This window comes from Lachnoanaerobaculum sp. OBRC5-5, from assembly GCF_000296385.1.
Taxonomy (GTDB): domain Bacteria; phylum Bacillota; class Clostridia; order Lachnospirales; family Lachnospiraceae; genus Lachnoanaerobaculum.
In genome coordinates this window covers 2,823,194-2,880,864 of sequence record NZ_JH815185.1, presented here as the reverse complement: position 1 = coordinate 2,880,864, position 57,671 = coordinate 2,823,194, and the positions used below count along the sequence as shown (strand labels likewise).

Sequence of the window (57,671 nt, the reverse complement as noted above, 5' to 3'; positions counted from 1 at the left end):
TTTGTCTCGGGAAATTTGAATATTTCCTTTGTATTTCCAAGATTTGAAATTTTACCCGTATCAATTACCATCATACTGTCACAAAGCCTATATACCTCATCTCTTGAGTGTGAAACAAATATTGCACTGCCTTCAAAATCTTCCAAGATCTGTGCTATCTCTTCCTGTATATGATCTCTAAGATAAATATCAAGTGCGGAAAATGCCTCATCAAAAAGTAATACTTTCGGCTTTCTGATAAGTATCCTTGCCATTGCAACTCTTGCCGCCTGACCTCCACTTATCTTATTCGGTTTTGAATCCTTTATCTTTGTGAGTTCAAACTTCTCAAGAAACTTGTCTGCATCAGCTCTCTCAGACTTACTAAGACCTATAACTATATTTTCATACACTGTAAGGTTCGGAAAAAGTGCATAGTTTTGAAAGCAATATCCTATATGTCTGTCCTTAGGTTTTATATCTGTTTTTTTCTCCGAATCAAAAAGCAGCCTATCATCAAGCTTTATATAGCCTTTATCAGGCTTTTCAATACCTGCAAGCATTTTTAAAATCATGCTTTTTCCGGCTCCCGAGCCGCCAAGTATTCCTATTCTGTTACTGTCAAGCTTACATTCTATATCCAAAGTAAAATTATTAAGTTTCTTTTTTATATTTAATTCAAGCATACTACCTCTGTATATACTCCATCAAAAGCATTATTAAAAAGGCGATAAACAGCACAATACCTACCCATATTCCGGCTTCAAGATAGCTCTGATTCTGTACAAGATAAGCTATCTGCTGTGATATTGTGGCGGTTTTTCCCGATATATTACCGGCAAGCATTGATGTCGCACCATACTCTCCTATCGCCCTTGCAAAGCTTAAAATCGCACCTGAAAAAAGTGACGGTGATGTTATAGGGCATACCACTTTAAAGAAGATCTGAAACTCCGACAGCCCCAAAGTTCTGCCTGCATATATAAGATTCTTATCCAGCTGTAAAAAAGCCGACTTGGCATTCTTATACATTAACGGAAAAGCTATAATAAATGCCGCCAGTACGCAACCTATAAAGCTTTGCACTATTTTTATATGGAAATTGCTGTATAAAAATATGCCTACCGGTCTTCTTCTGCTGAATATAAGAAGCAGAAAAAATCCCACTACAGTAGGCGGAAGTACCATGGGCAATGTGAGTATACTGTCAAATACCGCCATTATCCTTTTGTTCATATAAAGACTGACATAGGCAAGTCCCACACCCAGAAAAAAACATATTATTGTAGAAAGAAGCCCTATTTTTAGAGTTATAAAAAAAGGGCTCCAGTCTAAATGTGCTAAAACATTACTCATATAAATATTTTTCAAATACCTTCTTTGCATCATCCGACTTTAAGTAATCATAGAACTTGTCAGCTTCAGCACTTATCTTTTCATCAGCTTCGTCATTATTTACTCTTGCTATAGGATATGTGATTTTTCCGCTAAGACTCTCATCTATCTTTTCAATAATCTGAACATCATCTTTTCCGTAAGTATCTGTAACATATACAAATCCTACTTCACCAAATCCCTCTACAACAGATAAAAGTGTCTTTGTAACATTTGAGTTTTCAATCACTTCAAGTCCAAGTTTTTCCTGAAGCTCGGCACCTGTACTTTCCTTGCTGATACCAAGGTCAGGATAAGCCTTTGAAAGTGCCTCTCTTGCATATGCGCCTGCAGGAACACTTGACTCACCTATTGATATTGACTTGGCATCCTTTATATTGGCAATACCTGTAACCTTTGTCTCAGAATCCTTAGGTGCTACTATACAAAGCTTATTGTGAAGCAGATCCACATCGGTGCCTTCCTTGATAAATCCGCCTTCTTTTAACTTCTCCATCTGCTTCTTTCCTGCACTGAAGAAGATATCGCATGCAAATCCTTCCTCAATCTGAGTCTGAAGCTTACCTGATGAATCTGTATTTAAAGCAATCTTTACATCAGGATTTGCCTTGTTGTACTCTGAGATTATCTCTTCCATTGCCTCTTTTAATGATGCCGCCGCAAATACATTGATTGCAGATGCATCACCGGTACTCTCGGCCTTTGTTGTTTCTTCAGCCTTTGTCTCAGCCACTGTAGTAGTCTCTGCCGCCGTAGTGGTCTCAGGAGCTTTACTCTCTTCCGCCTTTTGTCCTCCACAGCCTGCTAATGTCAATGCTGCAACCACACCCAATACTTTACAAATATTCTTTAATCTCATATTCTCTCCCTTTTGTCTTTAATTTGTCTCTCTACCGCTTAATATTCCAAGTCCGTGCTTTAGCGGTGTTAATATATATTCAATGTTCTCTTTACAGGCTTTCGGACTGCCCGGTAAATTTATTATCAGAGTATTTCCTCTTATACCGGCAGTTTGACGGCTTAGCATAGCCTTTGGTGTTATTGTAAGTGAATAACTTCTAAGTGCCTCTCCTATACCCGGTACTTCTCTTTCCACAACCTGCTTGGTTGCTTCAGGAGTAACATCTCTTTTTGAAAATCCTGTACCGCCTGTGGTAAATACCAGATCCACCTGTCTTTGATCACTGAAATGCAAAAGTTTTTTTGCTATTTGACTCTTCTCATCCGGAACTATTATATAATCAACTACTTCCATTCCGGCAGCTTCCACCAGCTCCTTTATAACAGGACCTGATTTATCCTCATATTCCCCTTTTGAAGCTCTGTCAGAAACGGTAATTATACCCACTCTGTACGGACCTTCTTCTTTTTCAATAACTTTTATACTCTCTCCCTTTTGTACGACTCCCCCTTTTAACACTTCTGCAAATATACCTTCTCTCGGCATAATGCAGTCGCCCATTTTTTTATATATATTGCAGTGGCTGTGACATTCCTTGCCTATCTGTGTGACCCTAAGTCTTGCCTCTCCTATTTCAAGGATAGTTCCCACAGGCAGGCTTCTAAGGTCTACACCGCTTACAATTATATTCTCACCGAATGCTCCGAAATCAACTTCGGCGCCTTTTTTTCTGAAAGCATCTATTTTTTCAAATGCCAACAGACTTACCTGTCTATGCCATTTTCCCGCATGCGCGTCTCCTTCGATGCCCCAGTCTTCTTTTAATACAATTTTTTCTACTTCTTTTTTCTCAGTGCCTTTTTTCTCACTGATACATACTGCTAAAACTTCTATATTATTTTCCATTACCCACCTATTTCTACCATATCTTTCATTTCACTGATCTTTGACAAGTCTTCAAAAGCATGTGCTTCGGGCTTTCCTGCTATACATTCTCTGATTTTTTCTTTTAATATATTGTGCTTTTTTTCAGATCCGATTTCGGTATTTTTTAAAATATCCTTTACATCAATATTTGATTCATAACAAAGACATGGTTTTAGTTTTCCTGTAGATGTAAATCTGATTCTGTTGCAGGAGTCACAAAATTTTCCGTGCATAGCACTGATAAAACCTATAGATCCGACGAATCCTTCAAGCTTTATATACTTTGCCGGACCGTTTCCATGCCTTTTATTATCCTCGGTAACAATGTATCTTTCTTTTATTCTTTCAAGAATCTCTACATTGCTTACCCCTGTTGATTCCTTGCCATGCCCTATAGGCATCATTTCTATAAATCTGATATTCAATCTGTCATTCTTTGCAAGCTCTATAATATCAAAGAGCTCATCATCATTTACACCCTTTTGTATCACCGTATTTATCTTCGTACTTATTCCTGCATTTATAGCTTCTTTTATACCTGCCATTACATCATTTAATGCATCAACACCGGCAATTTTTTTAAATTTCTCTCTCTCCAAAGTATCCAGACTTATATTTACACTTGAAAGTCCTGATTTCTTTAAATCTTTTGCAAGTTTTTCAAGGTAAAACCCGTTTGTTGTCATTGTAATGTCTTTTATATTATCCAAGGTATTAAGCTTTTTTATAAAATCAACTATACCCTCTCTTATAAGAGGCTCTCCACCTGTAATCTTATACTTCGTAATACCGCATTCGCTTGCCGCAAATGCAACTTCATATATTTCATCCAGGCTTAGAGTCTCTTCCACTTTTTTAGTTTCAGGCATACAATATGTGCATCTGAAATTGCATCTGTTGGTAACGGAGATTCTCATATAGTCAATTTTTCTATTGTAACAATCTCTCATATTTATTCTTAAACAAGTTCAATAAGTACTTCTATTCTTCCGCCGCAAACCATACCTTCAATGCTCGCTTCATCATCCGTAAGGTCAACGTGTAGTAAATAAGGCTTTATAATCTCTTCGCCTTTTAATATCTCATCAACCTTTACCATAATGTCATGCTCGGCTTTTCCTCCACCGATAGTTCCGATAAAGCTGCCGTCCTTTAAAAATAACGCCTTTGCCCCCACGCCTCTCGGTGCGGAACCTTTTTTTCCTACTATGGTAGCCATGACCATTCTTTCATCACTGCCTACTATCTTCTCAAGCATTCCGTCTATATAGCCGACATTTTTGTTCTTTGCATTTTTTACCGAAATTATCTCGGCAAAAATTGAAATAGCTATCTCTACAGGAGTCTCGGAATTTATATCAAGACCTATAGGGGTATAGATTTCATCTATCTTCTTTTCATCATAGCCTTCACTTCTGATGGCATCAAGTACAAAGCCGACTCTTCTCTTTGCACCCATAAGTCCTATATAGGCATATGGTTTCTTAAGGATTTCTCTTATACATTCTTTATCCCACTGATGTCCTCTTGTAACTACAACAAAATATGTATCATAGTCCGATTCAAATTTTGAAAGTGCTGATGAAAAGTCTTCACAACAAACTCTGTCAGCCCCTGCATTCTTTGCTTTATCCGCAAATTCTTCTCTATCCTCTACTACCACCATCTCAAAACCGAGCATCTGACCTATCTTGATCATGGCAATACTTGTATGTCCGGCACCGCAGATTACAATCTTGCTTTTATTACATATATGTTCTACATATACTCTGTTACCGGCTATCTCTACCATGCCGGCTTTATTTATTCCCTTTATCTGCTCAAGATTTTCCTTGAAAAAGCTTGTGTCCTTGCTTACCCATACAAGCTCTCCCTCTCTTATCACAGCCTTGCTTCCATAGTCTTTATCACCCAATGATGTAAATACAAATGTTCTTAATCCTTTTTTCTTTGACTCATCTATAACTTTGTATAATTCCTTGTCCATATTCTCGCTCCTTTAAAATTTATGACACACCGAATGAACAATTAGGGAATATACATGTCGGACAATGCATACAATATCCGCCTACTCCCAAACAGTCAATATCAGACTTTTCCACCTTTTCCCCTGCCATAATTCTAGGCAATACAATATCAAATATTGTTTTCTTCTCATACATTACACAGCCCGGAAGTCCCATAAAGGTAATATTTTCATTTTCACCGCCGTAGGCCAGCATAAACATGGCACCCGGAAGTACAGGCGCACCGTAAGTAATAACCCTGCCAGCATTCTGCCCTATAGCATAAGGTGTCTTATCATCAGGGTCCACACTCATTCCTCCTGTGCAAAGTACAATATCCACGCCTGCAGCCATGACCTTTTTGATGCACTCTATCTCCATCTCCACATCATCACTGCTTATCTCATGTGCTATAACTTCGGCACCGTAGGCTTTCATCTTATTTATAACCACAGGTGTAAAAGTATCCTTAATTCTTCCATAGTAAACTTCATTACCTGTAGTCACTATTCCGACTTTCATCTGTTTGTACGGTAAAAGTTCAAAGAGAGGCTTGTCTCCTACAATTTCCTTTGCCTTTTCCATCTTTTCTTTTTCTATAATAAGAGGTATTACTCTCATACCTGCAAGATGCTGACCGGCTTTCACAGGAAAGTTGTCGTGTATACTTGCAATCATCATCTCACCAAGTGAGTTGAGCTTATTTATTCTTTCCTTATCTATCTTTAAGAGTCCGTCACACTCCGCAATCAACTCTACCTTACCCTCTTTGATATCAGGATCTCTTGTAAGATGTTCATTCTTACACATATCATAAAGCATCAGTGCGGCATCATTTTCATGCAGCATATTTTCATTTACTTCCCAGATATAGATATGGTCTTTACCTACTGAAAGCAGTACTTCCACATCCTCTTCTCTTATAATATGACCTTTTCTGAATACCGGTCCTTTTTTCTCGCCTTTTATTATCTGTGTTATATCATGACAGAGCATATGCCCTACGGCATCTTTAGTATCTATAAGTCGCATATTTCCCCTTCTATATTCCGCAACGGCTTGAGCCAATCCGCTACACTGAAATTTTTAATTATATTAAAGCATTATACTATAAAATCAATAAAAGCGCCATGATTTATTTAAATACAGAATAAATCATGGCGTCTAAAAAATATTTATATTATAAAAACTTCTGATACGGCTTTCTTGCTAAGAATTTACCCTCAGGAGTATCTTTGATTTTTGCATTATCGACTATTTCACTACCTCTTAAGAATACTTTATCGATATGTCCGCTAAGAACTTTACCCTCAAGCGGTGCATAGTCACATTTTGAAACCTGAGTAGCGGCAGTAATCTTAGTCTGTGCCTTCGGATCTAATATGACAATATCGGCATCAAAACCTTCCTCTATGAATCCTTTTCTGTCATAAAGTCCGTAAAGTTTTGCAGGATTCTCACAAAGTACTTCACACATCTTTTCCGCACTGATTCTGCCTGCGGCAACACCTTCGGAGTACATTACAATACCTCTTGTCTCTACACCCGGCATTCCTCCCGGAATCTTTCTGAAATCTTCCATACCAAGTTTCTTTTGCTCGGATGTGAAAGAACAGTGATCTGTTGCCACAGTTTGAATTTCTCCGTCCGCAATAGCCTTCCAAAGCTCGTCAATATCAGACTGTTCTCTAAGCGGTGGCGCTATAACATACTTGGCTCCTTCAAATCCCGGCAACTCATACAGACTGTTTGTCATGGTAAGATACTGCGGACAGGTCTCCGCATATACCTTCTGTCCTCTTTCTCTGGCGGCTCTTATCTCATCAAGTCCTTCCTTACATGTCAGATGAACATCAATGATATCACTTCCTGCCACCTCAGCAAGGTGAAGTATTCTATTTATAGCCTCCGCCTCAGCTGCAGCCGGTCTGGTCTTATAGTGAGATGAAACTTTGTTCTGTAATCCTGCTTCCACAAATTCCTGCTGAAGCGCAAATATAAGTCCGGCATTCTCACAATGTACTCCGGTAATGGCTCCTACTTCCTTAAGTCTTTGCAGTACCTCAAAAGCCTCATTGTCATGCAGGAGAATGTCGTATGTCAGATAAATTTTAAAAGTGGTAACGCCTCTGTCCATCATATCCTGACACTGACGCTTTGCCTCCTCATTCCAGTCACTGATTGACATATGTATTCCATAGTCACAGAATACTCCGTCTTCAGCCTTTTTAAGCCAATTGTCCATGCCTTCGTTAAGAGTTTCTCCCTTGTACTGGGTGCCGAAATCGATAATAGTTGTGGTTCCTCCGCTTATCGCAGCTCTTGTTCCCGAATAGAAATTATCACATGTCACCGTACCTGCCACATGCAAGTCAAAATGTGTATGTGCATCTATAAATCCCGGGAATATAAGCTTACCGGAAGCATCTACTATCTTTGTACCTTCATCAAGCTTAGCTGCCTCACCGTTTTTAAATATTTTACTTATTTTCTCATCTTCAATAAGTATGTCCGCATCAAAGCTTTCTTTGGAATTTACTATTTTTCCACCCTTAATAAAAACTCTATTCATATTATCTCCTTACATAGCAAAATATGCCACTTTTTAGGGTGGCATATCTTAACTATATCATATTTTATCTCAGTCTATATTATAGGAGCAAATACTCATATTCATTATAGATAGTGTCGATAAGTTCAGCATATCTATAATTGAGCTTGTCATTGCTCTCGCCTATTCTATACACAAGATTTTGTCCGTCAATTCTTACCTTAACATCCTTGCTTCCCTTAACGATTACAAAACCGTCATTCTCTGAATCAAGCATGTCTTCTTCGCTTGCGAATAATGTAAGCTTATCCTTGTATGGTGCAGAAGCGTATGGACAGAATGTCTCACAGTTACCGCACTCATTGCACATGTAATCCACATGAACTATCTGATGGCTACCCTTTACATTAACATATACATTAGCTCTGTTTGGACAAACCTCTGTACAATTCTCACAAATATAGTCACAAGCCAAACATCTGTTGTCAGCCTTCTTCTCCTCTACCTCTTCAAGGATTCCTCTGTATGAGTATACCTTCTCGTCAGTAGTATCTGAAACCTTAAGCTCACCGATTGCATGATTTACAATAGCCTCGCAAACCTTCTTACTGTCGGCAATAGCCTTTACAATAACAGATGCTCCCTTAGCACCGTCACCTGCAGCATATACTCCCTTAACATTTGTCTCAAGAGTAACAGGATCAAGTACAGGAAGGTTCTTTTTGTCAATCTCAATACCGTTGCTTGTGTAGAAGTCGCCTCTTACACTCTCACCGATTGATGCGATAAGTGTATCACATGGTAATTCAACAAGTTCATCTGTCTCCTTAACGCCTCTTCTACCGCTTGCATCAGGCTCACCAAGTACGTTCTTAGCACATACAAGTTTTCCGCCCTTGAATGATTTTGGAGAAACAAGTGTAACGAACTCTACGCCGTCCTCAATTGCCTCGTTAAGTTCTTCCTCGTCAGCAGGCATATATCTTGCATTTCTTCTGTATGCAAGGTATACATTCTTAACTCCCGGAACTCTCTTAGCAGCTCTTGCAACGTCCATAGCTGTGTTTCCACCGCCTACAACGATAACATTCTCGCCAAGATCCATCTTTCCTTCAGTCTTTTTGAAGTCCTCTAAGAAGTGAAGTGCATTGATTGCCTTTCCTTCTTCAAGCTCAAGCGGAAGCTCCTTATGTGCACCTATTGCAAGGATAACCTTATCAAAGCCTTCAGCCTTAAGTGCATTTATATCATCAATTCTCTTGTTTGTAACAAACTTTGCTCCGTAAGCCTTTGCAAGCTCTACGTCTCTCTGGATATCGTCAGCAGGAATTCTGAATCCCGGAATGATGTTTGCAACAACACCACCCATAGTATCTCTCTCATCAAATACAGTAACATCCACACCTTCTCTTGCAAGGAAGAATGCAGCCGCAATACCTGCAGGACCGCCACCTACTACTGCAACCTTTAAGTTCTTCTTATCGGCACTCTTTAAAGTAGGTACAACCTTGTCAAATGCGTTCTGCGCCGCAATAAGCTTATTTCTTCTGATCTGCACATCTGTCTCATAGTGATTTCTTGTACAAGCACTCTGACATGTATGTGTACAGATATGACCTGTCATGAACGGAAGCGGGTTCTTCTCCAAGATAACATTAAGAGCGTCCTCATACTTTCCTTCATTAACAAGGATTCCGTAAGTTGTAATATCCTGATTGATAGGACATCTGTTAACACAAGGTGCCATGTAGCAATCAAGGTAAGGAACCTTCTTGCTTGACTTTCTGTTTGGAAGCGGCTTAACAGGCTTAACATGATGCTTATCACTTCTAACGTCTGAAACAAGCTTCTCAAGAGCCTCTACATCAATTCCTGACCAAGCCTTAATCTCAGACTTTTCAAGCTTCTCTGACATCTCAATAAATCTCTGATATCCGCCCGGTTTCAAAATAGTTGTAGCCACTGTTACAGGCCAGATTCCACTACCTACAACCTTATCTATATTGAAGTAATCACAACCGCCTGAATATGCAATTCTAAGCTTGCCGTTAAAGCTTCTTGAAAGATTTCTCGCAACAAGAAGTGAAAGCGGATAGAGTGACTTTCCTGACATGTACATTTCCTGTGACGGAAGCTCATTGTTCTTTACATCAACCGGGAATGTATTTGTAATCTTAACACCGAACTCAAGGTTCTTTGAAGAAGCGAGTGTCATAAGTCTTTCCAACATAGGAACTGCATCCGAGTACTGTAAATCCTCTTTAAAGTGAAGATCTGTAAACGCAATGTAGTCATATCCCATGCTGTCAAGCATCTCTCTTGCAACTTCATATCCAAGAAGAGTAGGGTTACATTTTACAAATGTATTTAATCCCTTTTCTGTAATAAGATATGATGCAATGGCCTCGATTTCCTGTGGAGGACATCCGTGCAATGTAGATACTGTTACGGAATTTACAATATCAGGAGTGATAGCATCAAGATCGGCCTTTGTAAACTTCTTGAACTTGCTTAAATTCTTCTCAAGATATTCCTTACACTCTTTGTATATTGGAGTCTCTGAAGCATCCATCATTCCGTTGATGAAATTATCAACCTTAGGAAGCTTAACACCTTCAAGATCGTAACCTACCGAAATGTTGAACTGGAAGCCGTCGCTGCCACCAAGATCCCATTCTTTTGAGATAACCTTAAGTGCAAACCAACCCTTGATATACTCTTCAAAAGCTTCCTGAACTGTAAGCTCTGTTGACCACTCACAGTTGTAGCACTCATCCTCGGCTGTGATACATGGCTTAGCAACGCAAGCTGCAAGCTCTCTACCGTCCATCTTCTGAACTGTCTTAAGCTCGAAGAATCTTGCACCTGCATAATATCCTGCGATAATATTCTGTGCGAGCTGTGTATGAGGACCTGCTGCAGGACCTATCTGTGTCTCCAATTTTCTTCCGAAAATAGTGTAAAATTTATTCTTATCAGCCTTATAAGCCTTCTTTACTCCGTAACAAGAGCCTTCTTTGTCCATCTCCTCAAGGAGTCTTTCCATGATCCTATTAAAAGGAATCGGTGTCATTATATCGCCCATTATGCATTTCCCCTTCCATTGATCTTATTTGCAAGTCTCATAGCGCCTTCTCTTACCTTAGCAAGTACTTCCTTTTCATCAATGTGAAGAAGCTCTCTATCTTTCATCAAGATATTTCCGTTTGCAATTGTAGTTCTGACATCTTTTCCGCATACTCCGAACAACAGATGGCTGTTGATATTTGAAGCGGTCATAGGTGTATTAGGTGTATAATCAACAATGATAACATCCGCTGCCGCGCCCGGCTTTAATACTCCGAGAGGCTTTTTAAAGTATCTGTTTGCAATATTTGCATTGTACTCAAAGAGCATCTTCGGAACTTCGCCCCAAGCTGCATTAGGATCGCATAAATGGTGCTTATGAAGCACATTTGCAACCTTCCATGACTCCAAAACGTCATGTGTATAACCGTCACTTCCAAGTCCGCATACGATTCCTCTGTGAACAAGCTCCATTGTCGGAGGGCATCCGCATGCATTACCCATGTTTGACTCAGGGTTATGTACTACACAAGTGTTTGTATCTCTGATGAGATCCATCTCGTGTGGGTTAATATAAATACAGTGTGCAAGCAATGACTTATCGCCAAGAACCTTCCAGTCATATAATCTGTCAACAATTCTTTGGTTGTGTACTTTCAAGCATGAATGCAAATCTTCAATACCTTCGGCTACGTGGATATGACATCCGATATCTTCCGGCTTTCTTGACATAGCATATTCCATTGACTTGTCAGAAATTGTGAAGCTTGCATGCATTCCCATCATACCTGCAATCATGTCTGAATCGTCTTTTTTTGCATGATTTGCAAAATCAACGTTCTCCTTAACAGCAGCCTTCATCTTGTCTTCGCCATCACGATCAGATATCTCATAGCAAAGACAGCTTCTAACGCCTGTCTGTCTTGCAGCCTTTTCAATAGCAAAAAGGCTTCCCTCGATCTCACCGAAGCTTGCATGATGATCAAAAATAGTAGTAACACCGTTCTTGATACAATCAATGTAAGTGGTCATGGCAGAAAGATATGTGAGCTCGTTGTCTAAATTTCTGTCTATTGTCCACCATAAGCCGTCTAGGATCTCCAAGAATCCATGTGGGTTGTAACCATTGATGCTCATGCCTCTTGCCATTGCAGAATAAATATGCTCGTGTGTGTTGATGAATGCCGGCATTATGAGCCCGCCCTTTGCATCCACGAAAGTTGCATCCGCATATTTTTCCTTCAAATCACGGTAGTTTCCAACCTCTAAAACTGTGTTGCCATCCAGTACTACAGACCCATCTTCAATCAATGGCTGTTCCTGATTTCCAGTAACTACCCTTCCATTACCAATTAGTAGCATTGTAAATCTCCTCTCTGAATTATGCAGTTTTAATTACAAAAACCTAATAATGTAGCTTGTATTTTAACATTTTTCTATAAGCTTTTCAATACTTATCTAATTATATTTTATTATTTCTAAAATATTTTAAGACAAACAGGAATGTATTAAAAAATATACACAAAACTCATATTTATTCTATTTTTTCCGCTTGACATTTATCTCTCGTTTTGATATCATGACAAAGTAATTTTTTGCAGGTGTGGTTCAATGGTAGAACATCAGCCTTCCAAGCTGAATACGTGGGTTCGATTCCCATCACCTGCTTTTTTTGTGCCCTTCTTTAGGCACTTACTCTCTTTACATAATTGTAAAACATAAGTACAATATATTTGTACAATTCCTATAGAAAGGGGTGATACCTTGAGAATTGAAAGGATTAGTACCAATCAGATAAGATGTACACTGTCAAATGTGGATTTGGAAAACAGAAATTTAAATGTAGTTGAATTGGCCTACGGCAGTGACAATGCCAAGGCATTGTTTCAGGAAATGCTGAGCAAAGCCTCTTATGAGGTAGGATTTGATGCGGATGACTCTCCTCTGATGATAGAGGCGGTTCCGCTTTCAAACGAAAGCATTATTATATATGTAACAAAAGTTGACGATCCGGATGAGCTGGATACGCGTTTTGCAAAGTTCTCTCCGACTATGGCCGATGATGTGTTTGCCTCTTTTGATATGAAGTTTAATAATCTTTTAGAGGGTGCGCTTGATCTTGATGAAACCGATAAGTCCGAAGAACAGGAAAGCTATTTAAGAGCATACTCTTTTGACACTTTAGATGAACTTATAGAGGCCGCAAAGGCGGTAAAGATCTATTCCGGTGAAAACACTTTATATAAGGATGAGGTAAATAAACGCTTTATTCTGGTTCTAAAAAAGAATGAGAATAAAAAGGATTTCGCCTCGGCAGCAAATATTCTTTCAGAATACGGTGTGAAGCTTTCCGCTACCGCATTCAGTGAAGACTATTATAAAGAACATTTCAAAGTAATGGTCAAGGAAAATGCCATTTCACAAATATCAAAAATATAATATTTTGATAAATTTGAAGCACTAATAAATTTAGTGCTTTTTTGTTTCGTATTTTTTTTAACAAAGTTCAAAATATTATTGCTTTTTTCCGAATTGTTATGTATATTCTAATAAGGTTATTGTACCTCAAAGAGTACATAACTTTATATTTTGTATCAAGGGGAAAATACCTTTTCACCCGAGTTTCATGATAACAAAATAAATGAATTATAGAAAAGAGGATTATTATGGCAAATATTGATTTAACTCAGTATGGCATCACAGGCACTACAGAGATAGTACACAATCCATCTTATGATGAATTATTTGCAGCCGAGACAGATTCTGCATTATCAGGCTATGAAAAGGGACAGGTTAGTGAGCTTGGTGCCGTTAACGTATTAACAGGTATCTATACAGGTCGTTCCCCTAAAGATAAATTTATAGTTATGGACGAGAATTCAAAAGATACAGTTTGGTGGACATCTGCAGATTACGCAAATGACAACCATCCGCTTTCAGAGGATTCATGGAAGGTTTTAAAGGACCTTGCAAAAAATGAGCTTTCAAACAAGAAGCTTTATGTCGTAGACGCTTTCTGTGGTGCAAACAAGGACACAAGAATGTCAGTTCGTTTCATCGTGGAAGTTGCTTGGCAGGCACATTTCGTTACAAATATGTTTATTCAGCCGACTGCTGAGGAACTTGAGAACTTCAAGCCTGATTTCGTAGTTTACAATGCATCAAAAGCAAAAGTAGCTAACTATAAGGAGCTTGGTCTTAATTCAGAAACAGCTGTTGCTTTCAATATCACAAGCCGTGAGCAGGTTATCCTTAACACATGGTATGGCGGTGAGATGAAGAAAGGTATGTTCTCAATGATGAACTACTATCTTCCACTTAAGGGAATTGCTTCAATGCACTGTTCAGCAAATACAGATATGAACGGTGAGAATACAGCTATTTTCTTCGGTCTTTCAGGAACAGGTAAGACAACTCTTTCAACAGATCCTAAGAGACTTCTTATCGGTGATGATGAGCACGGTTGGGATGACAACGGTGTATTCAACTATGAGGGCGGATGCTATGCTAAGGTTATCAACCTTGACAAGGAGTCTGAGCCTGATATCTACAATGCTATCAGAAGAGATGCTCTTTTAGAGAACGTTACTCTTGATGAGAACGGTAAGATTGACTTTAATGACGGAAGCAAGACAGAGAACACAAGAGTTTCATATCCTATCGACCATATTGAGAATATAGTTAAGCCTATATCACACGGTCCTGCTGCAGAGAATGTAATCTTCCTTTCAGCAGATGCGTTCGGAGTACTTCCTCCTGTATCAATCCTTACACCTGAGCAGACACAGTACTACTTCCTCAGCGGATTTACAGCTAAGCTTGCAGGTACAGAGCGCGGTATCACAGAGCCTACACCTACATTCTCAGCTTGCTTCGGACAGGCATTCCTTGAGCTTCATCCTACAAAGTACGCTGAAGAGCTTGTAAAGAGAATGGAAAAGAATGGTTCAAAGGCTTATCTTGTAAATACAGGATGGAACGGAACAGGAAAAAGAATCTCTATCAAGGATACTCGTGGTATCATCGACGGAATCCTTAGCGGTGCTATCAAGAATGCTCCTACAAAGAAGATTCCTTACTTTGATTTTGAGGTTCCTACAGAGCTTGAGGGCGTTGATACAAAGATTCTTGACCCAAGAGATACATATGCAAATGTTGCCGATTGGGAAATCAAGGCAAAGGATCTTGCTTCAAGATTTGCAAAGAACTTTAAGAAGTATGAGACAAATGAGGCAGGTAAGGCTTTAGTAGCTGCCGGCCCAAAGGTAGACTAATACTTTAAAATATTTATAAATTTTAAGGCGCTGCAGCAAAGCTGCAACGCCTTTTGCTTATCTAAAAAGCTTTTTCATAAATGCAAAATCTTCCCTCGCATATTCTGCCCTTTCTTCTTCCCTTATTATGGTAATATCCGGTTTTTCTTTTTTAAGCCAGTCTGTAATAATATCATATTTCATAATACCTTCTCCAAGCTTACATGCCACATGTCTGCCTTTATTAGGGAAAATTCCGTCTTTTAAATGAATAATTTTTGTATCCTTTCCAAATGCATCTATACATTCTTTCCAAAGAACTTCCTGTAAATCAACCATTTCCTTTGTAAGTACATTTAGCGGATCAAATATTATCTTTAATCTCTCACTGTTAAATGTATTCAGCATCTTAGCTGTCCAGTCTCCGCTATAAAGTGTATGTGATGCAACAGGCTCAATTGCCAAATAAGCATCATATTTGTCGGCTTCATTTAAAATATCATCAAGCCTTTTTAGCAGTTTAGGAAAAAGCCTTAACTTATTTTCCATATCGATTTCTCCGTAAGAGCTTTCACTTCCTACATACAATGCTCCAAGGGGTTTGCTTATTTTAAGTGCCGCCACAAACTCATCTCTATGCTTTTCCCATACATCTTCATCATCTGTGGTAAAGTCGATATAGCTGCCCAAAACACTTATTTCCATTCCGCAAAAAGCATCTCTTATATATTCAATATCCTCCTGATTTACATCAATATTTCCGGTAATTCCCGGCAAAGATTTTTTTACAGCCAAATGAACAGCTTCAAACCCGTTTTCTCTAATCTTCTCTGCAAGAATTTTCGCATCATATTTTCCGTAGTCGTGAGCTCTTACACCAAATTTCAAATTTCCATCCTCCAAATAAAAAATCAAATAATTTCAACCATCATCCTTACAGCCGCTTTGCCTGCAATATGCTTATCTTCAGTTGCAGAGCTTACAAGTATTGAATCGTCAAAATCATCAATATCCTTTACTACAAATTCATCTCCTAAAGCAATCTTTTTTTCTTCAAGATATTCAATCAAATCTCTGTCATCTTCAACTTTATGAAGGCGACAGGAAATACCCCTTGATACGTCCGAGAGCTTTTTTAATTTATCGGTATCAGGATGATTTTCGTATATTTCATTTCCATGCGGACAGTGCATAGGTTTTTTCAAAAATTCATTCAGTCTGTCCTTTAGTCCGTTTGAAGTTACATATTCCAAAGCCTTTGCATCCTCGTGTACATCCTGCCATGAATAACCCAGATATTCCACCAAAAACAGCTCCCACAATCTATGTTTTGTAAGCAATGTTCTTGCTCTTATTTTGCCGCTCTCCGTCAAAAGAATCGACTTGTTCTCAGTATATACTTCACCCTCATCTACCAGTTTTTTTAACATCTCACTTACAGATGCAGCTTTTACCCCCAAAATCTCTGCAATCTTTTTATTTGTTGCAGTTTCCTTTTTTTCAATAAGCTCATAAATTGCTAATATATAATCATCTCTGCCGGTGTCTATCTTAGCCATATCATTTTCCCTTACTCTAAGTCCGTAATGTTTTCTTATATCATCACTTAATTTTTTACCTGTTTCAGTCAGAGAATATACACCTCTTTCTTTTGCACGATAAACATATCCCTTTTTTATCAGCTTGTCCAAAACATATTTGAGCTTTCTGTCGGACCAGGCAATATGCTCTCTTATTGTACTGTATCCCAGTTCACCGAGTGCATTTTTCTTTCCTGTATGATTATCTATATGTAAAATTAAAAGTTCTCTACTGAAACGATTTTTGTTTTTAATATATCTTATCATCTTAGTGATAATTCCGCCGGGATATACTGCAATGGTTATCATAAATGTTAAACCTGAAACTACAGCACACATTCCCGACATGGATACATTAAATTTTACAGCAAGAAAATAACCAATGCAAGAATTAACTACTGCATATGCAGCTGCCAAAAATATAGTTATTTTCAAATCCTTTGATATCAGATATGCACTTGCAGCCGGTGAAATAAAGAAAGCAATTGCAAGTATTGCACCTACAGATTCAAATGCCGAAACTGCGGTAAATGAAACCAATGCCATAAAAAAATAATAAAGGCCCGTACCTGCAATACCTGCCACGCCCGCATATACCGGATCAAATGAACTTATTTTAAGTTTTCTATAAAATACCGCTATAAATGCTGCGTTTATCAAAAGCACAAGACTCATCTGCACCAAAGCCTTGGGAAGACTGATACCAAGGAAATTTATTCTATGAAGCGGAGCAAGTATAATTTCTCCAATCAAAACCACCTCGGTATCCAGATGCACATTTCTTGCATATCTTGTAATAAGTATAACAGCTATCGAAAAAAACAGTGGGAAAATTATACCCACAGAAGCATCTTCCGTCACTCTTTTGCTTTTTATCAGCAACTCTATACAAACAGTCGTCAATACACCAAAAAGACTTGCTCCTATTATTAATAAAACACTTCCTATATCTTTAGTGACAAAATATCCTATAACTATTCCAAGAAGTACGGAATGTGAGATTGCATCGGAAACCATTGAAAGTCCTCTTAACACTAAAAACACTCCCAAAACAGCACAGGCAAGTGAGGTTATTATAAGAATATACAAAGATTCGATCATTTCCCTGCCCTCATCTTCCTAATATTTAAAAGCATTCTCACAATACCTCTCGGTGCAAACAATACAGAAAAGAGTGCAATAACAGACATAATAAGTATAATGCTTGGTCCTGTAGAAAATCCCTTAACCGCACTGCTTATAAAAGTACCGAAAAATGCAGATACGGCTCCCGTTAACGCCGCAATCACCAAGACTTTCTCATAACTATTACTCCATTGCAAACCTGTAACGGCAGGAGTTATAAGCATACTGCTTATAAGAATGGCCCCCACCGCCTTTAGACCTGCCGCAATCAAAATCATTGTTATTATCATTATAAGAAGAGAGGTAAGTCTTGAATTTATCCCTATTGTATACGCATAAACCATATCAAAGACATATACCTTTATCTCTTTGTAAAACAGTATAAATAAGGCAAGAGATATAATCGATACCGCGAGTATTATATAGACATCCTCTCTCAGTATATATGCCGCCTGTCCGAATATATAGCTTGCAAGCCCGGACTGTGAAGCTCCCTGATATTTCGGATTGCCCTGTATATAACTTTTTAATACCATACCCATACCGAACATTGCGGATAAAATTACAGCCATTGCGGTATCCGCTTCTATCTTGGAACCTTCCGAAATAATCTGTATCAGCATAAAAGCGACTATACCTGCCACTATTGCACCGAGCATTAAAATAACCGCACTTTTTCTTCCGGATATCATAAATGCCAAAATTATTCCGGGAAGTGATGCATGCCCCACAGCATCACCTATCAGACTTTGCCCCTTTAAAATGCTTATCGTTCCGACTATACCTGTTGCCATGGCAAGCAGCATTGTTCCTATCGCAACCACAATAAACGAATATTGTGTAATAATACTTATATTCATAGCCTACTCCCCATATGTCGCATCTATATTCTCTTTTACAAAGGTTTCCTCGGTCCTTCCGCTTGCTATAAGCTGCTTATTAACCATAATTACATGATCGAAATATTCGCACAGGGTATTTAAATCATGGTGTACCGCTATAATGGTCTTTCCCTCTTTTTTAAACTCCCTCATTGTTTCTATAATTATATTCTCTGTTTTCTTATCAACTCCTGCAAGCGGTTCATCCATAAAGTAAATAAGGGCATTCTGAGCAATTGCCCTTGCTATGAATACCCTTTGTTTTTGTCCACCTGAAAGTTCTGAAATCTGTCTGGATGCAAAATCTTCCATTTTCATTTTTTTCAATGCTTCCAAAGCTTTTTCTTTTTCAGAAGCATTTACTCTTTTAAATAAACCAAGTCCCGCATATCTTCCCATTGTCACCACATCAATTACCGTAGTGGGAAAATTCCAGTTTACCGTGGTGGTCTGAGGTATATAAGCAATCTGCTTATATACCTCCTTGTAAGACTTACCCATAATACTTACTTTACCTGAAATAGGTTTCATAAGCCCAAGTATTCCCTTCATCAATGTGGATTTCCCGGCTCCGTTAGGTCCTATTATTGCAGTAATGCTTCCCTCATAGATATCAAGATCCATATCCCATATCACAGGAATATCCGTATATGCCATTGTAAAGTCTTCCAAATGTATCAATACTTTTTCCATATCAAACCTCAAAGGTACTATTTTAAATTATCGGTAATCAGTTTTACATTATGCTTATACATATCAATATATGTATCGCCGTCTTCTCCCTTCGGTGCCAATGAATCCGAGAACAACTCATTTCCTTCACCGCTTACAATCTTTACATCAGCTCCCTTTGCAGCCGCACCTTCTCTTAACTTTTCCATACGGGCAGGATCGGTTGTAGATTCCGCAAATATAGCTTTTATTTTATGTTCCACTATAAAATCTATAGTTTCCTGTATATCCTGATTTGCCACCTCCGATTCGGTGCTTACACCTTGAGGTGCTTTTACTTCTATATCATATGCTCTTGAGAAATAATTAAATGCATCATGAGGCGTGATCAAATATCTGCTCTCCTTAGGTATTGAAGAAATATTCTCCTTTACATACTCATCAAGCTTTGTAAGTTCCTCCAAGTACTTTGTCTTATTCTCTTCATACTGATCCTTATATTCCGGATTTAAATTTTCAAGTGATTCACCTGCAGCTTCAACCGCCATTTTATAGAGTCCTATGTCAAACCAGAAATGCGGATCTGTAATAACCTGACCGTCTTCATCCATTGTTCCTATGCGATCTTTCGGAAAATTTCTGCTTACAGCCTCACCTTTAGCCTCAAGTGCTTCCACCATTTTCCCTTCAAAATGAAGGCCGTGATAAAGAGTAAGATCTGAAGAACTAAGTTTTGTATAGTCCTCAGGCTTTGCAACATATAGATGCGGATCCTCTCCGGCAGGTATTATAAGCTCCACATTAACAGTGTCACCTGCAAGCTCTTCCACCATATCCTGTAAAAATGAAGTTGTAACGACTACATTCTTCTTATTCATGGTATCACTACCTGCTTTTGTTGTTTCCTCCATTGACTTTGCCTCTGTATTTTGTGCAGTAGCCTGAGTATCTGAAGTTTTTCCTCCCGAACATGCACAAAGTGATAAAGCCATTCCTGCGGCTGCAATAAGTATACTCAAATTTCTTTTAAACATATTATCCCTCCTAATAAATTAGGTTATTTTATTTTTATAATTAGGTCAACCTAACTATATTTTTATTTATACCTTATTTCATCCGGGAAATCAAGTGCAATACAGGATATTTTACAAATTTAATTTTTCATGTGAATACAGATAATTACAATAAAATACCTTTCCGTAAATAATATTCCGTTATTCTTTAAAATTTATTCTGTTATTTTCGCCGAAATTCAAAATTAGTTACAATATAGTAAGATAAACTTAAGCCTAAAGGACTATATTTTCCACTAAAAATACTTTAGAATATAGTCATAACATTAAAAGATTTATTTCGCAGGATAACCTGCAGAATGGAGGAACATATGATAAGAAACCATATTAAAAAAGTGGCTTCAGTTGTTTTAACGGCTTCCATGATTCTTGGAATGGCCGGTGTGGCTTTTGCCAGAAACACAAAGACAGTTGTACAGAATGTAAAGATCAAAATAAATTACGATCTTGCACCGGGTATGAATTCCGGAAACATTGATGTAGACAGTGACAGTACAGGAGTTGACAGTGTAACAGTCTCTTCTATTACAAACACAGACTTCGGTAAGAAGCCGAAAGTTACTATAAAGGTAAAGCCTGATGAGGACTATACATTCAAGGGAACACCTTCAGGTAATGTTACACTTAGTGATGCTACAGGTAAGGGTGCTACAATCTCTAAGGTTTCTACAACAAGTGGAAACATGTCAATCACAGTAACTCTTCCAAAAACAAGCGCAGGCGAGAGCGGTGCATTGGAAGTAAACGATATTTCATGGGGTGATGATGACAGTCCTGTAGTTACATGGGAAAGTGCAAATTACGCAAAGCAGTATGAAGTAAAGCTTTATCGTAACAATTCAATCAAGGACAATATCACAACATCAGGAACAAGCTATGACTTCCGCAGCAAAATCCGTGAGTACGGTAAGGGAAGCTATACTGTAAAGATTCGTGCAGCTGCAAGCAACGGTACTAAGGGTAACTGGACAGAGTCCGATGAGTTTGATGTAGATGAAGATGTTTTAGCAAGCCTTGGCGGACAGACAAGTTCAAATGGCGGAAACGGTACAGGACCTAACGGTTCAAGTGCAGGTAACACAGGTGCTTGGTTAAAGGACAATGTAGGCTGGTGGTATATCAATGCCGACAGAACATATACAACAAACAACTGGCAGCAGATAGGCGGCAACTGGTACTATTTTGATAATAGAGGTTATATGGTGACCGGTTGGCTTAAGAGCCCATATTCAGGTAAGTGGTATTGGCTCAGCACAGAGGGTGGAAGCAACCTCGGTAAGATGCTTACAAATCAGTGGGTTGATAACAACCGCTACTATGTAGACGGAAGCGGTGTTTGGACACAGAGCAGATAAAAAATTTGAGGATGTCGCATTTGCGACATCCTCTTTTTATAGTTATTTACTCAGGTGAACATCAGTTATCTAATATATCTTTTCAAATACACACCAATATTTAATCCAACTCCAATAACATAGATATAAGTTCTTGCCATCCGGTATAACGAGAACAAAATCCTCTCGGATTACGACCGGTTTCCGTGAATCCGAATTTTCTATAAAGTGCAATCGCATTTGTATTTTCAGCAACCACCTCAAGTTCCAATTGCCTATAGTCGGCAGTTTTTGCACATTCAATACATGCCTTTGTTAATGCAGTGCCTATGCCTTTTCCATAATATGCTTTTTCAATACTTATCCCTAACTCTGCACGATGTTTTACCTTGTCTTTTGATCCAACCGCAGAAATTCCTGCTAAACCTACAATTCTATCATCAACAAGCGCACAAATTTGTATCTCACAAGGGCTGTTTTCTTTATCTTCAAGGAATTTCTCTTTTTCCTCAACACTAAAGTTTATTTCATCCGGATAAGAAAGAAGGAAGTCTGTTTCTTCACGGATAATTTTAGTATTCTCAAGCACTCCCTTGGCATCGGTAATTGTTGCATTCCTTATAATACAAACCATGTTATTTTTAAGTTTTATGTTTTCGTAATATTTCAATTCTTGCCATCCTCTCTAAGAAACTATACTTTAACTGTATACCTTTCTTTTCTAAGTTTTCTATGCATTCAGCCAGATATTCACTATTATGCTCTTTGTAAATCGGACTGTCTGTAATTTCCTCTTCAAGATTATCATACTTTTCTGCTGTTTTCCCTCTATAATTTTTATCCTTCCATTCCGCAGAAACATTATATCCTCTTTTCTCCATCTCCTCCATAACTAATAAATGATATACAAATAAATGATATGGGGAATATGAAAACACATAGTCCACAGTTTTGTGTTTCTTTTTCCATCCATTGCCCCTTAGAGCACAACATTCCCTATGTTGTCCAAGCAGCTGATTTTTGGGTAATAAGCGGATAAGTTCTTCATGCCATAGTCTCATATTATTCTCCTGTTAAGAAAGTTGATTTCTCTAAATATTCATTAGGGTATTTCTTTAGTAAAGTGTTTACATAGTCAATTACAACCGTCTGACCGCTTCTCTCTTCCATATATTCATTTAATATATCAAATAATATCCGTTTTTCCATTATGCTTGCTTCTTTTTTGAAATATCCCCATATATGAAGAACGGCATTACTAAAATCTTTTTTACTCTCCTTCATATCTCTTGCTTCCTGTATTTTTTTGTTTACCCATAAAACATCCGGTTCTTTTTCCCTCAAATACGCCCTTATCTCCAGATATGCTTTATGAGATTTGCTTAGCACATAATATTTATTTTTTGCCCATAACTCTTCACATTCTTTTCTTATATCTTTATATCTCATATACACGCCTCTTTTAAAATATTCATATATACACCTTAGTATTTTATCTATAAATCCGATATTGTTTTCTTTTCATTCATAAAAAGATTACCCGTATCTACAGATAATCTTTTTAAGCCTAATATCTATCAAACTTTTATCACTAAATCATTTAAGTAATTTTCCAAATCAGATTTATTGCATAGCCTAATAAAACGACAATACATAAACTGATTAGATTTACTATATTATTAGACATCCATGAAAAACCCTTAATCGGTTTTTGATTATCATAGAATTTTTTATCACTAATAATGCCTTCTTTAGTCAAATATTTTCGTTGAAACAAAGCTCCTAAAATGCTGTCAATCAAAGTCCCTAAGAATGCTGTCAAAGTCACAAATGCAACCCCCTGATATCCGAACTGTGGAAAAGCAAGCCAAGCCGATAAAAATCCTCCTGCAAATCCTGCAAAAAATCCTACCCGGCTGACTCCGCCTGAAACTCCTCGTTGAATACTTTTTCCGGTGATGATGCTAAAAACCTTTCCCTTACCGAGCACACCGATTTCTGAAGAAAATGTGTCAGCATTTGCCGCTGCAAAAACCACAAAACTCAGTAGCAAAAACTCAATATTCTCCGGTGAAAAATATTTACAAAATACCAGTATACAAGCAGGCAAAGAGTTGCATACAACCTGCTTCCATGTTCTGGCACCTCCGGATTCTTGAAATCGATTCGCTTCCAACTTTCGGTCATTTTTAATTTTGCTTACAATGCTTCCAAGAAAGTAAAAAGTATAAAGGCTCATAGCAATCCACACACCACCCAACAGATAAAGTGTTATTGCCGTCAAAATTGCAGCTATAACCCCATCGGGAGTCAACAATCTAAACTTAAGACTTAACAAAAGAACACCGGCAGAAAATATAAAGTAGACAAAAAAGAAGATATCTCCATAATAAAACGCCAAGGTCGCAAAAAGTGCCGAACCAAGAGGCAGAGTCAAATTATCTGAGCCTTTAGTTCCCACAGCTTCAATAAATGCAGATAATAACCCGTTGCAAAGACCGATTATGTAAACCGTTCCAATTCCTATCCGTACAATATTCTTTTGTTCTCCAATAGTTAAAATAGTTATAATTGTAACTGCAGTTGCCACGATAAAAACCGTCACACTTCCTGCCAAGGTTTTCGGTGCAAAAGAATATTGTCTTCTTCCCCCGAATTTTTTGCCGACTAATGCAGCCAAGCCATCACCATAAGCCATAATCAAGATTCCGATTATCGGAAAGATATTCCAACCGGTAGCAAAATGAACTGCCACCGCAACACAAAGGCTGATTGAATAGTATACCGTTCCCCAACTGTCATCCTGTCTTTCCATAGAGGAAATCAATTTATACTTTCGGCTCAATATATTAATAATGATAAACACCGCCGGAACGAATATTGCCGCTTTGACATCGGTAAAAAAAACAGAAATAAAAATCCAATTTCCTACCATAATATGAATGAATTTACGGCTTAGTTCACCTTGATTCTTCCTAAAAATAATTGTAGAAAAACCGATTACTAAAAAAATATATAAAAAAGAGAGTCCTATTAACAATATATCCATAGCTTTCCTATCCTAACCTTCAGTTAGCCTTTCATTGTTCTGTATTTACTTCTTCATAGTTGAAATTCTCACTTTTAAATTTCTCAATATGGGCGGATACTGTTTTTAGTAAATCTCTCTTCCTCTTGGAGTTCGTGTAACATCTTTTTGTAAAACAATTATAATTGTTTTCTCTCACCTCTTCTAAGATATCCTGATAATATACAGCCGCAGCTGTCACTGGAAAAATCGCATCAAAACTGAACATATACAAATGCTTATAAAATTCATCATAGTAATGCTTGGACAGCAGAGCCGTCTCTTCCCAAAGACTAACTATATTATCTTCTACCCTAAAATTTGATTTGAAAAACAAATGCCTTATTGATAAAGTACTCGGTAAAGCAGATAAATTTTCTAAATCTTTCCTTGTAACACTATATTTTTTCATAAAGGTTTGTGGGATATAGACTCTGTTTCTATCTCTCAAATCTTCTCCAATATCTCTGAGAATATTTGTAATCTGCATAGCAATACCCAAAGATTCACAAATCGATTCATATTTTCCGTCAGCTTTATCGCCTCGAAGCATCGGTGCCAACATCAAGCCTACCGTACCTGCAACCTTTTTACAATACAGAATTAAATCTTCTTTATCCTCAATGATTTTAAAATTAATATCACTTCGCTGTCCGTCAATTTGCTCAAGCAATGCTTCAAGTGGAATTTTACGAATTCTAACGGCATTCTCAAATGCAAGCCACCAAGCATATTTTTTATAATGTTCTTCCTGTCTTCTCCTCTCATACAAGGACTTCACTTCTTCTTCCAAAGCATTTAAGAGTTGAAGCTTCATCACCTTACTATGAGATTTTGTATCCGCTAAATCATCGGCATATCGACAAAAAGCATATACCGCCGCTATATCCAAAAACTTTGCTCTCTCAATTTTACCAAAAGCCGCATAGAAACTTGAAGCACATTTTCTCATAATTGATTCCGCTACCTGATATGATGATTCTATATTCATGAGAAATCCGCTCCTTCCACATCAAGACGGAGTTCCTGTGCACATATTTTTCCACTCTGCATGACAATCGGTACACCTGCTCCCGGGTGAGTACTGCTGCCTGTAAAATACAAACCTTCGCAGGAAAGACATTTTGCCTGAGGTCTCAAATGATTGCTTTGCATCAAAGTAGGTTGCAATCCGAAAGTCGCACCTCGGTAGGCATTGAACGAAGTCATAAAATCTCGTGGTGTAAAATATCTCTCCGAGGAAATTTTATCTCTCAAATTTTTTAGTGCAGGTAACTTCTCCAAAGTTGAAATTGCCTGCTCTCTATAATAATTTACAGTTTCATCATCCCATTCATACTGTGATGCCACAACATCCGATACCGGAATAAGCAGGTAAAAAGAAGACTTGCCTTCAGGTGCCATCGACGGATCCACATTTGAAGGAATGTGAAGATATACTGATGGCTCTTTAATCTTACTTCCGTCAAAGATACTTTCCAAATTTGAATCCAAATCATTTGCGATTACAAAGGTGTGTGCAGCAAGCTCAGGATAAACTCCTTCAACTCCCCAATAAAACACAAGGCAGGAGCAGGAATAATCCATAGCATCTATTTTAGCCGAATTATACTTACCCCTACAGGCATCATCACGAATCAGATGTTTCATTGCATAGGGGAAATCGGCATTACAAATCACATAATCAGACAGAATTTCTTTCCCTGAAACTGAAATTCCTTTCACCTTTTTATCTTTAGTAATAATTTTTTCTACAGGCATATCGTAATGAATCACTCCTCCAAGTTCTTCAAACAGTTTTGCCATTTGACTAGCCATCGTAAACATTCCACCCTTGATAAACCAAACTCCGTAAAGTAACTCAATCATCGGAATAATATTATATAAAGAAGGTCCCTTCTTTGGAGAAACTCCGATATAGAGTGTCTGGAAGCTAAGCATCTGTTGAAGGTCTTTATCGGGTATGAACTTTGACATCATTTGGTCGGCACTGTCAAAAGTTTTCAATTTCAGTGCATTCCAAAGAACCTTCGGATTATAAAAATCACGCCTGTGCCTAAAAGGTCTTGTGATAAAATGCTCCAAGGCAATTTGATAACGCTTATAAATCGAACTGAGATAATCATAGAATCCCCTCGAATTTACAAAGCCCTTATTCTCAAAAATATTATGCAGTTCTTCCAAATCGTTGGAAAGTGAATAAAATCTTAAAGGCGACGAATTAAAATAGACATGATACATCGGATTCAATTTGGACATGGGAATATAGTCGTCCGGATTGCGTCCTGCGATTTCAAAAATCTCTCGATAGATTGACGGCATCATAACCAATGTCGGTCCCACATCAAAAGAATGCCCTTCGAATTCCAATCGATGCATCTTTCCCCCGGGAACAGCATTTTTCTCATAGATTTCCACCTGATACCCAACATTTTGAAGACGAATTGCTGCCGAAAGTCCGCCTATTCCGGCTCCTATAACCAATACTCTTTTCATGATCCTCCTCCAATAGCGGTTTTATCCGCCTCAAAAAATCACTACGAGAATCATCGGCTCGTGTCTCCCATATGGGACAATGAATCGCAGTAATAAAATATTAATAATTTTTATATATGAAATATCTAATTTGGTTATTATAGTAAAATCGTTTTCAAATGTCAACAAATGTACTTAACGATTTCAATCTAAATTCTTCTCCTAAATGCTTCTTTCCATTTTCCGAAATAAAAAAGAAGTATCGGCGATTTGCTTCTACTTCCTTTTCGTACAATAAACTCGGATTTATCTATATTTTCTCATAATATATCTCAGTTTTGGAGTTTCAATTACTTCATCAACCACAAATCCAAGCTTATCATAAATCTGCTTTGCATTTTTATTAAAATCAAAAACAGTTAAAGAAATGCTTCTAATATTTTTATCTTTGAAAATAAAATCTATAAATTCTTTCAATGCCTCTGTTCCAAAACCCAATCCTGTTTTTTTAGGATTTAATACAAATCTACCTATATGAATATTATCTTCTTCGATTCGAACCTCTTGTATCATTCCGATGAACTCTTCTTCATTGAAAATAGAAAATTTATTTTCCAATTTTTCAATTTTCTCATAGTTCAACGGATATGAAACTTGTGTACCCATCCATTGCTCCTGAAAGACAGAACCCAGTTCATTGGACCAACTACATAAAAGTTCAATATTATTTTTATTGATTCCTTTCTCAATTCTAATTCCCATCTTCAATTTCCTCAAATTCTTCATTTAACCTGACTATACTTGTTCCTGTTATGATTTTCTTTTAATTATAAATGCATTATCTGCTTTTTCAAAATCTATTTTAGGATAATAATTCATAGCGGGATTTGCTGAAAGTAGTATTAGCGATACTTTTTCTCCTATATGCTCTCTCACCTTTTCTATAAGTTTTTTTCCAACACCTTGTTTTTGATACTCTTTTTTTACTGCTAAATCTGAAAGATAACAGCAGTAGCTAAAGTCTGTAACACATCTTGCAAGCCCTATAAGTTCCCCATTATTGTAAGCAAAGTAGATAAGATTTGCATTTTCAAACATAGACCTTATACGCTCTTTTTCTTTTGTAGGTCTTATTATACCCGAGCTTTCAAATACTTCAATTATTTTTCTATATCAAAGTTTCTTGCAATCTCATAAGTTATCATATTTTTTCCTTTCTTTAAAACACAGTCATAATTTTATTCTTGGCTTATATTCTAACAACTCTAAACTACATTATTTTAAAAATTATAGATTATCCTCATTTTACATACTACATCTGAAATGCCGTTATCCAAAAGCATATCCCGGCTATAAGCGAAATCGGAGTCATAACATATTTTTCTTTCCTACTTTTTGAAATCATATTCATAATAGTATTAAGAGATAGGTAAACGGCAAAAAAGAAACAAATATATTTAGTAACCTTAAAAGGAAACCACAAGGAAATAAAGCCTCCGGCTTGCAATATAATTATCATCGCAAAAATTTGGATAGCCACTGAAATAACTGCAACAACTCTAAGTTTCTTTGGTAATATTTTATATTGTCCACCCATTGTAAACTCACCCAAAGGCAAACCGCAGGCAACAAGAACTGTCATAATTGCTATAACTCCAAACAATACCGCCCCCAATATTGAAAACATAAATCAATACTCTCCCTTCGCAAAATATATCTACTAAACTCATCCGGTTGATTTTCAGTTGTAATTACCTCATAAAAGCATTTAACAATCTTTAAAAAATCTTTGATTATAATCATACTATATACTCTAAATAAAGCATACTCAAATTTTTATATTAAAGTATGAGCAATACAAAATATATCTTACCTAAAAAAAGAATTAAGAAAAACATCTTTTACAAAAATCTTGATTAAATGTTCTTCTTAATTCTATAAATTATAAATCTATATTTTTATCTTGCAGGATATTTTCTTCTGAATCCCTCAAACCACTCAAGGTATTTAGCCACATTTGCTTTATTCTCAGGATCTTCATCAAACTCTTTAGTTTCTACATCGACTCTCTCTTTGTCCTCAGCCGATAAAGCTCTCTCGGCAAATGTATATACTACTTCATCCTCTTTTCCTATATGTCTGTTAAGAAGTGTAGCATATCCGGCAGCATTTGTGATTATATCGAGCTTATTTAACGTGGACGGATCTTTTTCATATCTGTCGGCAGCTTCTAAAAGCTCGTTCATATGAAGTCTTCCAAGGTCATGCTCTACAAGCATACCGTTTCTGATAAGTTTATCTGCTACAGGACCCAGCTTTTCAAGCATTATTTTGAAAAGGATTTTCTCTTCCTTTCCGTGATGAAGGTGGTCCGCATATGTCTTACCGAAAGCCACGCATTCTTTTACGAGCTTCGCATCTACTTCATTTCCCTCTATGATTGAGCAGCACATAGACTTCATGCTCTTGCAAAACTCTACTATATTCTTGTGTTCATCTACTAAAATTTCTATTCCGTACATATTACTCCCTTACTAACTTATATGAGCCATTTCCCAAAGCGTAATATGTCAGACCGCTACCGTCAAACACGCCTTCAATCATGGCATTTCTTATTTCATAAAACAGTGCTACATTTGCACCTACTTCGTCCCAGTACTGCTTGTGAATATCTACAGTTTCCTGCCACATAAGCTCATCACTGTCCTCATTCACAACCATATTTACACCGTCGCATGGCATTCCGCTTACAAATGTATTCTCATAATACTCAAAACCGTCAACAGGAGAAGCTCCGCTTTCGATAGCATTCTCTTTGCCGAAAGCTCTTGCGCGCTCACATATAATGCCGATTGCATCAGCATTTCCCTCTGTAAGATTCTTTGCAACATATGCAAGTCTTCTCTCTACTATGGCTATCTTATCCTGTAACCAACCATGTATATTTGTCGGATCAATTATATTTCCAAGATCGCCCTCAGGAAGTGAACCGAACTTCTCATCTATATCGGCAAGAGCCGCTACATTCAAGCCCTTATCCTTTGCTGTTGCTATTAAAGCATTTGTTAAATCGTTTTGTATCTTTATCTTTCTAAAAAGCCAATGATGTATTGGACCCAGTATTGCACTCATATCTTTATTCCTTTACTTAATTTATTTTATCTTTCTAACGGGAAAACTACTGTAAGCTGCATTTTAAAGCTCTCAATCGCATGAACCGAATGCGGCTTTCTTGCCGGCATCACCACGCTCTCTCCTGCATTTAATATATATTCTTTTCCGTCTACAATAAACTTTCCTGTTCCCTCAAGCACTGTAACCAAAGCATCTCCGTCAGACTCATGAGTTGAAATTTCCTCACCCTTTGTAAATGCGAAAACTGTAATGCTGACATACTTGTTCTGTGCCAAGGTCTTTGAAACCACCTGTCCGTCTGTTGCCTGAACCAAATCAGCCAACTTTAAAACTTCTTCATGGTTAATATTCTTTAAAAACTTATCCATATTCTTCTCCTTTATGGTAAAAAGCTTTAACCTTCATTACTCTTTCAGTATAGTATTTTTTTCAAACTTTTTCTGTAACAATTGTTAATTTTATAAATTTATTTTACACAATTTTTTTGCATTAAAAAACCTGCTTCGTTTTCTCAAAGCAGGTTTTTATTAAACTTATTAAAACTCTTTACCGCCGTTTACATTTATATCCGCATCTAAATTTTTATCAATCGCGGCTATTGCGGCTTCAAGTCCTCTCTTTATGTCCTCGAGTGCCATATAAGGAGCCACAGGTGTTCTTCTTGCTACCTGTTCAGGTATAAAAGGAACATGTGTAAATCCACCCTTTATATGAGGATATTTTTTTGCCAATGTATAGAGTACACCATACATCAAATGATTACATACAAAGGTTCCTGCCGTATTAGATACTGTAGCCGGAAGATTTGCCTCTCTGATTGCTTCTACCATGGCCTTTATAGGAAGTGTGGTAAAGTAAGCATTCTCTCCGTCTTCAAAAATCTTTGTATCTATAGGCTGATTGCCCTCATTGTCCTTTATTCTGGCATCATCCACATTAATAGCAACTCTCTCAGGTGTTATCTCAAATCTTCCACCTGCCTGTCCTATACAAAGAACTACATCAGGTTTTTCCTCTTCAATAGCCTTTGCAACTGTGTCTATTGACTTTCTAAAGACAGTAGGTACTTCCAGCTTTACGATATCAAATCTTCCGATTTTATCAGCTACAAGCTTCACTGCCTCAAGCGCAGGATTTATAGCATCACCACCGAAAGGGTCAAAAGCCGTCAATAATAATTTCATATTTTATCCTTTCAAATGCTTATCTAAAAGCACATATATACATCAATACGATGTGAGTAACTAACATAACAATTGCAAAAGGTAATTGCATCTTTATTATTCCATATTTGTTCTTAGTCTCAAGAAGCGCAGCCGGCATAATATTGAAGTTTGCAGCCATAGGTGTCATCAAAGTACCACAATATCCTGCTGTGAGTCCCATAGCACCTACTACTAAAGGATTTGCACCCTGGTTGATAAGGAACGGAATACCGATACCCACTGTAATAACAGAGAATGCTGCAAAACCGTTTCCCATAATTGCCGTAAAAAGTGCCATTGCAAGACAATATACAATAACTGCAATAATTCTGTTGTTATCAGGTATGATTGTCTCAATACCCTTTGCTATAACCTCACCAACTCCTGCTGCAGTAAATACTGCACCGAGAGCTGCCAAAACCTGTGGCAAAAGTCCTACAGGACCTACATTGTCCATAAGTCTTGTACCGTCTTTTACAGCATACTCTTTCTTAGCACCTGTTACTAAGAATACAACTACCAATGCAATCATAGCTGATAATCCAACCGCATTGTTTGCACCGAGCTTCTTCCATACTGTAGCTATAATCCATGCACTGAGTGCAAGTACTAAAGGAGCAATAAATATCTTATTTCCAAGTCTGTCTGCATTTGCTCTTGTCTCTGTAGCTGTAGGTACATCACTTGCGCTCTGTCCTACTTTGCCTATAGCTGTAAGTACCGCCATAAGAATTACACAAATTCCTGTCACAAACTTAGGCGCATACGGTCCTGCTATAAATGTAAAAGCCACAACAAACCAAAAGAATGCGGTAGTGTTTCTGTTGGCAAACTGCTTATCTTTAAGTGCCTTAAGTCCTACCAATATAAAAACAATACCTATACATATAAAGAAAATCTCCGCAACAACCTTTGAAAGGCCCCAGGTTCCGATTTCAGAAAGTTTTAAAACGCTATCCATTATTTACCTCCCCTTGATTTTGCGAGCTTTTTATCATAAAGCAAGAAATACACTGTTCCTACTACTACAGCTGCTATAGCTATAGGAATAGACCACATAGCTACACCAAGCACATCAACATCAATTCCCTGCTCTGTAAGTGTAGATACTATAAGAAGTGTACCTGATGCACCGAGGAAACAGTTCTGACCGAAGAAGTTTCCAAAGTTCTCAACTCCGGCACAAAGTCCCTTAATGTCATCCTCTGTAGCCTCACCAAGATCTCCATACTTTGCTACCGCCGCTCCTCTTGCCATAGGGTGGATAAGAGGTCTGATAAACTGAATATGGCCACCTATACGCAAAGAAGTTGCCGCTGCAAATACACGGATTGCAAGATACAATGTCAAAATTCTACCCGTGGTTGCATTTACAATCTTTTTAATCAAATCTACAGCCTTGTCTTTAAGACCGTATCTCTCGCAAATACCTATTGCAGGTAATGCAAGTACAAAAAGAGTGGATATTCTTTGAGAAATAAATGCATTTCCCAGTACTGTAAGGATCTCCATAGGTGTCATCCCCGACACGAGACCTGTGATAATACCTGCCACTACTACCGTAGCCAGTGTATCGAGCTTTAAAGCAAGACCGACAATCACGACCAGTACACCAATTAATTTAATAATCTCCATAAGCTTCTCACTTTCTAAAAGTTATTTCGCCTCATTTAAAACTGTATAAATTTATGGACAAATATACAGTTCTTTACGATTATCATAGAGTATTTAATATCAAATTGCAATGTTTAATTACAAAATTCTTATAAATATATTTATTATTCATTTAATATAGTGTAACTTTTATTTTGAACTCAAGAACTATACGCTATGTATATATTTCCAACAAGTCTCACCCTTGTGTCAAGTATTGGATACATACTTCTCTGTTTTAATTTTTATATTATATCTTTAATAGATTTATAAAAAAGCATATATTGTCTCAAAAAATATTACTTAATTTCAGTTATAACATTTTCATAGCTTGAATCAAATATTGTTTTAGGATTTTGAGTCCAATTACAAATTTCTTTAGCATAATTTGATACATGATTTGAGAGATAATCCGCCAACTTTCTATCAGTAATATATTTACGATCACAAGCTTTGCAAACCGCTTCATTATTCGATTCAGTTATCGCTTTAGTTAAAAAATATGTCCATATTCCATTTTCAAATTCATCACTTGAATACGAACTTTGTCCTGGATTACATGATAAAAAAATAGAATAACACTTAAACTCACTCGAAATAATTCTAAACTCTTCTTCATTAATATCAGCCAGATTATTTCTTTCATTATCATTCTTAAAAGCTTTAGCACATGCATCTATAAAAATGAGTGCATTCTTGCATTTAGATTTTACTAGCGGGTCTAAGAGTATTTTTCGCAAAGAAACAGCTGTACCAGCTACATTGTATGGATGCATATCATAGGTTGATAAATAATTTGTCACTCCATCATGGAATCCATGACCAACATAGTAAAAAATCAACCTGTCATTTTCAGTTAAACTATGAAACAAATTATAAAAATCGTATTCAAGGGTACTCTTCAAAGCGTCTCCATCCTTATATTCATGAATATCTTCCTGATCCACACCTATTGAGGATATCAGCATTTCTTTAAACCTAGAAGCATCATTCATCGCATATTTCACACTTGGCACCTGATGTTTATAATTTTCAATCGCAATGATTATTGCAATTGTTTTATTGAATTGGGGATTATTTATAGTTTTTCTATCAACAAAATTCGTAGATGCCATCTTGGTAGTTATTGATTCTCTAATATACTTTTGATTATTCAAATATATATCCTCATTACTCTTTCTAACATCAATTGCAAACACAAACTTTTTATCTTTTTTTACCCAATCATATGTCACATCAGGAGTAGGCTTGAGCATTGATATTGCTTTACGGGTTATTTCAACAACATTAAAATCTGTGCTTAATCCCACAATTTTATTTTCTTTAGAATATATTTCTTTTACCCCAAATAAAATCGTCCCTCCATCAGTATTTGCAAATGATGAAATTATTCTTGCCGTTTTCTCCGGCGAAAATGGTATGGCATCAAAATCTAAAGTATCAGATTTAGGATTATTAAATTCAATATTTTCGATATTCATTTGCTTGATTGGTATTTTATTAATCTCTTTCATCTTCAAAAGTTGACCAAGCGTAAATTGTTTAGGTGGTGTAATTCCATCTTCGTACCAAAGCTCTGAATCTACATATTCAAGAACATCAAATTCTGAATCATAATAAAGTCTGATTTTATCATTATCTGAAGGTCTAGCAACTACTTTGATATCATTTCCATTTTTTGTTATACCATCAATAACACTTTCAGAAATCACATCAGCATATGTACAATCATATTCAGGCAATGTGCGAAGATGATTTAGTACATTTTCTACCGATCTTGGAATGAGTGATTTAATGTATTCTCTTTTTTGAGGATCATTTTCCGAAGCTTCAAAAAAATCATTGTTTTTATCATTATTAGGAGCATCATAATATTGTGAAATCTCTTTGTCAGATTTGTCTATATTACACTCTAATGGAATTTCAATACCTTCTTGAAGAAAATAATCTTGTATTTCATTGATTTCGGATCTTAATAAAAAATCCAGTTTATTGTTACTCCCTTCCAACCCCAAATATACACAGAGTATTTCTGACAACTTTAACAATACACTATTTGAATACCATGGTTTGGTTACATAAAGAGTATTCCCATCGAAATGTATATTAACAGATTTCACAAAATCCAATTCATCATATGTGATTTTCAGTTCTTTAGATTGATTTGCCTCTAAATCACTCACTTTTTTCTGCACTAATTCCCACGAGGCATTATTATCCTTATCATCATGCCTTATCCACAATTTTAAATAGGGAGCAATATTCTTTAATTTACTCGTTAATTTGTCACATTTTTCCAAATCATCATGTTTCAAGTTAAACTGATTTTGACTCAAAATTTTTACTTTGAAATAATTTAACATTGTTCTAAGATTTGAATGTGCTTTATTCTTAGCATTTAACCTAATAAAATTATATTGATCCTGAAAAATAGATTCGTTTCCATCTATGAAATAGTGCAGTTCTTCACATTTTATAAAAGTTCCCTTACTGCTTAATAGTAAATTATTCTTCGACCATAATGAGACTAATTTAGTATCATCATTGCTCCAATTTAAACAGCTATCTAATAAAAATGAATAAATTGATTGTATTCTTTTATTGTTTTCTTCTTTTACTTCACCATTTTCTTCAACGTCCAATGAAATTCTTTCAAGAACACGTAAATAATCTTCAAGTTCCAACTGAGTTTTAAAATTGAAAAAAGCTTTCCAATCTTGAGATAATTCCGGTCCATTGAACACAGGTAAATATTTGTCTGCAATAGCACTAATCTCATTAATATTTAAAAATACTTTGCTGGAAACATATAATTTTTGTGAAAGTGTGGGAATACACGCAATTTTTCTTATGAACCATGGAATATAATTTTCTACTTCTACTCCAATATTTTGCCCATCCAGACCAGAGTATCCCCAATAGCCTCTAGCAGTTGATTTTATATTCTTAGAATTAAAGTTATCTATATAATCTTTCCAAAACTTTAATGCTAAGTGATAGTTATTTTCTATATAATGAATATGTTTGATAGAAACTATATTACCAATGCTATTAACAGAAAAGCCTGGATAAGGAAGGGGAGTTTTTAAGAAAATTTCATCAAAATAATTATCATCAATTTCAGAATTCATTGAACTCAACTTATCATTTTTACCTTCATATACAAGTGGGCTAGTTCCTTCAGAAACTCCAAGGATTTTGAAAAATAGTTTCCACTCATCCTTTTCAAGATTGTTTTGACAATAACATTCACTAACAAACATATCCTCATCAAGTACTCCTTCAATTTCTAATCTTGGTTTGTAGAAATTAGATAAATAACATTTTGAAGCTTGTAGTAATGAATTTTTTGTAGTTAATAATTTTATTTCCGATAACTCTTTAAGAAGATCTCCTTTTAAATCTCCTTTTTTGTACAAAGAATATAGCTTTTGAATTGCCGTTATTGCATTCTCTGAATTAATATACTCTCTTACCCGAGGTATAATAGTTTGTGAGATATAAGTTATATCCGTTTTCTCTTTTACACCAAGACTTTCTAGCCAGTTTTTAGTTGCTAAATCCCGTAATAACCAATTTAAGATATCTTTATGGACAAACGATAATTCACTTTCTAAATTATTCCATTCTTCATCATCGCCAACCGGAAAACACACTTGCTTAGGATAATTGAATTTACTTTTATGATCCCAGATAAAAGGAAGATTACATAAATATTCTTTAGTAACATCTTTAACCTTCTCAGATTCACAACATTCTTTCAAAAATTTTATTAAATCAATATTTCTTTGAATTGAGTGAGTATCTTTAAATTTTTCTGAATCTATAAATTCCTTAAAACTTTTCCATTCAAAACTTGATACACCTATTTTTTTTAGCTCACTCCAAAAGCCACATTTTTCAACATAAAATAGGTCTCCCTTATTACCATTCTGTTCGGCAACGAAATTTTTTATAGATTCTTCATCAATAGAACTCTTTTCCGATAAATGTGTAAAATCTATTAATGCCTCGCCAATCTTAATCATAGTATTTTTACGTGATAAAATAAATTTAATTTCTTCTTTGGCTTTGTCTATTCCATTATTAAACGAATTTGCTAAACTATCCGAATGTGCTGTCTTTTTAGGTATTAATTTATATGCTTCAAATGAAATTTTTGTCTGTATCAATTCAGAAATCCACTTAAATATTTCATATGAAATACTCTCAAACAACCATTTGTTCCACTTTGAATCCTTGTGAATACTTTCCCTATTAGCTGAAACAAGAAAACTTGTATTCACCAATACAGGAATGGCATATTGTGTTTCTCCCGTAGGTAAATACGAATATAGAAGTCTATCTTCTTTATTTAACTCTACTATCCTATTTTTATCAATTTGCGCTGCAAAAATCATATCAATGTTATTTGCTTCCAATAATTTTTGAGGAATATTGCGTTCTTCTAAAAGAGACTTTCGTAAATCATTTGAAACATTTAACTTAATATTTTTTATTATCCACTCCTTTTGAGAATTGGTATCATCGCTTAATATCAATCTATTTTTGATGTTTCTATTTATTGTAATAACTTTATCCTCAATAATTATTTCAGTTATATGCTTTAGAAATAAAAACATATTACTATTTTCAGTGAGAACTCTAATAGCATCAATCGTTTCTTGAATATAGTTTATTTTTAGTATTGTTGCAACCTTAGCACCTACTTTAAAAATATAATCTCTAATCTGTTCACTAATCTCCGTGTTCTCTGTATATATCGGAATTATTTGCCAAGGATATTCAAATTTTCTGTTATTGTCTTTTTCCCAGTCTTTTTTTGATTTTTCCCATCTCCATTTAAAATCATAATTTTTATCAAATCTAAAAAATTCTCCGTCCGAATAAATTACGACATAATCTGACTGTCCGAACACTGATTTGAATCCAATGCCCTTATATCCCGTTTTTTTTAGGTCAGATTTTTTAGTTCCGTTATTTATATTACAAATGCCTCTAATATCTCGTGTGTCAAATACTTTACCCGAGTGTGCAACAACTAAATTATCATTAAATATTTTTATCCAAACCTTCACTCCGTTATCATGAAAAGCTGAATCATCAGCATTCTGTAAAAGCTCATAGATAAATCTATTGGCATCTGTATAAAGATCCACCGACAAAGCTGTTAGGGAATCAGCCTGATTTACTGCATGTATTGGAAAAGTATAGTTCGTATTATCTTCAAATATAGCTTTTACTGTCCTCATTAGTTCTGTGTCTTCCATAATATCTCCTCAATCATTGATTGTATGTTATTATCATTTATCACTTTTTTAAGTCAATTTTTTTGTTTACTCTCATTACAACAATAGTGAAATTGTTGCACCTTAAAACTTAGCAAAGCAATCAAGTTCTAAAATTTACTACCTACTCCAATCTGTTCATAAGCTCTAAAATCATATCTACATCTGTAAAAAAAAGATTTATTCCTCTTTTCTTCATAGCGATGACTTCCTTCAACTTTGTCCGAAGTTCTTTATCCAATTTTTTGTGTACTGTAATCGGATTTCCCTGAATCGTATGCACATGATCCAAATAAACCGCTTTGACCGGAAAGGCATTCTGTATCAAAAACGCATTTTCTTCTCCGGCAAATGTCCCAATTATAATCGTGCTACACTTTCCGTTTCTCTTTATTTTAGAAGCAATAATCTTTTTGTATTTTTCTACTTTTGAGCTAATCGGTATCATCCAAAAAATATCTTTATTCTTTGAATCCTCAATTGCATAGTAATGCGGTCGATAATTTCTATTTTCCTTGTTGCTCATTAGAGAGGAATCTGACACATCAGAAAAGAAACGATCCTTTATATGATAAGAATATCCTTGTTTTACCTCCATACAAACCTCCAAAAAAATCCCTCTATCATTTCGATTAGAGGGATTTACGCACTATATTATTTATACCCCACCCATATAGTAAGTGGCTACATTTACACACCGAATTACTTATATCCCACACCAACGGCAAGTGGCTAAATTACACCTCATAATTTTATATCCCGTCCTATGAGAAACGGCTAACATTTACTTGCTTAAATTTTAGCATATGATTCATTTTTTTACAACACCCAAGTTATTAAAATAATACTGCTAAAATAATACTGCAATAATATATTTATTATTCATTTAATATAATGTAACTTTACTTTTGAACTCAAGAACTATAAGCTAAGTATATATTTCCAACAAGTCTCATTAGTCATATTTTATAAATAGTCTGCTTTATTTTGCAATCTCTCCCCCTTGCATAACCATAATATCATCTACAAAAATATCCGGCTCATGTGTTACAATATCAAAATGCCCTTTTGCTTCATGATTGCCTCCAAGCGCTATATTCCTTCCAAATCCTATATGAAATGTTTTATAGGTTGACTCATCTTCAATATAACAGATGCCTTCACATTTTGACTTCGTGTTTAATCCTATTCCAAGTTCTGCGGCACAGTATATTTCTTTATCTCCGAAGCTTTCCATATATTTTTTAAGTCTTGTCGCATCCTCTTTTCCGTTTATCTCAACCAAATAACCATTTTCAAATACCAATTCTATAGGATTTTTTATAGCTCCAAGATATCCAAGCGAACCGTCTGCAATTACAACTCCGTTTGTCATTATCTCTACAATGGGCACATATACTTCAAAGCTTGAAGAAGCCACTCTTCCTCTTCTTGTACAGCTTCCCGCAAATATGCCTGCCTTTCTTCCGGTAATACTAAAAGCAACATTTGTGCCTTTCTTTGTTTTGACTACCACTCTGTCAGCTTTTGTAATTTTTTCAGCTAAGGGTTGTCCCATTCTTTTGGCCACCTTTGGGCTCATTCTGATAAACTCTCTCTCAAATATAGAGCTGCTGTCATTTGTATGCATCGGAAAAGAAAGGAATCTTGAACCTTTTTTCAAGGCGTATTCTACCGCTTCAGTAGTAATAAATGAATAATGTGTGGCGCCTATTATCACATCCGAATAATACATTGTGCCCTTCATTTTTTCTATTACTTCACCCGACTGTACACCGTCTGAGGAAAGTATGGTTATCTTCGGAATAACACCGCACTCAAAGGCTGCCAGCTCAAAAATATCGGCTTCTTTAATATGATTTTCATCGGTTATAAAATGTAATACCTCATTTTCCTTTGCCTCTATCCAGTTTTGTATAATACATCTTGCACCTGCAAGAGCTTTTTCATTATCTTTAATACTGACAGCCACCAAAATACCCCCTATGATATTTTTTTTAATCACTAAAACAGCGCTTTACCCCTGTCCGTAATAAAGACCTGTCCGTTGCAAATATTTTCATGCTCGAAAAAAGCCACTTCCTCAGGGGTAACTTTATTCATTTCTGTAAACCCTTCTCTACATACCGAATCTTTTTCTATATCACATTTACAAAATAATACCGCGCCGCTTGCTCTCCACGGTCTTGCCATATATCCCGGAAGACTTTTATAATTCTTATCCTTATTCTTTTCGATTCTGCATTTATAGAATGTAAATACTCCCTTCGGAGCACATATTATTCCGGGAGATGCCTCCTCTCCCGTATATCCGAGCCATATAAGATTACACCTTATAAAATCGGCTCTTGCATCTTCTTCACCGAAAATACAGTCTACATTACCATAGATATTGCAGTTAATAAATCTTTGCCTGCCATGTCCTGCATATAATGTGTCCTGGCTTGATTTGAAATTACAGTTTACAAATACACAATTATCGGCTTCACAGACCAAAGCCGCCGCTCTCTCTTTATTATGATACTCTCCCACTTTAATTTCAAGGGATAATCTCTCTTCATTTATTTCACATTTACTCTGTCCGTATTCTTCACTGCTGATTTTCTCAATACCGTCTTTTATTTCACTCTCTGTCATATACAGATTAAAAGAGTTTTCAAAGTTTATATTCTCGGCTCTGAAATTATATGCAGATTTTTCAACTATAACAGTTGCGCCCCATCTTTTTGCAAAATGCTTATACTCTCCTTTATTTTCCTCAAAATAGCCCGACTCTCCTATGCTTTTATATTTATAGCCTATTCCGTAATAAAAGCTTATTGTAGGGCTTACCCCCTCTTTTGCTCTCAATAAGATATCAGGTTTTGTAATAATCACCTGCTCAAAGTATTTTTCATCTGTAAGTATTATCTCTATCTTTTTATTAACTGTATTTAGAAAATTAAGAGAGTGCATACACTCTCTTAAACTGCTGTAATCACCGTCTCTTTTTCCGACTTTGATTATTATTTTATTGTCTTCTATTATCAATTAAAACTCACCCCTGTACATTCACAATCCTCAATATTTTCCATAAAAGGATTACTGTCTTTACTGCCTGTAATTTCTATATTTTTTAATATCAGCTTTTTTATATTCTTTGCAAATATTCCTCTTTTACACATAGTCGGGAAATTGTCCATCATTATCGGAACAACAGGCTTGATATTCTCATTCTTATCAAAATTTAATGTAATATTTTCAAGTACAATTTCCTCAACAGGCATCTCAGGCAGTCCATACAAACATGCAAATATATTTTTTACATTTTCACATCTGATATCTCTTGCCGCTATTTTACCGATTTTCGGAGTCTTTTCATTGACTTCCATCTTATCCTGATTTTGTACATAATCGGAATGTCCGTCAGGATCACAGAAATAGAACATATTTGCGGTAAAAGGCATGCATACATCTTTCATAATAATATTCTCAAAACAAATATTATCAAGAACGGATTTCTCTCCTCTGCCTCTTCTGGTCTTTATTCTAAGTCCTCTGTCCGTACCTTCAAATATGCACTTTTCCACGCTTACATCATATACTCCTGCCGCAACTTCGGAACCGATAGTCACACTTCCGTGACCTTTTCTGAATATTGAGTTTCTGATAACTATATTCTTTGCAGGCTTATAATGCTTCAGTGCCATATAGTATTTTCCGCTCTTTATTGCAACACAATCGTCTCCAACAGAAATATCCGCACCAAGTATAAGAACATTTTCACAACTTTCAGGATCAAGTCCGTCAGTATTTGGTGAATTGTCAGGGTTCATAATTGTATTGTTTAAAAACAAAAGATTGTCACTGTAATAAGGATGAACAGTCCATGAAGGTGAATTCATTATACAAAGTCCCTGCATGGCAATGTTTTTACAATTATGTAAAAATACCGTATTCGGTCTCCATGCTATATTTTTCTTCTTTGCATCCTTCCACCAGTCAAGCATACCGGCATTACCGTCCAGTATACCCTCACCGAATATGAGTACATTCTCCACACTTATTCCCGTAATAAGTGCGGCAAAGCAGTCCAGCGGGTTACCTTCCCATGATCCTATATTGTACTCGTCATTCTCATCACTTGACTGTGTCATACCCGGTAGAATCGGATACTTTTTTCTGTCCTTTTCACCGATAAGTATGGCATCCTTATCTATCCACAGATCTATATTGCTCTTTAAAAATACCGGAGTACATAAATATTTTCCCTTAGGAATATAAACTGTACCGTCCTTAGGACAGGCATTTATTGCAGCCTGTATACATACCGAATCAGTCTTTACCCCGTCACCTGCGGCACCAAAATCTTTTACATTAAGAAGTACATATTCATATTCCGTATGAAAGTTTTTTTTATCGGAATCCTCATTCTCGCAAGTGATATATATATTATAATCATTGTCAGGAAGAAGATCAAAAATTGATATAACATTTTTATTTATTGATATTTTCTTTTCACCGTTTATAAAAATATCATATATTTTTTTATTTTCATAAGGAGTATCACAACAGACTTCAATTGTTACACTCCTCTTAAATACCTTTACAATTTCAAAGTCAATCATATGTCATCCCCAACCTTATTATTTCCGTATATGCCATAAGAAGCGGTGCCACTCCCTTTGCTTCATTTTTTACAACCGGTTCAGAGTAATAATACTCTGCGCTTCCGTCCCTGTTTTCCTTGCCTCCAAGTCCGGCTACAAGGCAAATTCCTCCAAGTGAGAGCTCTTCTCCCTCAACACACAGATACCTGTCCAAAATACCGTCAAATATCTTCTTTCCGATATCTTCAAATCTTTTCGGTAAAAGTTTATTTCTTGCCGCTTTCAAGAAAGCATATGAAATAAGCGCACTTCCCGATGTCTCAAGGTAATTGTCTTTATCATCTTTCCTGTCTACAAGCTGATAAAACATTCCGCTATCATCCTGAAACTTAAGCAAATCGTTTGCAAGATTATAAAGCATCTCCTTTAATCTTCTGAATTCATAGTATAATGACTCATCAATGGCAAGTGCCGTATCCACAAGACTTAAGATAAACCATCCTATTGACCTCAACCAAAAATTTTTGCTTAACCCAGTTTTCTTATCACACCAAAGCGACTGCCTTGACTCGTCATAACCGTGATAATACAGCCCTGTATTTGTATCTTTCATTATTCTTTCCACATTTTCAAACTGTGAAAAGCTGTCAATACAAAATCTCATCCTGTTATACTTTGTTTCATACTCCATATAAAATGGCTGTGCCATATAAAGTCCGTCAAGCCAGACCTGATAAGGATAAATTTTCTTATGCCAAAAATTACCTTCATCAGTTCTCGGCATGGTTTTAAGCTGAGAGTATACAGTATCCATGGCTTTTCTATACTTTTTTTTACCTGTAAGTTCAAAAAGCTTAAAAAGATTCTTTCCGGGCCTTATATTGTCGATATTGTAATCTTCTATATCATAGGTATTTATACTTCCGTCCTCGTTTACAAATGCGGATACAAAATCATCGCAAAAGTTCAGATACTTTTTATCTTTCTTTATTTCATAAAGTTCAAGATATGCGCTTATCATGCAGGCGTCAATATAATTCCACTTATTTTTGCTTCCGCTTCTAATACGTTCTATATTCCACATCGGTGAAGAGGCATCCGAGTTTTCCAATAAAAAATCAATATATTTATCAAGTAATATATATTTTTCTTTTTTTACCATATTAACCCTTTACTCCACCTGCCGATATTCCCTCTACAAACTGATTCTGTGCTATAAAGAATATAATTATTGAAGGTAGAATCGAAATAAGTGATGTTGAAAGTATCCTGTTCCATGCAAATCCTGCATCCGAGTCCATTGCAAGCTTTACAAATATTGTTGCAGGATATTTTGCAGGATTGTTTACATACAAAAGCGGTCCAAGGAAGTCATTGCTTGCCCACATAAATTTAAAAAGTGCGCATGAAACAAGTGCCGGCTTTAACATAGGAACTATTACCTTTATCAAAGTCTGTATTTCATTACATCCGTCAATCTTTGCCGCTTCTTCAAGCTCCTTAGGTATATTTCTTAAAAACTGAATAAGCATAAATACAAAATATGTCTCGGTAGCAAACATTGAAGGAACAATGAGCGGCAGATAAAGCTTTGATCCTACCCAGCCGAAAATATTGTACATAATATATTGCGGTACATTTAAAACCACCTGTGGCAGGAAAAGTGTTGACATAAGTATTGCAAATAATACACTTCTTCCGAAGAATTTAAATCTTCCGAAACCATATGCCGTTAAAGTGGATGAAACTATTGTAAATATTACGGCAGGTATAACATATGAATAGGTATTTAACATCGCCTTCCATATATTTATATCACCGCCATAGTTTTTCATTGCATTTAAATATCCTTCAAATGTAGCCTTTTTCGGAAGAATATTAAGCCCTGAGAATATCTCATTATTCGGCTTAAATGTGGCTCCGATCATCCATAAAAGCGGATATATCATAAATATTCCTACCGCTATCAAAACGGTGTACCTTATCACAACTTGTATAGTTCTTTTTGTCTTCAGGCTCATTTTTATCTCTCCTCATCCGCATAATAAACCCAACGTTTTTGTGAATAGAATGCTATCGCTGTCAAAACAAGTAAAATAACAAACAATACCCATGCCTGAGCACTTGCCTTACCCATCTGATAGTTTTTAAATGCATTGTTGTATATCAAAAGTGACATCAGAGTAGTTGAACCTCTAGGTCCACCCTGTGTAATGATATAAGGTCCGTTAAACTCCTGGAATGCCTGTACAAGCTGAGTTATCAGATTATAAAATATTACAGGTGTGATAAGCGGTACCGTAACAGAGAAAAACTGTTTCCACTTTCCCGCACCGTCAATTGATGCCGCCTCATAAAGTTCAGCCGGAACTCCTTTAAGTGCAGCAAGGAATATAACCATCGCCGAACCGAACTGCCACATTCTAAGCAGTGATATGGAAAACAATGCCCAGTTCGGATCAGAGAAAAAGCTCGGTGCATGAAGTCCAATCATTGCAAATGCTGTCTGAATAAGTCCTTCATCTTTAAACAGTGCCTTCCAAAGTACTGAAATAGCTACAGAACCTCCAAGGATTGAAGGAATATAGTATGCGGTTCTGAAAAAGTTTACACCCTTTATCTTAAAGTTTAATATATATGCGATAAACAGTGCGGCTACAAGCTTTAGCGGTACCGTTATAAATGCATATTTAAAAGTCACAATCAAAGCCTTGAGCTCGTTTTTATTTGTAAATACATCTACATAATTTTCTACAGTATACTTTGATATTCCCTTAAACAGGTGAAAATCCGTAAAGCTGAAATAAAGTGATGATGCAAAAGGATAGAGCTTAAAAACGCAGAATCCTATAAGCCATGGTAATATAAAAAGAAAACCTATATTATTTTTCAAAACTTTTTTAAATGTCTTATTTTTCAAAACAATTCTCCTTATAAAAGGGGGCTGTAAAACTACGGCCCCCTCTGTCAGATTAAAAATATTTATTTTGCAAACTTAGTTGCTTACATTGCTAAATCCGTCAAAGAGCATCTTTGCCCCGTCCTCGGCACTGTAATCTCCATAGCTTACACCGCCGAATACTTCTGTATAAAGTCCGGTTGAACCCTTAAGTGATGAATCATCAAATTTAGGACTCATACTGAACTCTGCCGCTTCAAGCACCTTCTTATGTGCATCACCTGTCATAGGATTTATTTTATCTGCCTTTGTAAGCTGCTCAAGAGCCACCTTTGAAGCCGGTATTCCTCTTTCTGTACCGATTATCTCTATACCTTCAGGATCGTTTACAAGGAAATTAAGTAACATTGCAGCTTCCTTCGGATGCTGTGATTTTGCAGATATTGCATAAAGCATTGATATCTTTGTGAATACACCTGTGTTGCTTCCGTCGGCAAGATCCTTAAATTCTTCACCTACAACAAGTTCTCTTGCATCTCCCAATGCCTTTTTAAACTTGCTTGCCGAGCTGTCCCACTCTAAAATACCTGCATATTTTCCGCTGATAAACTTCTCGTTTACATCAAAGCTTGCCGCACCGTCACCGTCTATAGTTTTTATTGAAGGAATAACATGATCCGCCTCAAGTGACTGAATAAACTCTATGCCGTCCTTTATCTGATCCTCAGTGAAGTTGAACTTTCCTTCGTCACTGAAGATTGCTTCTTTATATTTAGCTTGAAGATAGTATGTCATAAAAATTGCTCTGTCATACTGTCCCATTGTCAAAGGATAATAATCATCTCCAAGTTTCTCTTTAAATGTGGCACCTGCCGCTCTAAGATCTGCAAGAGACTTAGGTGTATCAATACCCGCCTCGTCAAATGTTGTCTTATCCCAGTAGAAAATTCTTCCGGTCTCGGCTATAGGCACACCTGCAAGTCCACCCTTTGAATCCTTTGATCTGTCAAGAAGTGCGCTGTCATACTGAGTAAGATCTATAACATCGGATACAGTGTTTAAATCAAGGAATGTATCACCGTTTGCATCATAGTTGCTGATCCAGTCCATATTGATCTGTGAAAGATCTGCCGCCGTACCTGACTGGAACTCTAAGGCTCTTGCGGGCTCCCAGTCTGTCCATGCACCGAAGTTTACTTCAACCTTGATATCAGGATTCTTTGCCATAAAAGCGTCTACTGCCTTTTGGGTTGCCTCATGTCTGGAATCTCCGCCCCACCAGTTAAATGTGATTGTAACAGGACCTGAAGATCCGTCTTCACTCTTTGCTGTTGTACTCTCTCCGGTTTGTGCTTCCTTTGAAACATCCTTACCTACATTTCCTGTACACGCTGTTAATGAACCTGCCAATAAAACAGCCATTGCCAAACTTAACTTTTTCATCATAATTCTCCTCTTTTTTTATTATAAATATTTATTTTTATAATTTCTTATAACAAAGCAAATCACTGTCACAGACATAACTGTTATAGAAATATTGCTTACCATCATTACTATACCTATACTTGCATCTTTTAAATTTGTAAAATTTTGAAGAAAGTAAAGTACCGGTATTCTGAATACAAAGACTCTTGACACATTTAAAATCATCGTTATCCTTGTCTTTCCCAAACCGTAAAGTAATGACATCACTGCCGCATTGACTCCCAGGAATAACGAGCCTACGGCTTCGTATCTGTAAACTTCTTTGATCATTTTTGCAAAATGAATATCTCCTCCTGCAAAAATATTACTTAAGAAATCCAGTCCCAGTAAAGTTGCCGTGCATATTATAAATCCCATTACGGTATTTACAATTGCAGTATTATAAAATGCGCTTAACACTCTCCTATATTTGCCTGCACCGAAGTTCTGGCTTATTATTGCACTGCTGCCGTCTTGAAATCCGTTTTGCGGTGATGTTGTAATTCCTCCAAGAGTATTTGATACTCCCAATGCTCCAACCATCAAAGCTCCGTATACGGTACTCATGCTGTTTATAAGGGTCTTTCCCAAAGAAAAGAATATCTTTTCCGCCACAACAGGAATTGAAAGCAGATACATATCATTTACCACATTTTTTCTAAAGCTGATAAACTTTAAATCAAATGAGAAAATACTTTCTTTTCCAAGACTGTTGTATATTGCAAATATAAGCAATATACTCTGAGACAATAAGGTGGCAATTGCAATCATATGCAATCCGCCGTTGAATATGTATACAAATATTGCTGTAAGTATAAGCTTTGATACCAGTACAAGCATATTCATCCACAGTATTCTTGATGTATTCCCCCTTGACCTCTCCACTGCAATATAAATATTATTTATAAAACTTACAGCCATGGTCAAAATTTCAATACTGAAATATGAGGCACCGGCTTTTATAAGTATATCCGGTGTTGCCGCCAGTTTTAAAAACGGTTCTGTCAGCGGAATGAATACAGCCAACATCAAAACCGCAAATACTGCAGCTGTCAAATAAACAGTACTTACTCTTTTTTTGACCATATCATAGTCGCCCTCTCCGAATGCACTCGAAATCTTTATTCCGGCACTTACTGAAAGACCGCCTGATATGGCAGACAATAAAGCTATAAGCTGTGACAAATATGCTACCGCGGAAACCGATTCGGCATTTATATGGGCAGCCATTATTGTATCAAATATTTTGAACAACTGACTGAGTCCCTGATATATCGCCAGCGGCATACCTGTATAAATAACCAATGCAAGCATATCACCATTTAAACTTCTCTCTCTAAATGCTTCATCCCTGCTACATTTGATACTTTCACTCATACTTTTGCCTTTCGTTTAACTAATTTATACAACAGCTTAAGCCAAAAAACCAACTGAAAATAGTGCAAAACAAAGCAAACTACTGTTTTTTTGTTATTTTTAATTAAGTACTGTGTTATAATATAATTTAATACGGGTAGAAACCGTTAATTATAATTGGTGATTTTAAGGAGGTCTTATGAGAGTATCAAATTCCGATATTGACAGAATTTATGTGAACATCGCGACCAGAAATAACAGCTATAAATTTAATATGCCTGACAATCACTTTCATATGTATTATGAATTATATTATTGCAAGGCTTCAAAATGTACTTTTTTCATCGAAAATCAGATGCTTGAGATGAATTCCGGAGATTTTTTGCTTATTCCGCCAAGAGAAATGCACTATACCAAATATACTTCCGATACTCCATGTGTGAGAATAAATATTTACTTTAAGTACAGCGATCTTGTCGACAATATTTATATAAACAATGACACTTTTAAAAACTATTTTTCAAGCAAAGAGGTATTCCATGTGCCTGCAGCCTATCAAGGTAAAATAAATGAGCATCTGCAAAGTATGCTTACGGAGGATAAGCTTGATGATGAACACAGCTCAAAAACTCTCAGGCTTTTATTGAAAGAATTATTCCTGTACTGTATCAGACTCTGCTCTTTTAACCGCTCTACACCGGCTATTATAAATACCACTGACGAGCATATGCTGACATTGGCAAAGTATATCACGGACAATTATGATAAACCTCTAACTCTTGACGATATTGCGGATATGGCAGGTCTAAGTTATACATACTTCAGTAAAAAATTTAAAAACACTACAGGAATGAGATTTAAAGAATATCTGAACTATGTAAGGTTAAAGCAGGCCGCCACAAAGCTTGCCACCACAAAACTTACCGTAACGGATATAGCAATTAGCTGCGGATTCAATGACAGCAACTACTTTAAGGACGTCTTTAAAAAAACCTACGGTCTTTCTCCCAGACATTACAGAAAATCAAGTGATGCACAGATTGATGAATAAATTATGTCCAAATTTTTAATAAATACTTACACTCTTCTACATTTATTATCTTGTATTTAATGTTACTATTATTATAAGCTTTACACTTGATTGTTTTATTAGGAGGATGAGTATATGAAAAATAGATCAAGTTTTTGTAAGGTAAGCGCTGGTATGTTGATATTTGCCCTCAGCACACCTGCCTTACTTGTTGGATGTTCAGGCCCACAGCCTAAAACCGAAGGTGCAATTTATGATACCGGAAAGGTAGCTGAATATGCCGCTCCTTATGTAAGTTATGATACAAATTATAATACAGAGGAATACAATGCTGTTGATGAAAGTAACTTCAAAGCTGTAGCTACTTCACCACTTTCCACATTTGCAGCTGATGTGGATACCGCATCATATGCAAATATCAGGCGTTTCGTAAATTCGGGAGAATTGCCTCCGGCCGATGCGGTAAGGATTGAGGAAATGCTGAATTATTTCCACTATGACTATCCGCAGCCAAATGAGGGTGAGCCATTCTCGGTAACTACTGAGATTTCCGCATGTCCATGGAATCCCGACACCAAGCTGATGATGGTAGGAATGCAGGCTAAAAGTATGGAGGAGCTTGAAAAGAAACCTTCAAATCTTGTATTCCTTATAGATGTATCGGGATCTATGGAGGAACCGAACAAATTACCGCTTGTTAAAAATGCATTCTTGCTTCTTTGCGAACAGTTAAAAGAAAATGATACTGTTTCCATAGTTACATATGCAGGAAGCGATCAGGTTGTACTTGAAGGTGCAAAGGGATCGGATTCAAAAGAAATAATGGCTGCTATAGAAGATTTGGAAGCCGGAGGAAGTACTGCAGGATCTGAGGGTATAAAGACTGCTTATGAAATTGCCGGAAAATACTTTAAAGCAGACGGAAATAACAGAGTTATACTTGCTACCGACGGTGATCTGAATGTCGGAATCACAAGTGAAGGCGAACTCACAAGGCTTATAAAGAAAGAAAAAGAAAGCGGTGTATTTCTTTCCGTTCTGGGATTCGGTACTGAGAATATAAAGGACAACAAGATGGAGGCACTGGCTGACAACGGAAACGGAAATTATTCATATATCGATTCAAGATTTGAAGCAAAGAAAGTACTTTCAGAAGAGCTTGGTGCAAACTTCTTTACTGTAGCAAAGGATGTAAAGTTCCAATTGGAATTTAACCCTAAATTTATAAAGGGATACAGACTGATAGGCTATGAAAATCGTATCTTGGATGATGAGGACTTTAAGGATGACACCAAGGATGGCGGTGAAATAGGCTCAGGACATAGAGTAACCGTATTATATGAAATAGTTGACAATGATTCACCTATGGAAATAGGTTCAGACCTTAAATATCAAACCGGTGTCACTAATGATTCAAATGATCTTTTAAATATTGCAGTAAGATATAAGGAGCCTGATTCCGAAACAAGTAAAGAATTAAACTATCCTGTTACAACTGAATCCATCAAAACTGAGATGTCAGATAATATGAAGTTCGCCGCCGCGGTGGCTGAGACCGGCATGTTACTTCGTGATTCGGAGTTTAAGGGCAAATCAAGTTATGACAGCGTTGTGTCATTACTTGATTCAATTCCCAATATCAAGAGCGATACAAGTAAGTTGGAATTTTTATTACTTGTAAAAAAGATGGCTACATTGACGAAAGAACAATAAAAATAATAATCAAATAAAACTATACTTCCTCCCCGCATTCAAAAACATATCTATCTTTTCATCAGTTGTTGCGAGGGGGAGGTTACACCCGGGAGTAAGCATAAATCCTTTTTTACATTTCTTTCCGGCAAGAATACATCTCTTTACTTCATCTTCTATATTTTTCTGTGTTCCGTTGCAGATTGTGTAAACCGGTGCCACATTCCCTGCAATCATCTTTGAATCTGCAAAAAACTCACAAGTTTCATCTATATCTATCTCATTGTCCACACTAAAGAGGCCTATATCCAGATTTTTTACATGTTCCCACACCTTTTTTGTATTACCGCAAACATGATAGCTTGGTGCTCTGCCTGATTTTTCCTTAATATAAGAGCTGATTTCCAAAGTGTATGGATATGCAAAGTCCTTATACATTTTTGGGCTTATCATAGTACATGAGGCTATAGGATCCGCCATTGAAAAACCTATATCCAATACATTAAAAATATCCACGACCTTTTTTACATTATCTGTTATATATCTCAAAAATTCATGCACCTTATCAGGTGATTTTATCATAGCTTTTAAAAGTTTATCTGTTCCAAGTACAAATCCTGCCAAAGTTAGCGGTCCTGATACAGAAGCTCCCACTCCACAAAATCCGTCTGCAACTTCTCGTAGCCTTGCAGTCGCATTATAATACATCTTTAAGTTTCCGCTATCAAGTGTGATATCCTTTAGCTTATAGACCTCATCAATACTGTTTATAGGATGACTCTCAACATATATCAGCCCCTGCTCGGGGTAGTGCGGCACTACTCCCATTGCCTCTGCAATGCCGTAGGCATTTGGACCTACTCCCATTCCGTCCAGACCGAATCGGTTCATAGACACTATATCTCCCATCACAAGACTGTCTTCATTTCTCCAATACTCTCTGGTATTTTTTCCTATAAGTCTTGCCTTTATCTCGCCCAAAAAAGGATCCATCATTATTCTGTCATAATCTCTTTTTTCAGCTATTGCTTTTGCTCTTTCCATAGGTGTCATCTTATCATTAGGATGAATCTTAAGTTCCATATATTTTCTCCATTATCAATCAAATCTCAAAGCCTTTGCAAATATTTTTTCATACTCTTCAAGCTTTGAAAGTTCAAAATACTCAGTCTCCACAGAGATTTCAGTCATATACTCTATCGCATTTTTATCAAGAAGAGCCATATATGCTCCGGTCAAAGAGGTATTTCCAAGGTATTCCACCTTTCCCTCAAATTCCTTAGGCAATAGTCCCACTCCAAAGAAAGAGTCCATACTTATATACTTACCGAACTGCCCGGCTATACACACTCTTGTTATATCACAGGTTTCAATGCCGGCCTTTTTTATAAGTGCCCTTATTCCTGAAAGTATCGCTCCCTTGGCAAGCTGTACCTGCCTTATGTCTTTTGCTGTAAAATACAGATTATCATTTATTTTTATAAAAGGCTTACCGGAATCGTCTGCTTTAATAAAACTATGATTACTGTCAAGACATTTTTTATCTATAGCACCCATTTTATTTATAAACCCTGACTTTAAAAGCTCCCTTACCATAGAAAGTACACCGCTGCCACATATTCCGATTGGATCTGTATTTCCGATAGTAGTATAAGAGATATCGGCCTCATCAATGTGAAAATCATCTATCGCACCTATTCCTGCTCTTATACCGCATGAAATATTCATACCTTCAAGTGCAGGTCCTATAGCACATGAGGTGGCTAGAAGATTATTATCTGTTTTTAGAAGCATTTCACCATTTGTTCCGATATCTATAAAAAGTATATTTTTATCTTTATCATCACAAATACCGCTTGCATATACTCCGGATACTATATCTGAACCCAAAAATCCTGATATATGCGGTAAAGTTATAAGTGTAGCATCAAGATCAATACCGATATCTTTTGCACATACTCTTTTTACTTCTGTAAATCTAGGTAAAAACGGAAATTTACCAAGGCTCTCCACACTCTCTCCAAGTAAGATATGACACATTGTAGTATTTGCTGAAACTGCAAGTTCCGCTATATCCTCTCTCCTTATCTTGCTTTCATCAAGTAATTTATTTATAAGCGTATTCAAAGTATCTACTATACTTTTTTGCAAAGTAGAAAGTCCTTCCGGATTTTCCAAGGTAAATGCAATTCTGCTCATCACATCAAAGCCGAATTTAACCTGTGAGTTCACATCGGCAACCTTTGAAATAATCTTAGCATTCTTTAAATCTATAAGCTCCATAGCCACTGTAGTAGTTCCTATATCTATAGCTATTCCGTACTTTTCTTGTATATTTGTATGTATGATTTTAGGTGTAAAACTTTCGGTAAGTACGATACTTTCAGGCTTTTTTTCTGATTCAAAAGATTTTAATATAAACTCTTTATCAACTTCATCTATGGAATGCATACAGGCAAGCCTATATCCGGATTTTATATTTTCTTCTCCCAAAAGTTTTCTCTCACTTATGGAAACATCCGTACTTTCAAGCTTTATCTTGCATTTTCCACATACACCAAGTCCATTGCATGCAGCATCTATATGAATATTTTTCTCTCTTAAAAACTCCAATATCGTCATATTTAATCCAATCTGAAAGCTGTAATCCTACCAATTTCACCACGAAAATGTATACATATGCCGGCTGTTATACTCTCTCCATGTTTTGATAATAAAGCCTCAACTATTGAGGAATAACCGCCTTCAAGTTCTATCTGCTTAAAGTAAAATTCTCCATATGATTTCAATAGATTACTAAGTCTTGGGCATAGATGAAGTCTACAATCATTAGACTCACATAAATCCTTTAATTTATATATAAGATTTAGCAAAATAGTATCAATATATACTCTTGCACCTTTTTTACCCAAAAATTCAATACTTGATAGCGGATCGGCAAGACTTATTATTTTAAATCCATATGATATTGCTGTATCTACTCTTTTTATCAGCTCGGTTTCTATCTCATAGATTTTTTCTTTTATAATATCTTTGGCTTCATCCGATAACCTGTCATATTTTATTAAGTACTTATATACAGTATTAAGCTCACCGATATTATCAAAAGTCTGTAATATGCCTTCAAGTTCATATACATTCTCTTTATATAATTTATTATAAACATCATCTGCCGGATATTTATTATTATCGTGACAAAATAATATATCTCTCATTACCTTAGGCCTGATTGCAAAGCTTTTTTGCTACACTTACAGCTTCTATAGCATTATCCGAATATGCATCTGCACCTATCTGCATTGCAAAGTTATGAGTGATCGGACCGCCTCCCACCATAACTTTTACATTGTCACGATATCCGCTTTCTACAAGTCCCTCTATAACCCTTTGCATTCCATACATTGTAGTTGACATCAAAGATGACATACATATAAGACCTGCCTGATGTTTAATTGCAGCCTTTACAAAATCTTCTACAGCAACATCTCTTCCAAGATCTATCATCTCAAAACCGGCGGTTTCAAGCATTATCTTCACAAGATTTTTCCCGATATCATGTGTATCACCCTCTATTACACCGATTACTGCCTTTATCTTCTTATCGACATTCCCCTCTATTTTCCCTTTTAATACATCAATACCTGCATACATCGCATCGGCACAAAGTAATAATTCCGCTATATAATATTCCTCTTCATCATAAAGCTTACCGGCTTCCTCCATTCCCACAGTCAATCCGTCAAGTATACCCTCTTTTGCCGGATAACCTGCCTGCAGATATTCCTTTGCAATATCAACAATCGCTTCATCTTCCATATCTCTTACATAATCCGCCATCAGTCTCAAAAGTTCTTCTTTACTTCTCATATTAAATATCTGCTTAAAGCCTCCAAAATTTTCTCTTCAATACTTACTATCTTAATATAAAAACATATGAAGCTATTATATATCTTTTGAATAAAAAGTATACTTTTATCGTTTTTTTGAATATATATAGATGTTTCTATATATATTTGATATAATTTCTAAGCATTTAAATTCAAAAGAAAGGGTATGAATTTACAAAATTATGAAAAAAATCTTATCATTCGGACTTGCCGGCATGATGCTTGCAAGTACACTTTTAGCAGGATGTTCTACAACTGCAAAAACGGAGAGTACAGAGACAAACAAGGAAGCGGCAGAGTCTACAACTGCAGGTACATCATCAGAAAAAACTGTGATCAAATTATTGGTTCCCGGCTATGACGGCGGATATTTAAAAAAAGAGCTTGATAACGGTATCGCAGGATTTGAAAAGGAAAATGAGGGTGTAGAAGTAGAAATAGTATCCGTAGGTTGGGATGAACTCAACTCAAAGATAGTTTCACTTTATCAGGCAGGCGATGCACCTGATATCATGCTTACAGGTTCAAGAACATTAAAGCAGCTTGCGACTCTCGGTATAGCTGAGGATTTAAGTTCTTATATAACAGACGATTTTAAGGCAAACAGAGTTGAGTCCGTTTTGGCAACAGGAAGCGTTGACGGAAAGCAATACGGTATTCCTATGGCATTCTCATCAAGAGCTTTATATTATAGAAGCGATTTGATAGAAACACCACCAACAAACTGGGACGAACTTTTAGCAACTGCTAAAGAGGTTCACAGCTCTAATCCTGATGTGTATGGATTTGCAATTCCTACAGATATCACAAGCGGAACTGATGAGCTTTTAAACTTTATATATCAAAACGGTGGTGCTTTGGTAGATGATAAGGGTGAGATTACTTTTGATACTGAAGCAAATGTGGGTACTTTAGAATATCTTAAGCAGTTCAATGATGAAAAGCTTGTTCCGGATGTTGTAAGCACTGCAAGAGGAGACCAGGCTACATTATTTGCAAACGGTAATCTTGCAATGTTTGTATCAGGTCCATGGGAGAAGGAAACTCTTGATAAGTCTGCCGATACAGCACCTTACAAGGTAGCAGTACTTCCTGAAGGTAAGCAAAAGGCTGAAACCTTGGTAACAGACTCTTATGTTATCTCAAGTATCAGCAAGAACAAAGATCTTGCATGGAAATTTGTAGAATTTATGGGACAGCCTGAATATCAAAGACCTGTATCAGAGGCTTTCGGTTGGTTCCCTATATTAAAGGAAGAGTTTGAGGATGAAAGATTCAAAACTGAGTTTATGCAGGCATTTGCTGCAAGCATAGAGTATGGTATCAGTGAGCCACAGGTAGAAGATTGGGACAGCTTCAATAAGGCATTCCTCACAGCTGTACAAAAAGCTCTTACAGGTGAGATGGGAGCAAAAGAGGCATTAGATGAGGCACAGTCTGAAGTCGCAAAATAAAGTCTCTTCAAATAGAGCCGATTTTAAAAAAAGATTTCAACCTTATATATTGCTGCTGCCTCTTTTTATAGTAGTGGCATTATTATTTGGATACCCGATATATCGCATTATATCGGGGTCTTTTTTTAAGATTGCAATTATCAACGGTGAAATGAACTTTGTAGGCCTTGAAAATTTCAAGAAAGTTTTCAGTGCGAAATTCTTTCTTCCTACCCTCTCACTCACTTTCAGATATGCTGTAGTTACTGTTTTTCTTAAATTGTCTTTGGGATTTATCATGGCATTATTTATGAACAGTGATATGTACTTTTCAAAGTTTCTAAAGTTTATGTCACTCCTGCCATGGGCAATGCAACAGGTGGCAGTAGCCGTTATATGGAAGTGGATACTGGATGGAAATTACGGCTATCTGAATTTCTATCTTCAAAAACTTGGATTGATACATGAAAATATAAGCTTTCTTTCAAATCCGGGTATGGCATTTTTCGCCGCTTCATTTGTGGATACCTGGCTTGGGCTTCCAATGGTCTCTATGATATTTATGGCCGGGCTTTCAAATATAAATTCTTCACTTTATGAGAGTGCAAAAATAGACGGTGCAGGTGTTATAAGTAGATTCTTTCATATCACCTGTCCATGTATCAAGAGAGTATTTCTGGTTACATTAACTTTGGTAGGTATATGGACTTTCAATTCCTTTAATGTTATCTTTGTTCTTACAGGTGGTGGTCCTA

The 57,671-nt window shown here is 36.3% G+C and carries 51 protein-coding genes and 1 tRNA gene (2 of these 52 running past the window's edge); 8 read left to right on the top strand and 44 right to left on the bottom strand.

What is annotated here, in order from left to right; genetic code table 11:
• The 10 genes from HMPREF1135_RS13270 to ssnA form a co-directional block, all read right to left on the bottom strand.
• A protein-coding gene (locus tag HMPREF1135_RS13270) for a sulfate/molybdate ABC transporter ATP-binding protein (protein ID WP_007596051.1) crosses the window boundary here: on the bottom strand, positions 1-665 show its 5' portion. It extends 367 nt beyond the left edge of the window; 665 of the gene's 1,032 nt are visible here — the first part of the coding sequence; the start codon lies at positions 663-665; its stop codon lies off the left edge, out of view.
• A 1-nt stretch (position 666) separates the two neighbouring features.
• Positions 667-1,335 carry a molybdate ABC transporter permease subunit gene (gene modB / locus HMPREF1135_RS13265; RefSeq protein ID WP_007596050.1) on the bottom strand — a complete coding sequence of 223 codons (669 nt, stop codon included), beginning with the start codon at positions 1,333-1,335 and terminating at the stop codon, positions 667-669.
• The gene (gene modA, locus HMPREF1135_RS13260) at positions 1,328-2,233 is read right to left on the bottom strand and encodes a molybdate ABC transporter substrate-binding protein (protein WP_007596048.1); all 906 of its coding nucleotides are present in this window, start codon (positions 2,231-2,233) and stop codon (positions 1,328-1,330) included. Before modA ends, modB begins: the two co-directional genes overlap by 8 nt.
• A gap of 18 nt (positions 2,234-2,251) precedes the next feature.
• The gene (gene mog / locus HMPREF1135_RS13255) at positions 2,252-3,181 is read right to left on the bottom strand and encodes a molybdopterin adenylyltransferase (protein ID WP_007596046.1); all 930 of its coding nucleotides are present in this window, start codon (positions 3,179-3,181) and stop codon (positions 2,252-2,254) included.
• A complete protein-coding gene (gene moaA, locus HMPREF1135_RS13250; RefSeq protein WP_007596045.1) occupies positions 3,181-4,152 on the bottom strand; it encodes a GTP 3',8-cyclase MoaA in 972 nt (323 codons plus the stop codon). Before moaA ends, mog begins: the two co-directional genes overlap by 1 nt.
• 8 nt (positions 4,153-4,160) lie before the next feature.
• Positions 4,161-5,189 (bottom strand): XdhC family protein, encoded by a 1,029-nt coding sequence (locus HMPREF1135_RS13245; protein ID WP_007596042.1) that lies wholly within the window; start codon positions 5,187-5,189, stop codon positions 4,161-4,163.
• Positions 5,190-5,208: 19 nt separating this feature from the next.
• Positions 5,209-6,240 carry a molybdopterin-binding protein gene (locus HMPREF1135_RS13240; RefSeq protein WP_007596041.1) on the bottom strand — a complete coding sequence of 344 codons (1,032 nt, stop codon included), beginning with the start codon at positions 6,238-6,240 and terminating at the stop codon, positions 5,209-5,211.
• Between the two features lie 148 nt (positions 6,241-6,388).
• The gene (hydA, locus tag HMPREF1135_RS13235; RefSeq protein WP_007596040.1) at positions 6,389-7,780 is read right to left on the bottom strand and encodes a dihydropyrimidinase; all 1,392 of its coding nucleotides are present in this window, start codon (positions 7,778-7,780) and stop codon (positions 6,389-6,391) included.
• A 79-nt stretch (positions 7,781-7,859) separates the two neighbouring features.
• On the bottom strand, positions 7,860-10,844 hold the full coding sequence (ygfK, locus tag HMPREF1135_RS13230; RefSeq protein ID WP_007596037.1) for a putative selenate reductase subunit YgfK: 2,985 nt from the start codon (positions 10,842-10,844) through the stop codon (positions 7,860-7,862).
• Entirely contained in the window at positions 10,844-12,187 is a 1,344-nt protein-coding gene (gene ssnA, locus HMPREF1135_RS13225; protein ID WP_007596029.1) for a putative aminohydrolase SsnA, read from the bottom strand. Before ssnA ends, ygfK begins: the two co-directional genes overlap by 1 nt.
• Positions 12,188-12,422: 235 nt before the next feature.
• Here ssnA and HMPREF1135_RS13220 point away from each other — a divergent pair.
• From HMPREF1135_RS13220 to pckA, 3 genes are all read left to right on the top strand, one after another.
• Positions 12,423-12,493 (top strand) — tRNA-Gly (locus HMPREF1135_RS13220).
• A 96-nt stretch (positions 12,494-12,589) separates the two neighbouring features.
• Complete coding sequence (locus tag HMPREF1135_RS13215; RefSeq protein WP_007596027.1) at positions 12,590-13,264, top strand: adaptor protein MecA; 675 nt, start codon at positions 12,590-12,592, stop codon at positions 13,262-13,264.
• Between the two features lie 227 nt (positions 13,265-13,491).
• Entirely contained in the window at positions 13,492-15,099 is a 1,608-nt protein-coding gene (gene pckA / locus HMPREF1135_RS13210; RefSeq protein WP_007596025.1) for a phosphoenolpyruvate carboxykinase (ATP), read from the top strand.
• 57 nt (positions 15,100-15,156) lie between these two features.
• On the opposite strand, the gene HMPREF1135_RS13205 is transcribed toward pckA, so the two are convergent.
• The 5 genes from HMPREF1135_RS13205 to HMPREF1135_RS13185 are packed head-to-tail and all read right to left on the bottom strand — an operon-like array spanning position 15,157 to position 20,370.
• Positions 15,157-15,966 carry a sugar phosphate isomerase/epimerase family protein gene (locus HMPREF1135_RS13205; RefSeq protein ID WP_007596024.1) on the bottom strand — a complete coding sequence of 270 codons (810 nt, stop codon included), beginning with the start codon at positions 15,964-15,966 and terminating at the stop codon, positions 15,157-15,159.
• A gap of 23 nt (positions 15,967-15,989) precedes the next feature.
• Positions 15,990-17,759, bottom strand: coding sequence for a metal ABC transporter permease (locus HMPREF1135_RS13865; RefSeq protein WP_007596022.1), 1,770 nt, complete (start codon positions 17,757-17,759; stop codon positions 15,990-15,992).
• Positions 17,756-18,643: a metal ABC transporter permease gene (locus HMPREF1135_RS13195; RefSeq protein WP_007596021.1), complete on the bottom strand. Its 888-nt coding sequence runs from the start codon at positions 18,641-18,643 to the stop codon at positions 17,756-17,758. Before HMPREF1135_RS13195 ends, HMPREF1135_RS13865 begins: the two co-directional genes overlap by 4 nt.
• 3 nt (positions 18,644-18,646) lie before the next feature.
• Complete coding sequence (locus tag HMPREF1135_RS13190) at positions 18,647-19,357, bottom strand: metal ABC transporter ATP-binding protein (RefSeq protein ID WP_007596019.1); 711 nt, start codon at positions 19,355-19,357, stop codon at positions 18,647-18,649.
• A 17-nt stretch (positions 19,358-19,374) separates the two neighbouring features.
• Positions 19,375-20,370 (bottom strand): metal ABC transporter solute-binding protein, Zn/Mn family, encoded by a 996-nt coding sequence (locus HMPREF1135_RS13185; protein ID WP_007596016.1) that lies wholly within the window; start codon positions 20,368-20,370, stop codon positions 19,375-19,377.
• A gap of 350 nt (positions 20,371-20,720) precedes the next feature.
• On the opposite strand from HMPREF1135_RS13185, the gene HMPREF1135_RS13180 reads away from it, so the two are divergent.
• Positions 20,721-21,764: a cell wall-binding protein gene (locus HMPREF1135_RS13180; RefSeq protein WP_007596013.1), complete on the top strand. Its 1,044-nt coding sequence runs from the start codon at positions 20,721-20,723 to the stop codon at positions 21,762-21,764.
• Positions 21,765-21,864: 100 nt separating this feature from the next.
• Here HMPREF1135_RS13180 and HMPREF1135_RS13175 read toward each other — a convergent pair whose 3' ends face one another.
• The 25 genes from HMPREF1135_RS13175 to HMPREF1135_RS13055 form a co-directional block, all read right to left on the bottom strand.
• Complete coding sequence (locus HMPREF1135_RS13175; protein WP_007596011.1) at positions 21,865-22,413, bottom strand: GNAT family N-acetyltransferase; 549 nt, start codon at positions 22,411-22,413, stop codon at positions 21,865-21,867.
• The gene (locus tag HMPREF1135_RS13170) at positions 22,385-22,804 is read right to left on the bottom strand and encodes a TIGR02328 family protein (protein WP_007596010.1); all 420 of its coding nucleotides are present in this window, start codon (positions 22,802-22,804) and stop codon (positions 22,385-22,387) included. Before HMPREF1135_RS13170 ends, HMPREF1135_RS13175 begins: the two co-directional genes overlap by 29 nt.
• A 1-nt stretch (position 22,805) precedes the next feature.
• Positions 22,806-23,192, bottom strand: a complete 387-nt coding sequence (locus tag HMPREF1135_RS13165; RefSeq protein ID WP_007596007.1) for a YbgA family protein — start codon at positions 23,190-23,192, stop codon at positions 22,806-22,808.
• Between the two features lie 151 nt (positions 23,193-23,343).
• Entirely contained in the window at positions 23,344-24,792 is a 1,449-nt protein-coding gene (locus HMPREF1135_RS13160; RefSeq protein ID WP_007596004.1) for a DUF92 domain-containing protein, read from the bottom strand.
• A 31-nt stretch (positions 24,793-24,823) separates the two neighbouring features.
• The gene (locus tag HMPREF1135_RS13155; protein WP_007596003.1) at positions 24,824-25,801 is read right to left on the bottom strand and encodes a phytoene/squalene synthase family protein; all 978 of its coding nucleotides are present in this window, start codon (positions 25,799-25,801) and stop codon (positions 24,824-24,826) included.
• Positions 25,798-27,306 (bottom strand): phytoene desaturase family protein, encoded by a 1,509-nt coding sequence (locus HMPREF1135_RS13150; protein WP_007596001.1) that lies wholly within the window; start codon positions 27,304-27,306, stop codon positions 25,798-25,800. The genes HMPREF1135_RS13155 and HMPREF1135_RS13150 overlap by 4 nt, the downstream gene beginning before the upstream one ends.
• 285 nt (positions 27,307-27,591) lie before the next feature.
• Entirely contained in the window at positions 27,592-28,047 is a 456-nt protein-coding gene (locus HMPREF1135_RS13145) for a GNAT family N-acetyltransferase (RefSeq protein WP_007596000.1), read from the bottom strand.
• Between the two features lie 48 nt (positions 28,048-28,095).
• Entirely contained in the window at positions 28,096-28,383 is a 288-nt protein-coding gene (locus HMPREF1135_RS13140; RefSeq protein ID WP_007595998.1) for a GNAT family N-acetyltransferase, read from the bottom strand.
• A 214-nt stretch (positions 28,384-28,597) separates the two neighbouring features.
• On the bottom strand, positions 28,598-28,972 hold the full coding sequence (locus HMPREF1135_RS13135) for a hypothetical protein (RefSeq protein WP_007595996.1): 375 nt from the start codon (positions 28,970-28,972) through the stop codon (positions 28,598-28,600).
• A gap of 271 nt (positions 28,973-29,243) precedes the next feature.
• Complete coding sequence (locus HMPREF1135_RS13130) at positions 29,244-29,807, bottom strand: hemerythrin domain-containing protein (protein WP_007595991.1); 564 nt, start codon at positions 29,805-29,807, stop codon at positions 29,244-29,246.
• Position 29,808: 1 nt separating this feature from the next.
• Positions 29,809-30,417 carry a hypothetical protein gene (locus tag HMPREF1135_RS13125; RefSeq protein WP_007595989.1) on the bottom strand — a complete coding sequence of 203 codons (609 nt, stop codon included), beginning with the start codon at positions 30,415-30,417 and terminating at the stop codon, positions 29,809-29,811.
• A 26-nt stretch (positions 30,418-30,443) separates the two neighbouring features.
• Positions 30,444-30,788: a cupin domain-containing protein gene (locus tag HMPREF1135_RS13120; RefSeq protein ID WP_007595987.1), complete on the bottom strand. Its 345-nt coding sequence runs from the start codon at positions 30,786-30,788 to the stop codon at positions 30,444-30,446.
• Between the two features lie 168 nt (positions 30,789-30,956).
• Positions 30,957-31,604 carry a pyroglutamyl-peptidase I gene (pcp, locus tag HMPREF1135_RS13115; protein ID WP_007595985.1) on the bottom strand — a complete coding sequence of 216 codons (648 nt, stop codon included), beginning with the start codon at positions 31,602-31,604 and terminating at the stop codon, positions 30,957-30,959.
• Between the two features lie 19 nt (positions 31,605-31,623).
• Positions 31,624-32,586: a DUF979 domain-containing protein gene (locus tag HMPREF1135_RS13110; RefSeq protein ID WP_007595983.1), complete on the bottom strand. Its 963-nt coding sequence runs from the start codon at positions 32,584-32,586 to the stop codon at positions 31,624-31,626.
• Entirely contained in the window at positions 32,586-33,260 is a 675-nt protein-coding gene (locus HMPREF1135_RS13105; RefSeq protein ID WP_007595981.1) for a DUF969 domain-containing protein, read from the bottom strand. Before HMPREF1135_RS13105 ends, HMPREF1135_RS13110 begins: the two co-directional genes overlap by 1 nt.
• A 317-nt stretch (positions 33,261-33,577) precedes the next feature.
• Positions 33,578-38,548 (bottom strand): sacsin N-terminal ATP-binding-like domain-containing protein, encoded by a 4,971-nt coding sequence (locus tag HMPREF1135_RS13100; RefSeq protein ID WP_007595979.1) that lies wholly within the window; start codon positions 38,546-38,548, stop codon positions 33,578-33,580.
• A gap of 142 nt (positions 38,549-38,690) precedes the next feature.
• Positions 38,691-39,164 carry a type III toxin-antitoxin system CptIN family toxin gene (gene cptIN, locus HMPREF1135_RS13095; RefSeq protein WP_007595977.1) on the bottom strand — a complete coding sequence of 158 codons (474 nt, stop codon included), beginning with the start codon at positions 39,162-39,164 and terminating at the stop codon, positions 38,691-38,693.
• Positions 39,165-39,548: 384 nt separating this feature from the next.
• A complete protein-coding gene (locus tag HMPREF1135_RS13090) occupies positions 39,549-40,538 on the bottom strand; it encodes a hypothetical protein (protein WP_007595976.1) in 990 nt (329 codons plus the stop codon).
• Between the two features lie 32 nt (positions 40,539-40,570).
• Entirely contained in the window at positions 40,571-41,596 is a 1,026-nt protein-coding gene (locus HMPREF1135_RS13085) for a pectinesterase family protein (RefSeq protein ID WP_007595975.1), read from the bottom strand.
• Entirely contained in the window at positions 41,593-43,173 is a 1,581-nt protein-coding gene (locus HMPREF1135_RS13080; RefSeq protein ID WP_007595974.1) for a glycoside hydrolase family 28 protein, read from the bottom strand. Before HMPREF1135_RS13080 ends, HMPREF1135_RS13085 begins: the two co-directional genes overlap by 4 nt.
• Positions 43,166-44,317, bottom strand: a complete 1,152-nt coding sequence (locus tag HMPREF1135_RS13075) for a glycoside hydrolase family 88/105 protein (protein ID WP_007595973.1) — start codon at positions 44,315-44,317, stop codon at positions 43,166-43,168. Before HMPREF1135_RS13075 ends, HMPREF1135_RS13080 begins: the two co-directional genes overlap by 8 nt.
• A gap of 1 nt (position 44,318) precedes the next feature.
• Positions 44,319-45,176, bottom strand: coding sequence for a carbohydrate ABC transporter permease (locus HMPREF1135_RS13070; RefSeq protein WP_007595972.1), 858 nt, complete (start codon positions 45,174-45,176; stop codon positions 44,319-44,321).
• Between the two features lie 2 nt (positions 45,177-45,178).
• Entirely contained in the window at positions 45,179-46,075 is an 897-nt protein-coding gene (locus HMPREF1135_RS13065) for a carbohydrate ABC transporter permease (RefSeq protein ID WP_007595971.1), read from the bottom strand.
• Positions 46,076-46,150: 75 nt separating this feature from the next.
• On the bottom strand, positions 46,151-47,500 hold the full coding sequence (locus HMPREF1135_RS13060) for an ABC transporter substrate-binding protein (protein WP_007595970.1): 1,350 nt from the start codon (positions 47,498-47,500) through the stop codon (positions 46,151-46,153).
• A gap of 18 nt (positions 47,501-47,518) precedes the next feature.
• Complete coding sequence (locus HMPREF1135_RS13055; RefSeq protein WP_007595969.1) at positions 47,519-48,895, bottom strand: MATE family efflux transporter; 1,377 nt, start codon at positions 48,893-48,895, stop codon at positions 47,519-47,521.
• 178 nt (positions 48,896-49,073) lie between these two features.
• On the opposite strand from HMPREF1135_RS13055, the gene HMPREF1135_RS13050 reads away from it, so the two are divergent.
• Positions 49,074-49,925 carry an AraC family transcriptional regulator gene (locus tag HMPREF1135_RS13050; protein ID WP_007595968.1) on the top strand — a complete coding sequence of 284 codons (852 nt, stop codon included), beginning with the start codon at positions 49,074-49,076 and terminating at the stop codon, positions 49,923-49,925.
• A gap of 114 nt (positions 49,926-50,039) precedes the next feature.
• A complete protein-coding gene (locus HMPREF1135_RS13045) occupies positions 50,040-51,617 on the top strand; it encodes a vWA domain-containing protein (RefSeq protein WP_007595966.1) in 1,578 nt (525 codons plus the stop codon).
• 9 nt (positions 51,618-51,626) lie between these two features.
• On the opposite strand, the gene HMPREF1135_RS13040 is transcribed toward HMPREF1135_RS13045, so the two are convergent.
• The 4 genes from HMPREF1135_RS13040 to HMPREF1135_RS13025 are packed head-to-tail and all read right to left on the bottom strand — an operon-like array spanning position 51,627 to position 55,463.
• Positions 51,627-52,679: a methylcobamide--CoM methyltransferase gene (locus tag HMPREF1135_RS13040; protein ID WP_007595965.1), complete on the bottom strand. Its 1,053-nt coding sequence runs from the start codon at positions 52,677-52,679 to the stop codon at positions 51,627-51,629.
• Between the two features lie 15 nt (positions 52,680-52,694).
• A complete protein-coding gene (locus HMPREF1135_RS13035; protein WP_007595962.1) occupies positions 52,695-54,218 on the bottom strand; it encodes an ASKHA domain-containing protein in 1,524 nt (507 codons plus the stop codon).
• Between the two features lie 2 nt (positions 54,219-54,220).
• Positions 54,221-54,811, bottom strand: coding sequence for a hypothetical protein (locus HMPREF1135_RS13030; protein ID WP_007595959.1), 591 nt, complete (start codon positions 54,809-54,811; stop codon positions 54,221-54,223).
• A gap of 4 nt (positions 54,812-54,815) precedes the next feature.
• Positions 54,816-55,463, bottom strand: coding sequence for a corrinoid protein (locus HMPREF1135_RS13025; protein WP_007595957.1), 648 nt, complete (start codon positions 55,461-55,463; stop codon positions 54,816-54,818).
• A gap of 202 nt (positions 55,464-55,665) precedes the next feature.
• Between HMPREF1135_RS13025 and HMPREF1135_RS13020 the strand changes: the two genes are divergently transcribed.
• Positions 55,666-56,937, top strand: coding sequence for an ABC transporter substrate-binding protein (locus tag HMPREF1135_RS13020; protein ID WP_034243232.1), 1,272 nt, complete (start codon positions 55,666-55,668; stop codon positions 56,935-56,937).
• Positions 56,909-57,671: the 5' portion of a carbohydrate ABC transporter permease gene (locus HMPREF1135_RS13015; RefSeq protein ID WP_007595944.1), read on the top strand. The gene runs 152 nt beyond the window's last position; 763 of the gene's 915 nt are visible here — the first part of the coding sequence; its start codon is at positions 56,909-56,911; the stop codon falls past the right edge of the window. Before HMPREF1135_RS13020 ends, HMPREF1135_RS13015 begins: the two co-directional genes overlap by 29 nt.

Bases quoted from the DNA above. Each gene is read 5' to 3' on its own strand.
- modB (WP_007596050.1), bottom strand. From the start codon at position 1,335: ATGAGTAATGTTTTAGCACATTTAGACTGGAGCCCTTTTTTTATAACT.
- modA (WP_007596048.1), bottom strand. From the start codon at position 2,233: ATGAGATTAAAGAATATTTGTAAAGTATTGGGTGTGGTTGCAGCATTG.
- mog (WP_007596046.1), bottom strand. From the start codon at position 3,181: ATGGAAAATAATATAGAAGTTTTAGCAGTATGTATCAGTGAGAAAAAA.
- moaA (WP_007596045.1), bottom strand. From the start codon at position 4,152: ATGAGAGATTGTTACAATAGAAAAATTGACTATATGAGAATCTCCGTT.
- HMPREF1135_RS13245 (WP_007596042.1), bottom strand. From the start codon at position 5,189: ATGGACAAGGAATTATACAAAGTTATAGATGAGTCAAAGAAAAAAGGA.
- HMPREF1135_RS13240 (WP_007596041.1), bottom strand. From the start codon at position 6,240: ATGCGACTTATAGATACTAAAGATGCCGTAGGGCATATGCTCTGTCAT.
- hydA (WP_007596040.1), bottom strand. From the start codon at position 7,780: ATGAATAGAGTTTTTATTAAGGGTGGAAAAATAGTAAATTCCAAAGAA.
- ygfK (WP_007596037.1), bottom strand. From the start codon at position 10,844: ATGGGCGATATAATGACACCGATTCCTTTTAATAGGATCATGGAAAGA.
- ssnA (WP_007596029.1), bottom strand. From the start codon at position 12,187: ATGCTACTAATTGGTAATGGAAGGGTAGTTACTGGAAATCAGGAACAG.
- pckA (WP_007596025.1), top strand. From the start codon at position 13,492: ATGGCAAATATTGATTTAACTCAGTATGGCATCACAGGCACTACAGAG.
- HMPREF1135_RS13865 (WP_007596022.1), bottom strand. From the start codon at position 17,759: ATGATCGAATCTTTGTATATTCTTATAATAACCTCACTTGCCTGTGCT.
- HMPREF1135_RS13195 (WP_007596021.1), bottom strand. From the start codon at position 18,643: ATGAATATAAGTATTATTACACAATATTCGTTTATTGTGGTTGCGATA.
- HMPREF1135_RS13190 (WP_007596019.1), bottom strand. From the start codon at position 19,357: ATGGAAAAAGTATTGATACATTTGGAAGACTTTACAATGGCATATACG.
- HMPREF1135_RS13185 (WP_007596016.1), bottom strand. From the start codon at position 20,370: ATGTTTAAAAGAAATTTGAGTATACTTATTGCAGCCGCAGGAATGGCT.
- HMPREF1135_RS13180 (WP_007596013.1), top strand. From the start codon at position 20,721: ATGATAAGAAACCATATTAAAAAAGTGGCTTCAGTTGTTTTAACGGCT.
- HMPREF1135_RS13170 (WP_007596010.1), bottom strand. From the start codon at position 22,804: ATGAGACTATGGCATGAAGAACTTATCCGCTTATTACCCAAAAATCAG.
- HMPREF1135_RS13165 (WP_007596007.1), bottom strand. From the start codon at position 23,192: ATGAGATATAAAGATATAAGAAAAGAATGTGAAGAGTTATGGGCAAAA.
- HMPREF1135_RS13160 (WP_007596004.1), bottom strand. From the start codon at position 24,792: ATGGATATATTGTTAATAGGACTCTCTTTTTTATATATTTTTTTAGTA.
- HMPREF1135_RS13155 (WP_007596003.1), bottom strand. From the start codon at position 25,801: ATGAATATAGAATCATCATATCAGGTAGCGGAATCAATTATGAGAAAA.
- HMPREF1135_RS13150 (WP_007596001.1), bottom strand. From the start codon at position 27,306: ATGAAAAGAGTATTGGTTATAGGAGCCGGAATAGGCGGACTTTCGGCA.
- HMPREF1135_RS13145 (WP_007596000.1), bottom strand. From the start codon at position 28,047: ATGGGAATTAGAATTGAGAAAGGAATCAATAAAAATAATATTGAACTT.
- HMPREF1135_RS13140 (WP_007595998.1), bottom strand. From the start codon at position 28,383: ATGTTTGAAAATGCAAATCTTATCTACTTTGCTTACAATAATGGGGAA.
- HMPREF1135_RS13135 (WP_007595996.1), bottom strand. From the start codon at position 28,972: ATGTTTTCAATATTGGGGGCGGTATTGTTTGGAGTTATAGCAATTATG.
- HMPREF1135_RS13130 (WP_007595991.1), bottom strand. From the start codon at position 29,807: ATGTACGGAATAGAAATTTTAGTAGATGAACACAAGAATATAGTAGAG.
- HMPREF1135_RS13125 (WP_007595989.1), bottom strand. From the start codon at position 30,417: ATGAGTGCAATACTGGGTCCAATACATCATTGGCTTTTTAGAAAGATA.
- HMPREF1135_RS13120 (WP_007595987.1), bottom strand. From the start codon at position 30,788: ATGGATAAGTTTTTAAAGAATATTAACCATGAAGAAGTTTTAAAGTTG.
- pcp (WP_007595985.1), bottom strand. From the start codon at position 31,604: ATGAAATTATTATTGACGGCTTTTGACCCTTTCGGTGGTGATGCTATA.
- HMPREF1135_RS13110 (WP_007595983.1), bottom strand. From the start codon at position 32,586: ATGGATAGCGTTTTAAAACTTTCTGAAATCGGAACCTGGGGCCTTTCA.
- HMPREF1135_RS13105 (WP_007595981.1), bottom strand. From the start codon at position 33,260: ATGGAGATTATTAAATTAATTGGTGTACTGGTCGTGATTGTCGGTCTT.
- HMPREF1135_RS13100 (WP_007595979.1), bottom strand. From the start codon at position 38,548: ATGGAAGACACAGAACTAATGAGGACAGTAAAAGCTATATTTGAAGAT.
- cptIN (WP_007595977.1), bottom strand. From the start codon at position 39,164: ATGGAGGTAAAACAAGGATATTCTTATCATATAAAGGATCGTTTCTTT.
- HMPREF1135_RS13080 (WP_007595974.1), bottom strand. From the start codon at position 43,173: ATGATTGACTTTGAAATTGTAAAGGTATTTAAGAGGAGTGTAACAATT.
- HMPREF1135_RS13075 (WP_007595973.1), bottom strand. From the start codon at position 44,317: ATGGTAAAAAAAGAAAAATATATATTACTTGATAAATATATTGATTTT.
- HMPREF1135_RS13070 (WP_007595972.1), bottom strand. From the start codon at position 45,176: ATGAGCCTGAAGACAAAAAGAACTATACAAGTTGTGATAAGGTACACC.
- HMPREF1135_RS13060 (WP_007595970.1), bottom strand. From the start codon at position 47,500: ATGATGAAAAAGTTAAGTTTGGCAATGGCTGTTTTATTGGCAGGTTCA.
- HMPREF1135_RS13055 (WP_007595969.1), bottom strand. From the start codon at position 48,895: ATGAGTGAAAGTATCAAATGTAGCAGGGATGAAGCATTTAGAGAGAGA.
- HMPREF1135_RS13050 (WP_007595968.1), top strand. From the start codon at position 49,074: ATGAGAGTATCAAATTCCGATATTGACAGAATTTATGTGAACATCGCG.
- HMPREF1135_RS13045 (WP_007595966.1), top strand. From the start codon at position 50,040: ATGAAAAATAGATCAAGTTTTTGTAAGGTAAGCGCTGGTATGTTGATA.
- HMPREF1135_RS13040 (WP_007595965.1), bottom strand. From the start codon at position 52,679: ATGGAACTTAAGATTCATCCTAATGATAAGATGACACCTATGGAAAGA.
- HMPREF1135_RS13035 (WP_007595962.1), bottom strand. From the start codon at position 54,218: ATGACGATATTGGAGTTTTTAAGAGAGAAAAATATTCATATAGATGCT.
- HMPREF1135_RS13030 (WP_007595959.1), bottom strand. From the start codon at position 54,811: ATGAGAGATATATTATTTTGTCACGATAATAATAAATATCCGGCAGAT.
- HMPREF1135_RS13025 (WP_007595957.1), bottom strand. From the start codon at position 55,463: ATGAGAAGTAAAGAAGAACTTTTGAGACTGATGGCGGATTATGTAAGA.
- HMPREF1135_RS13020 (WP_034243232.1), top strand. From the start codon at position 55,666: ATGAAAAAAATCTTATCATTCGGACTTGCCGGCATGATGCTTGCAAGT.